The sequence below is a fragment of the Mucilaginibacter tolerans genome (assembly GCF_030519375.1).
Taxonomy (GTDB): domain Bacteria; phylum Bacteroidota; class Bacteroidia; order Sphingobacteriales; family Sphingobacteriaceae; genus Mucilaginibacter.
This window is the reverse complement of record NZ_JAUMKB010000026.1, coordinates 1-57,671: the sequence shown is the minus strand read 5'-3', so window position 1 is coordinate 57,671 and position 57,671 is coordinate 1. Positions and strand designations below refer to the sequence as shown.

The 57,671-nt window shown below is 42.8% G+C and carries 37 protein-coding genes (1 of these 37 running past the window's edge); 19 read left to right on the top strand and 18 right to left on the bottom strand.

The genetic code is table 11. The annotated features are described in order from the left end of the window. A protein-coding gene (locus tag Q3A68_RS22260) for a hypothetical protein (RefSeq protein ID WP_302903353.1) crosses the window boundary here: on the bottom strand, window positions 1–992 show its 5' portion. The gene continues 34 nt to the left of window position 1, outside the view; the window shows 992 of its 1,026 coding nt (coding positions 1–992); it begins with the start codon at window positions 990–992; the stop codon falls past the left edge of the window. Window positions 993–1,398: 406 nt separating this feature from the next. Here Q3A68_RS22260 and Q3A68_RS22255 point away from each other — a divergent pair, with 406 nt between their 5' ends. From Q3A68_RS22255 to Q3A68_RS22205, 11 genes are all read left to right on the top strand, one after another. Continuing rightward, window positions 1,399–4,575 (top strand): SusC/RagA family TonB-linked outer membrane protein, encoded by a 3,177-nt coding sequence (locus tag Q3A68_RS22255; protein ID WP_302903352.1) that lies wholly within the window; start codon window positions 1,399–1,401, stop codon window positions 4,573–4,575. Window positions 4,576–4,596: 21 nt separating this feature from the next. Beyond that, on the top strand, window positions 4,597–5,997 hold the full coding sequence (locus Q3A68_RS22250) for a RagB/SusD family nutrient uptake outer membrane protein (RefSeq protein WP_302903351.1): 1,401 nt from the start codon (window positions 4,597–4,599) through the stop codon (window positions 5,995–5,997). A 139-nt stretch (window positions 5,998–6,136) separates the two neighbouring features. Beyond that, window positions 6,137–7,693 carry a flavin monoamine oxidase family protein gene (locus tag Q3A68_RS22245; protein WP_302903350.1) on the top strand — a complete coding sequence of 519 codons (1,557 nt, stop codon included), beginning with the start codon at window positions 6,137–6,139 and terminating at the stop codon, window positions 7,691–7,693. 41 nt (window positions 7,694–7,734) lie between these two features. Further along, the gene (locus tag Q3A68_RS22240) at window positions 7,735–9,096 is read left to right on the top strand and encodes an NAD-dependent succinate-semialdehyde dehydrogenase (RefSeq protein WP_302903349.1); all 1,362 of its coding nucleotides are present in this window, start codon (window positions 7,735–7,737) and stop codon (window positions 9,094–9,096) included. Between the two features lie 63 nt (window positions 9,097–9,159). Continuing rightward, window positions 9,160–10,482 carry an aspartate aminotransferase family protein gene (locus Q3A68_RS22235; RefSeq protein WP_302903348.1) on the top strand — a complete coding sequence of 441 codons (1,323 nt, stop codon included), beginning with the start codon at window positions 9,160–9,162 and terminating at the stop codon, window positions 10,480–10,482. A 14-nt stretch (window positions 10,483–10,496) separates the two neighbouring features. Continuing rightward, the gene (locus tag Q3A68_RS22230; protein ID WP_302903347.1) at window positions 10,497–11,939 is read left to right on the top strand and encodes an NAD-dependent succinate-semialdehyde dehydrogenase; all 1,443 of its coding nucleotides are present in this window, start codon (window positions 10,497–10,499) and stop codon (window positions 11,937–11,939) included. Between the two features lie 51 nt (window positions 11,940–11,990). Then, window positions 11,991–13,364, top strand: a complete 1,374-nt coding sequence (locus Q3A68_RS22225) for a Na+/H+ antiporter NhaC family protein (RefSeq protein ID WP_302903346.1) — start codon at window positions 11,991–11,993, stop codon at window positions 13,362–13,364. 10 nt (window positions 13,365–13,374) lie between these two features. Then, window positions 13,375–14,034, top strand: coding sequence for a GNAT family N-acetyltransferase (locus tag Q3A68_RS22220; protein WP_302903345.1), 660 nt, complete (start codon window positions 13,375–13,377; stop codon window positions 14,032–14,034). 65 nt (window positions 14,035–14,099) lie between these two features. Next, window positions 14,100–15,458, top strand: coding sequence for an aspartate aminotransferase family protein (locus Q3A68_RS22215; protein WP_302903344.1), 1,359 nt, complete (start codon window positions 14,100–14,102; stop codon window positions 15,456–15,458). 15 nt (window positions 15,459–15,473) lie between these two features. Then, on the top strand, window positions 15,474–17,051 hold the full coding sequence (locus Q3A68_RS22210; protein ID WP_302903343.1) for an amidohydrolase: 1,578 nt from the start codon (window positions 15,474–15,476) through the stop codon (window positions 17,049–17,051). A 180-nt stretch (window positions 17,052–17,231) separates the two neighbouring features. Continuing rightward, window positions 17,232–18,014 carry an RMD1 family protein gene (locus Q3A68_RS22205; RefSeq protein WP_302903342.1) on the top strand — a complete coding sequence of 261 codons (783 nt, stop codon included), beginning with the start codon at window positions 17,232–17,234 and terminating at the stop codon, window positions 18,012–18,014. Between the two features lie 200 nt (window positions 18,015–18,214). Here Q3A68_RS22205 and Q3A68_RS22200 read toward each other — a convergent pair whose 3' ends face one another. Next, on the bottom strand, window positions 18,215–19,915 hold the full coding sequence (locus Q3A68_RS22200; RefSeq protein WP_302903341.1) for a cellulase family glycosylhydrolase: 1,701 nt from the start codon (window positions 19,913–19,915) through the stop codon (window positions 18,215–18,217). A gap of 585 nt (window positions 19,916–20,500) precedes the next feature. Between Q3A68_RS22200 and Q3A68_RS22195 the strand changes: the two genes are divergently transcribed. Further along, complete coding sequence (locus Q3A68_RS22195; RefSeq protein ID WP_302903340.1) at window positions 20,501–22,462, top strand: alpha-L-fucosidase; 1,962 nt, start codon at window positions 20,501–20,503, stop codon at window positions 22,460–22,462. A gap of 137 nt (window positions 22,463–22,599) precedes the next feature. Here the strand turns inward: Q3A68_RS22195 and Q3A68_RS22190 are convergent, their stop codons facing one another. Beyond that, the gene (locus tag Q3A68_RS22190) at window positions 22,600–23,475 is read right to left on the bottom strand and encodes a helix-turn-helix domain-containing protein (protein ID WP_302903339.1); all 876 of its coding nucleotides are present in this window, start codon (window positions 23,473–23,475) and stop codon (window positions 22,600–22,602) included. 129 nt (window positions 23,476–23,604) lie between these two features. Here Q3A68_RS22190 and fucP point away from each other — a divergent pair, with 129 nt between their 5' ends. From fucP to Q3A68_RS22155, 7 genes are all read left to right on the top strand, one after another. After that, window positions 23,605–24,918 carry an L-fucose:H+ symporter permease gene (fucP, locus tag Q3A68_RS22185; protein ID WP_302903338.1) on the top strand — a complete coding sequence of 438 codons (1,314 nt, stop codon included), beginning with the start codon at window positions 23,605–23,607 and terminating at the stop codon, window positions 24,916–24,918. 25 nt (window positions 24,919–24,943) lie between these two features. After that, on the top strand, window positions 24,944–26,020 hold the full coding sequence (locus Q3A68_RS22180; RefSeq protein ID WP_302903337.1) for an aldo/keto reductase: 1,077 nt from the start codon (window positions 24,944–24,946) through the stop codon (window positions 26,018–26,020). 16 nt (window positions 26,021–26,036) lie between these two features. Next, window positions 26,037–27,053, top strand: a complete 1,017-nt coding sequence (locus Q3A68_RS22175) for a zinc-binding alcohol dehydrogenase family protein (protein WP_302903336.1) — start codon at window positions 26,037–26,039, stop codon at window positions 27,051–27,053. A gap of 44 nt (window positions 27,054–27,097) precedes the next feature. Then, window positions 27,098–27,433, top strand: coding sequence for an L-rhamnose mutarotase (locus Q3A68_RS22170; protein ID WP_302903335.1), 336 nt, complete (start codon window positions 27,098–27,100; stop codon window positions 27,431–27,433). Window positions 27,434–27,474: 41 nt separating this feature from the next. After that, complete coding sequence (locus Q3A68_RS22165; protein WP_302903334.1) at window positions 27,475–29,133, top strand: alpha-L-fucosidase; 1,659 nt, start codon at window positions 27,475–27,477, stop codon at window positions 29,131–29,133. Window positions 29,134–29,149: 16 nt separating this feature from the next. Further along, window positions 29,150–30,352 carry an acyltransferase family protein gene (locus Q3A68_RS22160; RefSeq protein WP_302903333.1) on the top strand — a complete coding sequence of 401 codons (1,203 nt, stop codon included), beginning with the start codon at window positions 29,150–29,152 and terminating at the stop codon, window positions 30,350–30,352. 183 nt (window positions 30,353–30,535) lie between these two features. Continuing rightward, window positions 30,536–31,354, top strand: a complete 819-nt coding sequence (locus tag Q3A68_RS22155; RefSeq protein ID WP_302903332.1) for an alpha/beta hydrolase — start codon at window positions 30,536–30,538, stop codon at window positions 31,352–31,354. 117 nt (window positions 31,355–31,471) lie between these two features. Here the strand turns inward: Q3A68_RS22155 and Q3A68_RS22150 are convergent, their stop codons facing one another. The 15 genes from Q3A68_RS22150 to Q3A68_RS22080 form a co-directional block, all read right to left on the bottom strand. Next, window positions 31,472–32,374 carry an alpha/beta hydrolase gene (locus tag Q3A68_RS22150; protein WP_302903331.1) on the bottom strand — a complete coding sequence of 301 codons (903 nt, stop codon included), beginning with the start codon at window positions 32,372–32,374 and terminating at the stop codon, window positions 31,472–31,474. A 60-nt stretch (window positions 32,375–32,434) separates the two neighbouring features. Continuing rightward, entirely contained in the window at window positions 32,435–33,946 is a 1,512-nt protein-coding gene (locus Q3A68_RS22145) for an alpha-L-fucosidase (RefSeq protein ID WP_302903330.1), read from the bottom strand. Window positions 33,947–34,103: 157 nt separating this feature from the next. Next, complete coding sequence (locus Q3A68_RS22140; protein ID WP_302903329.1) at window positions 34,104–35,828, bottom strand: alpha-L-arabinofuranosidase; 1,725 nt, start codon at window positions 35,826–35,828, stop codon at window positions 34,104–34,106. 209 nt (window positions 35,829–36,037) lie between these two features. Continuing rightward, the gene (locus Q3A68_RS22135) at window positions 36,038–37,537 is read right to left on the bottom strand and encodes a cellulase family glycosylhydrolase (protein WP_302903328.1); all 1,500 of its coding nucleotides are present in this window, start codon (window positions 37,535–37,537) and stop codon (window positions 36,038–36,040) included. Window positions 37,538–37,593: 56 nt separating this feature from the next. After that, entirely contained in the window at window positions 37,594–39,129 is a 1,536-nt protein-coding gene (locus tag Q3A68_RS22130; RefSeq protein WP_302903327.1) for a glycan-binding surface protein, read from the bottom strand. Window positions 39,130–39,152: 23 nt separating this feature from the next. Continuing rightward, window positions 39,153–40,727, bottom strand: a complete 1,575-nt coding sequence (locus Q3A68_RS22125) for a RagB/SusD family nutrient uptake outer membrane protein (RefSeq protein ID WP_302903326.1) — start codon at window positions 40,725–40,727, stop codon at window positions 39,153–39,155. 26 nt (window positions 40,728–40,753) lie between these two features. After that, window positions 40,754–43,933: a SusC/RagA family TonB-linked outer membrane protein gene (locus Q3A68_RS22120; protein WP_302903325.1), complete on the bottom strand. Its 3,180-nt coding sequence runs from the start codon at window positions 43,931–43,933 to the stop codon at window positions 40,754–40,756. Between the two features lie 467 nt (window positions 43,934–44,400). Beyond that, window positions 44,401–48,552, bottom strand: a complete 4,152-nt coding sequence (locus Q3A68_RS22115; RefSeq protein ID WP_302903324.1) for a hybrid sensor histidine kinase/response regulator transcription factor — start codon at window positions 48,550–48,552, stop codon at window positions 44,401–44,403. 171 nt (window positions 48,553–48,723) lie between these two features. After that, window positions 48,724–49,953: a glycoside hydrolase family 5 protein gene (locus Q3A68_RS22110; RefSeq protein WP_302903323.1), complete on the bottom strand. Its 1,230-nt coding sequence runs from the start codon at window positions 49,951–49,953 to the stop codon at window positions 48,724–48,726. A 315-nt stretch (window positions 49,954–50,268) separates the two neighbouring features. Further along, the gene (locus Q3A68_RS22105) at window positions 50,269–52,635 is read right to left on the bottom strand and encodes a glycoside hydrolase family 31 protein (protein WP_302903322.1); all 2,367 of its coding nucleotides are present in this window, start codon (window positions 52,633–52,635) and stop codon (window positions 50,269–50,271) included. A gap of 45 nt (window positions 52,636–52,680) precedes the next feature. Next, window positions 52,681–54,015, bottom strand: a complete 1,335-nt coding sequence (locus Q3A68_RS22100) for a vanadium-dependent haloperoxidase (RefSeq protein ID WP_302903321.1) — start codon at window positions 54,013–54,015, stop codon at window positions 52,681–52,683. 51 nt (window positions 54,016–54,066) lie between these two features. Next, window positions 54,067–54,837 (bottom strand): 3-keto-disaccharide hydrolase, encoded by a 771-nt coding sequence (locus tag Q3A68_RS22095; protein ID WP_302903320.1) that lies wholly within the window; start codon window positions 54,835–54,837, stop codon window positions 54,067–54,069. Between the two features lie 50 nt (window positions 54,838–54,887). Next, window positions 54,888–56,618, bottom strand: a complete 1,731-nt coding sequence (locus tag Q3A68_RS22090) for a GMC oxidoreductase (protein ID WP_302903319.1) — start codon at window positions 56,616–56,618, stop codon at window positions 54,888–54,890. A 33-nt stretch (window positions 56,619–56,651) separates the two neighbouring features. After that, window positions 56,652–57,329: a 3-keto-disaccharide hydrolase gene (locus Q3A68_RS22085; RefSeq protein ID WP_302903318.1), complete on the bottom strand. Its 678-nt coding sequence runs from the start codon at window positions 57,327–57,329 to the stop codon at window positions 56,652–56,654. Between the two features lie 18 nt (window positions 57,330–57,347). After that, window positions 57,348–57,671 (bottom strand): hypothetical protein (locus tag Q3A68_RS22080; RefSeq protein WP_302903317.1); only part of this gene is annotated, 324 nt, incomplete at its 5' end.

The following is a 57,671-nucleotide window of genomic DNA, read 5'->3' as shown; positions in this document are numbered from 1 at the left end:
TTACGGCAACTATTAGTCGTTATTATGTTGTTGGAGGTATGTTTAAAATAGTTGACAATGATTGCCTCTTCAGTCTCCGACAAGAATTCATTGTCGAAGCTTATCTCGGTTTCCGGGATGTTATCAAAATGCTTGTCACCGCCGGTTTGTTTTACCAGGATATTCTTCAAAGCTACCGGCCGCCGGTTCCTTACGCTAACAGTAGTGCTCACGCCAAACAATACTTCGGGTTTGGTTTCAAGGCCAATGTTAAAAACATATTGCTCCATTTCTTCAAAGTCGAGGTTCTGGCAGTTGATATACAGGCACCCGTCACGTATGCCTATTACTTTGCCACTATAACGATGCCCCTCGGAAACAGATCTCACGACGATTTGCCCGTTGTCGAGCTCTTTTAAAACAAATGGTGTTTTTACAATATTCCGGCTGCCATCAGTTTTTGGATAATAAAGGAAGTAATTACCCAGGTAATAGCTTTTTACTATAGCCAGCGAGGATCGGCTAAAGCCGTTCCCTGAAAATGAGAGCCGTGACAGACTATTACTATAAGTGTCCACCCGGTGATCAGGTGTCTTTTGCCAATCATCCCATTCAGTAAAAGGGATTTGTAGAAATGCGGTCAAGGCATTTACCTTTACGTATTTGGCATCGCCCCCACTCCAATAGCTTTGCAAGGTTTTACCACTTATCCAGTTAAAAACACGGTACTCGCCCAAAGCACCCAGGTATTTAATGAAATCGTAGATATGACTTGCCCGCATACTACGCATTTGTTTTTCGAGATTATGCTTACCAATAATCAGATTCATCTCTACCAGGTCGGGATTAACCAGCACTTCTTTAGTGATCTGCCGGCTGATCACTTTAGCTACCAGATTAAAATGCGTGCGCGTAAAGCCTTCCCACCTATTGCCTTTGTTTTTGCTTTTCAGGGTATTTACAATATCCGGATGTTCTTCAATAGCTATCTTTAATTTTTCTGTTAATTGCATATATTAATTCACAGGTATTTGTTGTAATAAATTACGCAGATTTCATTTCCGATCAGTTCTTAAATGCTCATTCGCAGCGCTTAAAACAGGCAAAATCCATATTTTAACTTTTGTCAAACATTTGACCGATAAATATACTTAAATCTGACCAAGTATAACACACTATAAATCAAGTATTAGAAAATAATTTCAATTTATTTTTTGACTTATATTTTTACTCATTTGACTTAATGATATTTAGGATCATAAAATGTTACCTGTACCTTTTCCAAAAAAGGGGATTTGTTAAGCACGGTCGCGAAGGGTTTCGGAACAATCAGGTAACATCGGTTTTACATAAATACTAATCCATTTTTATCGATTAATTTTAAATAAAGAAACCTCCATTAACCATTAAGTCCCTCACATGAAGCAAACTCTACGTTTATTATCCATGCTTTTAATAACCTGGCTCTGTAGCATATCGCCTCAGGCGCTTTTTGCGCAAGACCACGTATTAAAAGGTGTCGTTAAAGACAACCAGGGAAATCCCCTGCCGGGTGTGTCTATTCTAATTAAGGGCACCAACCAGGGGATCGCCACCTCTGCCAATGGCACATTCTCACTTATGCTAAGTGGTTCAGGTAATGTGTTGCAGATATCTTCCGCCGGTTATGAAAAAAAGAGTGTTGAAATTAAAGGCGAAAGCAGTATTGTAATAGTATTAGAAGAATCAAAAGCTGAACTAAAGGAAGTGGTAGTAGTAGGTTACGGTACGCAGAAGAAAAGTGAAGTTACCGGGGCTATATCTTCGATCAAAAACAAAGAGTTTAAAGATCAGCCTGTATCCAACCTGGCGGCCAGCATCGAGGGTAAATTATCAGGTATTAATGTAACGCAGCCATCCGGTACTCCCGGAGCGGGGCTATTAGTTAGCATCCGCGGCGCACAAAACCCTTTATACGTAGTAGATGGTGTGCCAATGGAAAGCGAAAGCAATTCATCATTAGGGACTTCTTATAATCTTTCAGGGCAATCAGTAGGCAGCGGGCAGAATATCAGCTCCATTTCTGATATCAATCCGGATGATATCGAGTCTATTGAAATATTAAAGGATGCCTCAAAAGCTATTTACGGCTCCCGTGCAGCAAACGGTGTGGTACTGATCACCACCAAACGGGGTAAAGCAGGCAAAACAGCATTTGATTTTAATGCAAACTATGGATCGCAGACTGTTGCCAAAAAGATCCCATTTCTTAATTCGCAGCAGTTTTATAACCTGACCAACACCGCCATAAAAAATGATATTTGGGTATACAATAATGATATTGCCACAAATAATCCTAATCCGCATTTCTCCTTGTCTGACATGCAATCTGTAGGTATTATGGATTCCAATGGCAACCCTATACCTGACCCGGCAGCACCATACTATGATCTCTCAAGCGGCATCAACACCAATTGGGAGAACGAAATATTCAGGACCGCACCGGTTGTGAACTATGAATTATCGGCCCGCGGAGGTGACGAAAAAACCAAATTTTTCGTCGGCGGTGGTTATTTTGACCAGGACGGCATCATCATTAACAATTATTTCAAGCGCTATAATTTCCGCGCCAATATTGATAACCAGGCTACTGACCGAATCACATTTGGCACAAATGTCAGTGCCTCGTATTCAGATAATAAACGCAGTTTCAACGACAATACTTATACCGGTATTGTAACCAACGCTTTAGGCGCATCACCTCTTATGCCGGTTTATTCATCGCCCGGCGTGTATGCCAATTTTGGCGATTACCAGGCTTACTGGCTGTCTGATAACCCGGTAAAATCAGCTAAAGAAATTAATGCCCACACCTATTCCGATCGTTTTATAGCATCAGTTTATGGAGAGTATAAGATCACTAAGGATTTTAAATTCAGAAGTACATGGTCGGTAGATTATAATAGTGTTAACGATAACCAGTATTTCTCAGCGCTGACTGTAGACGCACAAACCGATGGCGGTAAGTTATTACTCGGCGAAAACAAGCACTTTACCTGGTTGAACGAAAACATATTTTCCTACCAGCATTCGTTTGGTAAAAACAATCTGACACTATTGGGCGGCTTTTCCCAACAGCAAACCCAAATACAGCAACAGGCAACCAAAGGCATAGGCTTTCCGCAAACAGGGGGGGTACAGAACATCAACAACGCCGCACTATCAACCAATATTCCGGTTCTTTATCCAAAGATATACTCCGATCTTAACTCATTCATTTCACGCGTCAATTATGACTATGATAACAAGTATTTGCTGGCTGTTATCATGCGTGCTGATGGTTCGTCAAAATTTGAAAAAGGCCACCAGTGGGGCTATTTCCCTTCTGTTTCTGCGGGCTGGAATATCTCGAATGAAAGTTTTTTAGCCAATAACAAATTTATTAATGCCTTAAAACTACGTGCCAGCTACGGGCTATCAGGTCAACAGGATAATGTGCCTGATTATTTGAACTATGCTTACTGGGGTACAGCAAAATATAACGGAAGCTCTGGTTTTGTACCAATTAATTTATTGCCATCAACTCCACTGACATGGCAGGTAAACACAATTTTTAACATAGGTACCGATTTTGAATTATTCAATCACTTCCTGAACGGATCGATAGAATATTTTATCTCCAACCAAACCAAACTGTTAAATCCTGCACAAGTGGAGGGCACAACAGGGTTCCAAACCGTTTTCACTAACTCAGGGAAAATTCAGGATAAGGGTTTGGAGATACAGCTGACCACCAACAATATTAAAACTGACAAGTTTAGCTGGACCAGCTCTTTTAATATCTCTTTTTTAAAGAATACTATTAAATCTTTGTCGGTTGACAACCAGTTAATCAGTTCTTATAATGACCAATCGCCAACAAACATTTTGAAAGTAGGGCAACCGGTTGGGACATTTATTGGTGTACGTTTTGCCGGGGTTGATCCTGCTAACGGTGATGCTTTATACTATGCCGCCGATGGCACAAAAGAGCGCGCGGATCAGGTAAACTTTACCCGCGACGAAAATATTATAGGAAATGCCAGGCCTAAATTCTTTGGTGGCTTTACCAATAACTTTAAGTATAGGAAGTTTGACCTGATGATAGCTACGCAGTTCTCCTATGGCAATAAAGTGTTTAACCTAATCCGGACTACTTATGAGAGCCTTGGCTGGAGCAGTGGTTCAACACCAAGTGGTGCTTATCTTGGAGGAGTTTATGCCAACAATGACACCAGAGTTCTAAAGGCATGGTCTCACCCCGGGCAGGTAACCAACATTCCCCGGGCTTCATTCCTGTTGCAAAACTATTTTCCAAACTCAGACGAGTTTTTAGAAAATGGCTCTTTTCTGAAAGTACGCACTGTTAATCTGGGCTATACTATTGATAAAACCAAATATTTTAACAGTGTGAGGATTTATGTACAAGCCGAGAACCTATTTACTGTAACCAAATACATCGGTTTTGATCCGGAAGTAAGCTCGACAGGTGGTGGTAATGATGCAACAGCAGGGATTGATTATGCGGCTTATCCACCCGCCCGGACTTTCAGTGTAGGTGTTGATTTGAGGTTTTAAACAAGATTTAATCGCAGGAAAATGAAAAAAATAAAAAATATATCAGTTTTCGGTTTTATCCTGGTTTCGGCTATGCTAATCAGCAGTTGTGCCAAGCTCAACCAGGTATCGCCCACCGCTGTACAGTCTACCCAACTTTTTAAGGATTCCATTGGCTTATCAGAGGCCGTGACGGGCATGTACAGCACGCTCGAAGTCCCAGAATATTATGGCGCATACTACCCTATGTTAGCCGATCTGAATAGCGACAACGGTGTTTCTGGTGGCTACAATAATACTTCATTGGATGAATTTGGCACTTACAGTGTTACGTCATCAAACATCTTCATCCAGAATACTTATGTGGCTATTTATAAAACAATTGCTGCTGCTAATGCTATTATTGCCGGCGAGAACACAGTGAAAGGTGCATCAGCGGCTTATTTAGACAATATCAAAGGCCAGGCTCTGACACTCAGGGCGATGGGACATTTTGATTTATTACGCGCCTTTGGCTATCATTGGGACCTCAACTCACCATATGGCGTTCCGGTGATTACTACGGTGCAATCAACCAACAGCATCGTGCCCCGCAGCACTGTTTCTGCCACTTATGCTTCGATCATTGCTGACCTAACCCAGGCGGCAACTTTATTAAATGGCTCATCAGAACGCAATCCGAATTATGTAAATCCGGCCATAGTAAATGCTTTACTGGCACGCGTGTATTTATATGAAAAAGATTATACCAATGCTGCAAATTATGCTTCGCTGGTTATTAATGATGGCGCTTACCAATTGACGGATGCTGGTCATTATGCAGCGATGTATGGCAACGGTGCAAAAAACTCAACCGAATTTATCTTCCAGTTGCCTTTTGATTTTCAAAATCAAAGCCAGTACTATGCCACTACTTATGCGCGCCCTGAAGCTGCGTCAACCGAAGTATTGTTTATTGCAAATTCCGATCTGCAATCATTTTTCGAGGCCCGCAGTGGCGATGTGCGTTATAATCTAATGGATACCACCAATGCCAATGGTTATCTGCGTACGCTGAAATACAGCAGCGATGGTAAGTACAAGGATAATTCGGCCTTGCTTATCCGTATTGCCGAAATGTATCTGATCAGGGCCGAAGCGCGGGGACGAATCCAGGGATTAGCCGATCTGAATACTATCAGAGTCAATCGTGGGTTGAGTGCTTTGACTTTAGCAGATGTACCTGACAATGCCACTTATGCACAAGCTGTTTTGGATGAAAACAGGGCCGAATTCAATTTTGAAGGGCACCGTTATTTTGACCTCGCACGTACCGGTCAGGTTGTGAATATATTGCAACCGCTGACCAGTTCCGGATTATCGGTATCTAATTCCTGTTTCCCGATACCACTGCGGGAGATAAACGCAGCTAACGGTACAGTGGTTCAGAACCCAGGGTATTAATTATTGAATTAATGAACAAGCGAACGAGTGATTGTCAGAGAAATGAAATTAGGCGCCCATTCATTAAACAATTAAAAATCAAACAGTTGATAATAATAACTCAGTAAATCATTCATTCACTAAATCGCTAATTAAAGTCGTGGCACATAATGCAATTACCCGCATTTTAAGACAAGCCTTCTTTGCTGCAATAAAGGAAGATGAAGAGGGATTGGCCAGTTTTAATGAGTGGAGCGAAAGCCGCCGCAAGTTTTTAAAACAGGCCGTCATAGCTGCTACAGGAACCTTATTGGCTCCGCCCTTGTTAAGCTTATCGTCTTGCCACAAACAAGGGAATAATGACATCGTAATAATTGGCGCAGGAATAGCCGGGTTGAATGCTGCCTATCAATTACAGAAAAAAGGGATCAAATCGACGATCTATGAATCATCGGGACGAATAGGCGGACGAATGTTTACACTGAATGATGAGTTTGGCAAGGGTATCACAACAGAGGTTGGCGGCGAATTTGTGGATACAACGCATAGTGATATTATTCAACTCGTAAAAGAGCTTGGACTATCCTTTTACGACCTCAGGCAAGACCCACTTGCCAGGAAAACGCTTCATTTTGGTGGCAGGGATTATAGTGAAGACGACTTGAAACAAGCCATCAAACCATTTGTAAGCCGGTTAATCGCGGATATTAAATCATTGCCAAAGATTATAAGCTATCAGGCTGCCGATCAATTTAAGCACCTCGATGAACAGTCGGTTACCGGGTATCTTACATCGATCGGAGTAAAGGGCTGGCTATTTGATTTTCTGAATGTAACGCTTACCCGCGAGTATGGCATGGAAGCTTCGCAACAATCGGCCGTAAATTTCCTGATCATGTTTGAGCCGCCCAGTGATGCAGAAAAAGGGTACCAGTTATTTGGTTCGGATCATGAAGTGTTTAAGATAAAAGGTGGCAGCGCTCATTTAACTGACACACTCTATGAAAAAGTGAAATCATCGGTAAAAACCGGATACCGCCTAACGCGAATTTTAAACAGTCAGCAGCAAGGTTATGATCTTGAGTTTCAACACCAGGGGTCAACCGCTATAGTGAATGCCAAACAGGTAATTATCGCGATACCATTTACAATGCTCCGGACAATTGATTTTAATGTGCCAATGCCTGAAGGTAAGCGGAAATGCATAAATGAAATAGGCTATGGCAACAGCAGCAAGCTCTTTATTGGGGTTTCGCATAAGCCGTGGCGGGAAACGGGAAGCCAGGGCTACACTTTTACCGACCTGAGCTTTGGCTGCGGATGGGACAGCAGCCAGATGCAATCTGACAAAGAAGGTAGCTTTACCGTATTTGCCGGTGGTAATTTTAGCGACAGATTGAAAAATGAAAGTGCACAATCGCTGACAGAAAGTTTTTTATCTGATTTCGATACCATCTTCCCGGGGATGGATAAAGCGTTTAATCAAAAAACAAGCAAGTTCTACTGGCCAGACAATCCCGAATCAAAGGCAGCCTATAGCTCTTTCAAAGTAGGTCAATGGAGTACACTTGCTGGTTGGGAAAAAGTACCAGTAGGTGAAATATATTTTGCCGGCGAACATACGAGCAGCGATTTTCAGGGTTACATGAATGGTGCGGCGCAAACCGGGCGGATGGCCGCAGAAGCAATAATAAAATCAATGGTCGGCAGTAACTGACCGAACCAATTATAAAAATTGATAAGTGAGCTAGGAAAATTATGACGAAAGTATTTAAATCTATATTCCCTTATAATCAGCAGCAAATAGCCGAGTACCCTTTGATGGATAATCGGGCTATCGCTAGTACTTTAACAAAAACAGCCAGGGCTTATACCCATTGGTCTGAACAAAGTTTTGCTTACCGCACTGAAATTCTTAACAAAGTAGCTACAATATTGCGAAGAGACAGGGACCAATTGGCAACCCTGATCACAAACGAGATGGGCAAAGTATTGCCGGAATCAAAAGGTGAAGTAGAAAAATGTGCCTGGGTGTGTGAATATTATGCACAAAATGCCGAAGCTTTTTTACAGGACGAAGCGATAGAAGCTGATTATTACAAATCGTTTGTTAGCTATCACCCCACCGGGGCTGTACTGGCTATTATGCCATGGAATTTTCCCTTCTGGCAGGTTTTTCGGTACGCCGCCCCCACCCTTATGGCCGGAAACACTGCCTTATTAAAACATGCGCCAAATGTGACCGGTTGTTCGCTGGCTATTCAAAAAATATTTGATGAAGCAGGCGCTCTTGATGGTGTGTTTCAATCGCTGATTGTTGATACGCAGGATGTTGAGCAAATTGTTTCTTCTGACATTGTACAAGCCGTTACTTTAACCGGGAGCGAACGCGCCGGGGCCTCTGTAGCGGCGCTAGCGGGTAAACATATCAAAAAGTCCGTATTGGAATTAGGTGGATCGGATGCTTTAATTGTATTAGCGGATGCAGATATTGAAAAAGCTGCTGCGGTAGCTGTTCAGTCCCGAATGCTTAACGCAGGCCAGTCATGCATCGCATCAAAACGATTTATTGTGGAGAAAGCCATAGAAGATCAATTTATTCATCAGCTTCAGCTGCAAATTTTAAAATTAAAACAGGGTGATCCTTTTGTAGAAGGCATCACCACCGGCCCGATGGCGCGTCTTGATCTAGCGCGGGAGCTGAAACGGCAAATGCAAAGCACCGTAAAATCAGGCGCCATTCTGGAGATCGGAGGTGACGTTGACGGAGCTAATTTTCAGCCTTCGTTATTACTAAAAGTTCAGAAAGGTATGGCCACTTTTGAGGAAGAAGCTTTTGGCCCCCTGGCGTCTGTTATCACAGCAGTGAGCGAGAGTGACGCAATTTCTATAGCCAATCAGTCTAACTATGGTCTGGGTGGCAGCATTTGGACACGTGATGTAGAAAAAGGTATTGCCTTAGGCCGTAAGATCAACAGTGGAGCGGTATTTATTAACTCGCTGGTAAAGTCTGATCCGAGATTGCCTTTTGGAGGAATTAAAAAATCCGGATACGGCCGTGAGTTGGGCCGGCTCGGCATACTGGAATTTATGAATGCAAAAACAATAGCAGCAGAATAGTGAATAATGAGCGGTGAGTAGTGAATGATAAATGATTAAAAAATTGGTGTAATCATAACAAAGATGAAGAGTAAAGAGATATTGGACAGGAGAAAACAGTTTGTACCTAATGCAATAGGTATATTCAATCCATCTACCGCAGTATGCGCCAAAGGCTCGGTGATAACCGATGCTGATGGCCGGGAGATGATCGATTTTGCAGGTGGTATTGGTGTGGTAAATGCCGGGCACTGTCCGGAGCCTGTGGTAAAAGCTATTGCCGCACAGGCGGCACAAATGATCCACTGCAGCTTTAATGTGGCAACTTATGACCTGTATATGCAGCTGGCCGAAAAGCTGGCGAAGCTTTTCCCCCACGGCGATCATACTAAAGTAATGCTGACCAACTCCGGGGCGGAAAGTGTGGAGAATGCCATCAAAATTGCCCGGCAGGCAACGGCACGCCAGGCAGTTATTTGTTATGGCGGTGCTTTCCACGGCCGTACCATGATGAGCATGACATTGACATCGAAAGTCGGTTACAAATTGGGATGCGGACCGTTCGCGCCCGAAGTATACCGTATCCCGTTCCCTGATTATTACCGCTATGGCAATGGTCTCGGCCTGGATGAGTTTTCGGATGTTCACCTGCGCGAACTGGAAGACTTTTTCCATACCAATGTGCCTGCTGAACAGGTTGCAGCCATCATCATAGAGCCTGTGCAGGGCGAAGGCGGTTTTAATGTAGTACCTCAGAAATACCTGAAGGGGTTACGCAAGGTTTGCGATAAATACGGCATCATGCTCATTCTGGATGAAGTGCAAAGCGGGTTCGGACGTACGGGCAAGTGGGCGGCCTATCAGCATTATGATGTAGTTCCTGATATATCCACCTGGGCCAAAAGTATGGGTAGTGGTATGCCCATCGGTGCGGTAGTAGGCAAGGCGCATATTATGGATGCCTGCAAGCCATCAACCATTGGCGGCACCTACCCTGGCAACCCGGTTTGCTGCGCTGCCTCATTGGCCACGCTTAATTATATGGAGCAGATCAACATTAATGCTTTAGGCGAACGCGTTGGCAGCATCGTCCGTGAGCGTTTTAACGCATTTAGGCAGCAATTCAGTGCAATCGGAGATGTTCGCGGATTGGGTGCGATGATGGCTTTTGAACTGGTAAAAAATGGTGACCCGTTTCAGCCCGATGCTGACTTATGCAAGAAGTTGATCGCTTATTGTGCCGACAATGGTCTGATCGTCATTAGTGCCGGTGTTAATGGCAATATCATCCGTGTATTGAGCCCATTGGTCATAGAAGAAGAGTTGTTGCACAAAGGCCTGGACATAATTGAAGGCGGCCTGCACCAATTATTAGGTGATCAGCAGAAAGCGGCAACAATCAAATAATAAAATCGAGAGCAGTGAAATCAACAAGGAATAAACAATATATCAATGGTGTGTGGGTTGATGCAGCCGACAAGCAGCAATTACCATTGATCAATCCCGCAACCGAGGAAGTGATCGCCAGCATCAGCTTGGGTAATGATAAGGATGCGGTACTGGCTATTGATGCTGCACATGCTGCCTTTAAAACCTGGAGTAAAACTACGCCATATTATCGCGCAGAAATATTAAAAAAGGCTGCTGACTATTTGCGGCAAAACCTGGATGCTATAGCTCACGAAATGGTATTGGAAAGCGGTAAACCTTTGTTAGAGGCCCGGGGCGAATGGACGGTTGCGGCTAACTTACTGGAATGGTATGCCGAAGAGGGTAAACGGGCTTACGGAAAGGTTATTCCGACAAACAGGGTAGATAAAAGAAGCTCGGTAATATGGCAGCCCATGGGTGTTATCGGGGTCATTACCGCGTGGAATTTTCCGGCTTACAACCCTGCACGGGCCTGGGCTGCAGCGTTGGCGGCAGGTTGTACAGTAGTTGCCAAACCATCGGAAAATACTCCACTGTCAGCCTATCACCTGGTAGATGCCCTGATAAATGGAGGGATGCCTTCGGGAGTTCTTAACCTATTGATAGCCGAAGCAGCGCCCGTAGGCGATGCGATGTTAAACGACCCGAGGTTGAAAAAGATCAGCTTTACAGGTAGTACAAGAGTAGGTAAAATATTGATGGACGGAGCCTCGCGTACCAATACCAAACTTTCGCTGGAATTGGGTGGTAATGCCCCTGTTATCATCTTTGATGATGTGGATGTGGACGCTATAGCTAAAGCCGCGTCTATTGCCCGTTTCCGCAACAACGGTCAGGTTTGTATTGCCCCTCAACGTTTTTATGTGCACAAAAACATCTATGACCAGTTTGCTAACCTGGTGAGCAAATATGTATCGCAGTTGAAGGTTGGCAACGGTTTTGAAGATGGGGTAAATGTCGGTCCGCTGATAACCAGCAAACAACGCGATAGCGTGTTTGAACTGCTTGAAAAAACCAAAGCTGAGAATGCAGAAATATTAACAGGAGGACATCGACCTGAGGGCATGGATAAAGGCTATTTTATGCAGCCGGCTGTAGTTACGAACCTCGATCAGACATCATCCCTGGCAAAGAATGAAATATTTGGCCCGGTGCTGCCTCTTTTCGCTTTTGATGATCTAAGCGATGCACTTGCAAAAGCAAACGATACTGAATATGGGCTGGCAGCCTATGCCTTCACCAATCATTTAAAAACAGCCATACAGGTTTCTGAAGGATTAGAATTTGGGATTGTAGGTATAAACGAATGGGCGCCTCACGGCACGGAATTACCTTTTGGCGGCTGGAAACAAAGCGGCCAGGGACACGAAAGCGGCAGTGAGGGTCTGTTTGAATACATGGAGAAAAAACTAATCAGTATCGGAGGACTTTAAAACAACGCAAATCACTAATTCAGTAACTCACGCATTCACTAATTAAACCAAATGGGATACGGCGCAATAGCATTAATACCACCGGCAGTAGTCATCATATTGGCTATAAAACAACGCACCTCCTTTGAGCCGTTACTTATTGGTTGCCTGGTGGGCTATGCTATTATCGGTTACCATGAGCACACGAATGTCTTTACCATTTTTGTAAACTCATTCGAAGGAGTAATGGGCAAGCAGGATTCAGTTTGGGTGATTTTGGTTTGCGGACTGTATGGCTCTTTAATTGGGTTGATGGTCAGGAGCGGAGGCACATTTAAGTTTGGTGAATGGGCTTTGAAAAGGCTAAAAACCGAAAAAAGCGCCCTAATGGGTGCCTGGGGACTTGGTTTATTTATTTTTCTGGATGATTACCTGAGCGCCCTTACCGTTGGCTTATCTATGCGCAAAATAACGGATGCCTTTAAAGTGCCCAGAGAAAAGCTGGCTTACATCGTTAATACAACTGCCCCACCCTGGTGTGTAATAGTACCCATTTCTACCTGGACGATCTTTATCAGCAATATCCTGGAAACATCAAAAGTGGCTCAGAAAGGCCAGGGCTTGTCTACTTACTGGAAGATGATTCCCTATGTGGCTTATGGTTATATATCGGTATTGATCATCCCCTTATTCATTTACGGTATCTTCCCGTGGTTCGGCCGGATAAAAAAGGCAGACATACGCGCTAAAGAAACCGGACAACTTACAGCAACTGAATTCAGCGATACAGCCTCCCTGGATATTTCTGCTATGAACCCTGCAAAATCGCCCAGGGTGATCTATTTTCTTTTACCGATCATCGTGCTTCTTGCTGCTACCATTTACTTTGATATCGATGCATTAAAGGGAGTTATGGTGGCTGTTGTATTCACTTTTGTTTACTACCTCATTATTAAGCTGGGGTCGTTCAAACAATTATCAGAAACCGTTTTTGGCGGGTTCAACAGCATGGTATTCGCCCTGGCCATCCTGATGATGAGCTACGTGCTAAAAGATGTGAATGATAAGATGGGCCTTACCCAGTATATCCTTCATTCTGCATCGCCATATCTGAATAAAGAGTTTTTGCCGGTTATTGTGTTTGTTTCGTTGTCGCTGATTTCGGTTACTACAGGTTCATCATGGGGTTTATATGCTATCGCTATTCCTCTGGTGGTGCCGCTGGCACAGCATTTTAACTCAAATGTTTTGCTCAATTGCGGTGCGGTGATCAGTGCAGGCGTATTTGGCGCTAACGCATGTTTGTATTCAGATGCTACTGTGCTTACTGCCCAAAGTACTGAATGCAACAACCTCGATCACGGGTTGTCTCAACTGCCTTACGCCTTTATAGCCTTCATCATATCGTCAATGGTTTATGTCATACTCGGATATATTATCCATTAATAAAAAGAAAATGCAAACCATTATTAAAACCTATACTGCCAATGATAATTCGGGACTTTTAGTTCAAAACACCAGGTCCGAACATGCTGAACAATTGGAGGAGCTGCAGCGGACGGTGTTTCCAACATTGGCTGATGACGAACTGATACTGGCAAAACATTACCTGAAACACCTGGAAATTTTCCCGGAAGGCCAGTTTGTTATTACAGATAACGGCAGAGTAATAGGCATGACCTCGACCATGAGGAGTACATTCGATTTAAATGATCTGCAGCATTCCTTTAAGGAAACCTTTGCAGGAGGCTGGATGACTAATCACAACCCAAATGGTGAATGGCTTTACGGATTAGACATAGGCATTCACCCCGATTATCGCGGAAAAGGACTGGCCCGCTTGCTTTATCGTGCAAGGCACCATGTAGTTAAGCAGTTAGGGCTGAAAGGACAAATTACAGTAGGCATGATGAGTGGCTACGGAAAAGTAAGTCATTTAATGAATGGGCAGGATTATTATCAGGAATTAATTGCTGGTTTACGATCCGATCCAACACTTACCCCGCAAATGAAGATCGGTTTTGAACCAATAGCCCTGATACCTGATTATCTGAATGATCCGATTTGTGGCAATTATGGAGTTTTTATAAAAATTGACAGTAATAAAGAGATATAATATTAATAATCGTTTCAAATTCCCGGTTGCGCGGATTTTCTGACCTCCGGACTAACATAAAAATCATGTCATATATTCAATTGAAAACAGCACTACCCGGCCCCAAAGGCCAGGCCGCTTTAGAGAGAAGGAAAAATGCGCTACCCGCCGGACTAGCCAAATCCACCGATATTGTCGTGGAAAAAGCTGAGGGCGCCTTGGTGTGGGATATAGATGGCAACCAACTGCTTGATTTTGCCGGGGGTATAGGCATGATCAATGTCGGCCACAGCAATGAATATGTAGTGAATGCTATAAAAGATCAGCTCGACAAATACATTCATACCTGTTCGCTGGTTACTACTATAGAGCCTTATCTTGACCTGGCCGAATTACTGAACAGCTTAACACCAGGTAATTTTCCCAAAAAGACCTTGCTGGCAAATTCAGGATCAGAAGCAGTGGAGAATGCGGTTAATATTGCCAAATACTATACTAAACGTAATGCCGTGTTGTGTTTTGAAGGTGCCTATCATGGCCGCACACTGCTTACATTGAGCCTTACCAGTAAATATTCCCTGTTCAAGAAAGGCTTTGGATCGTATGTATCTGATATTTATCGCATACCGGCACCAAATACATACCGTGGCATTAATGGTTTGAGTGAAGAGGAATACATTGCCTTTTTCATTAAAAAGCTGGAGGAAGCCTTTATTTCCCAGGTTGATCCGGAATCATTGGCGGCAATCATCATCGAGCCTGTGCAGGGTGAGGGTGGATTCTTACCGATGCCCCCAGCCTACCTTCATAAGCTGCGTGAAGTTTGCGACAGATACGGAATCGTATTTATTGCTGATGAAATACAATGCGGAGCAGGGCGTACAGGCAAGTTCTTTGCTGTTGAACATAGTGGTGTAGTGCCTGATATTATCGTAAGCGCTAAATCTATTGGCGCAGGAATGCCTATAAGCGCCGTTACCGGTCGTGCAGAAATAATGGATGCGCCACATTTGGGAGGTGTTGGCGGCACTTATGGCGGTAGTCCGGTGGCTTGTGTGGCTGCTATCGAAGCAATAAAGATCATTAAGAGTACAGCTTTCTTGCAAAGAGTGAATGAGGTTGGTGAAAGCATCCGAAAAACACTTGAAGGCTGGAAAGCAAAATATCCTTTGATTGGTGATGTAAGGGGTATCGGTGCAATGCGATTGATAGAGTTTGTAAAAGACCGGGACACCAAAGAACCAGATGCAGAACTAACATTAGAAATAATTAAAGACGCAGTGGCTCATGGCCTTCTGATGATACGTGCCGGACTGTTCAGCAATTGCATACGGCTATTGCCTCCAATTGTAATTACTGATGAACAACTAACCGAGGGCTTGCAGGTGCTGGAAGATGCCATAGCCCGGGCTCAGGAAAAAAGATTAGTTAAAGCAGGGCATTGATTTACCGCACATCCAATGGCTTCATTGATCATACATAATGCCAATTTGCTTTCATTTCATGAAGGATTCAGTGAGGGCGCTGATGCAATTGCTGTTGAGGGAGATCTTATTAAGGCTATTGGCAAATGGGATGACTTAAAGTCACTGGCGCAATCAGGTACCCAATTAATTGATGTTGGTGGCAAAACACTGATGCCAGGTTTTAACGACTCGCATATCCATATTTGGAAAGTAGGCAATCTTAAAACCTTGATGCTGGATGTACGCACAGCAGGCAGTTTGGATGAAATGCTCAGTATAATAAGGGACTATCATCAGCAAAACCCTCAGGTAAACTGGATAACTGCACGTGGTTTTAATGAAGCCGGCTGGAAAGAGAACAGGATGCCCGATAAGAATGACCTGGACAGAATTACGAAAGACAAGCCAATATATCTTATCCGTACCTGTGCCCACATCGCCGTAACAAATACGCGGGCTATGGAGCTGAGTAACATTACTACCGATACCACGGTTCCTTCTGGTGGAATGATGTATAAAGGTGCCGACGGAAAGCCGAACGGGATTTTTTCGGAGACCGCACTCGGGTTGATCAGCAAACATATTCCGGCTTATACCAAAGAGGAACTGAAAATTATGGTTAAGGCGGCCCGGCAACAATTGTTTGGCTTAGGTATTACTGCGGCGACAGACCCCGCTGTCGACCCACTGTTGCTGCAAACCTACTATGAGATGCATGAAGCAAATGAATTGGGATTGCGGCTGAATGCTATCCCCATCCTATTGCCAGATGGCGGAGAGAAACCTTACGATCTGCCCGGATCTTATTCGTCTGATTGGTTTAATGTAAATACAGTAAAGTTTTTTAGCGACGGCGGTCTGAGTGGTAAAACAGCGGCACTGAAACGTACTTATAAAAATACCGCTGACAAGGGTGTGCTGCGTTTGCAAAAACAGCAATACTTGCAACTAGGGCGAGCGGCACTTGAAAAAGGCCTGGGTTTAGCTACACACGCCATAGGCGATCAAGCCATTGAATTTGTGATCAGTTGCTATATTGAATTAAGTGAATCTTTCCCGGAAATCATCAAACGCATTGAACACTTGGGGCTTCCGGAAGAAAGGGACCTGGAAACGATGGCCAAATACGGAATTGCAACATCCATGCAAACCATATTTATAAGCGAATTAGGCAAAAACTTCAGACAATATCTTGATCAGCAGTATCTTGACCATTGTTACCCGGTACGTTCTGTCTTGAAGCATGGAATCCTAACGGCTTTATCATCAGACGCGCCGGTGGTTAGTAACTTGAACCCGTTAAAAGGTGCGGAAGCCGCTGTAACGCGGAAAGACAATGAAGGCTATGCCATTGCACCGTATGAAGCGATTAGCATTCCAGAAGCTTTAAAAGCCTATACTGTAAACGCTGCGGCTATCGCTGGTACAAAAAAAATTGGGGCATTGCAAGCCGGGCAATTTGCCGATTTCATCCTGTTAAACGCCGATCCTTTAAAGGCAGAGCCGGAAAAACTAACATCTGTCAAAGTTGAAAAAACATTTATCAGCGGCAAGTGTGTTTATGAAGCCTGATATTAAAATAGCAGTATTGATAGCGAAAGACGCCTGTGCCGGGTTGCTTAATAAAGTATTTACGTAGCTTTATACAATACTTATTCTATTAACGGTCATAACCTGATGGTGATCTCTAAACTTCTTCCTCAATTGCCGTACGTATCGTCGGCAAATTAATGAATTTAGAATAGTAAGATAATGTTACAAAAAGTTTTATCATACCAGATAGCTGATAGTATAGATTTAAAAGCATTCAAGGCTACATTTAAAGCTGATCTGCACTATAGCGATGCCGACGAATTATTTTATAAAACAGGCAGCCAGCAGTTTATCTATGTTTTCAAATATGGAGTAGTGTGTTTTTTGAATTATGACGCCATAAAGATCAGCGAATTTTTACGGCTCATATCCTCATATTGCAAAAACTCGTTCGACCAGAATCTGACAGAGGAATTTGAAATACATACCAACGCTGGCAAAAACAAGATCGGCTTTAATTCAATCGAGATCGCCGGATCTGATGTTGAAGTATTGCGGCTGGTCATGCTCACCGTTTCTCAATCTGTTGCCCTCGATTATTACGAAGAACAAACCACCAGGCTGATCGAGGAAACCAATCATCATACGCAGATGCTCGAAGCAAAGGGACGCCTCAACATATCCGGCATTAATCTTAAAAAATACATCGGTAAAACCCTGGTACTAAAAAACCGAATTGCTGAGAATCTGTATATTTTTGATTCGCCGCCCGAAACCTGGGACGACGAGAACTTAAATAAAATACACACCGACCTGAAACGGACCTTCGATCTGCAGGAACGGTTCAGGGACATACAGGAAGGATTAAGTATTGTAAAGGATAACCTGGAGCTTTTCAGGGACCTGCTGCAATACAGAAATAGTTACCGCCTTGAACTGGTGATTATTATCCTGATACTAGTGGAAGTACTGAATATTTTTGCGCAGAAGATATTCAGTTAAATAATTTTACGGTTTAATATAAAATTAATAGATAACTGGATTTTAAGCCAATCCACAATTACTACTTCTGATCCTGCATCTTAAATGTTAACGCGCTCCGAATTTCACCGCAGAGCGCGTTAACATACCTATTCAACTAGAGTTTAAACTGGTGACGAGTTTTTGACCAGCAGTCTAAATTGATTGACCGCCGTTTTAAATTATATTTTCACAAAGCCCCATTGTTGATTTCTACCGCCGTTATAATCCCATTGATCAGCCACCCCTCCGTTATTCAATGAAAGTTGGTAAAGATCCAGAGCTTTTCCACTGTTTACATTGATGATTTTATAGTAACCGTTGTCAGTAGGCTGAATCATCCATTTTTGATTATTTCCGCCAAAATAGTCCCACAGTTCTGCCTGTCCACCATTGCTATTGCTTCCCCCATATATTTCCAGGCATTTTCCGGTTGCATGCATTGGCGTTAATCTATAATAGCCATTGCCTGCATCCTGAACCATAAACTGCTGGTTAGCGCCAGCTAAATAGTCCCACTGGTCGGCTTGGGTTCGGTTGGCCGTACCCCACCCGACAAATTCAAGCGATTTAAAACTGTTACGGTTAAATATCTGGTACACCTGTCCGGTTTGAATTGTCGAGGTGGTGCCATTCTGCGCGCCCTGCATAATGGCCGCTAACCCTTGCTGATCGTAAATGCCGTTGGTCTGTCTGTTAATAATTCTGCCAGGATTGGTTGAGTCGGTTCCTCCTGAGTCAAAATAAAATGGTTTTAACCCGGCTTGCAACGCCTGGTGCACAAAATAATTAAGGTAATAAGCCCGGCTTGCAAGTTGCAGGTTTAATGCATCCCCGGTAAGCCCTAATCTGCGATTTACCGCATATTCTCCTAGCATAACAGGGATACCCTTATCAACAAATTTCGACTTCATCAACGAAAGTTCTGAAGTCATATATGACTCTTCACCCCAAGTAGCATTTCGTGAAGCATCGGTTGTAGAATGGTATCCACTGCCCCAATAATAGAACATATTACCCCAGCTTGCATCCGATGTCAAAAAACAAAACTGAGCCGGATCATAATAATGTACTTCAACCATTAAACGGTTGCTCGCTGGATCAGTTGGAAGCGTATTCATCAAACTATTGGTATAATCAATGTTAGTGCTTGGCCCTTGGACAAGCAGCACCCGGTAGCTGTTATGCCCCCCGGTTGATCTGACCGCATTGACAAACGTTTGATGATACGAGAGCAGAACGCTCATACCTGTGGCATCTGATACCGCAGGTTCATTGGCGCTGGCAAAAATCACATGTTCGTCAAATCCACGCATTTTAGTAGCTATTTGCTCCCAAAAGGCCTTTTGTTTGGCGTTAACGGCAGCTTGTGCCGCGGTTGTACAATTGTTCTCCAACCACCCGTCGTCCCAGTGTATATTTAATATCACATACAAACCGTCGTTAACGCAGTATTGAACAACCTGTTGCACCCTGTTGAGCCATGATTGCTGAATTTGCGCCGTGTTTTGGTCAGAATACTGATCCCAATCGCAAGGAATACGAACTGCGGTAAAACCGGCTTTTTTAACTTCATCGATAAGTGCCTGGCTCACCATAGGGTTGCCCCAGTTTGTTTCACCGCCCGTTGCCTCGAGTGTGTTACCAATATTCCACCCTAACTGGAATTTTGCAGCAAGCTGAGTTGCCGTACTGGTAACTCCCGTTTGATCAGGCGGAAGAGGCGAGGTGTTGTAACTCGGATAACTGGTGATAGTTGAAGCCAATGATTTAGAGGTTTTGGTAATGGGGTGTCCACTGACCGGGTTTGCGACTTCCTGCTTCTGGCATCTCGTAAACATAAGAATGACCAGGAGGCCAAAAAAATAGTTTAAGGTTCTCATATAATATAGTTTATTTGGTTTCCCACGAAAAAGACCAAAGAATGCATACTTTACTTTCGCAAAATCATTTCAAGTGGCCGGTATGTCAGTTTATAATTGCAAATATTATTTTAACCCATTGCCAAAATGAGGGTCGCGCTCTTCTCCCATATTTCTGGGAATAAAAGTATACTGCGTTAAAAAAAGAGAGTATCTGTATTGATAATATTAATAGCCCAAATGTTAACCAGCAGTAAATAGACTATAAATAATAGTTAATTCTCAATCAACTATTATTTAATGATTACACATTAAGCATATCATATCTAGATATTTACTTAAAAATTAGCTATTCTGCTTATAATTGAAATATTGTTCCTGATGGCGCCCCTGAGCTTGTTGCAGGCTTGTATAATAGAACTCAAAAATCGAAAGAAGTCGGATTTATATAAAACAAAGTCTATTTAAAACAATGATAAACCGGAACTGGGGAATAACTTTGCTGTTAACCAATTTTAACACGCTTAGTGGTTCGAAATCGCAAACTTAGAACAAGGGCGTGAATTAATAGTATCGTTTTACAATAGCTCTATCAAGCTTAAATCAATGGCCCAACCTCAAAAAACCAGCGTCCTCTTTAAACAATTATTGCTGGCTATGGCATTTGCGACTACTCACCACAGCGGAGTATGTCAACAATTGACTGGTCAAATTAAAAATCCGGATTTCGAGACTTCCACGTTACAACCCTGGTCAACCGTCGGAAATGGCGCCTTCATATCTGCAACTGCCCCTTATGAAGGAAAGCGATCGATAGAATTACGTTCCGGAGCATCAATTTGGCAACAGGTCCCTCTAAAACCACTGTCGCATTATAAGCTGACAGCTTGGCTCAAAACTGCAAGTGGCTCGGGCGATGTGCGGCTCAACGTCAATGGTTTAGGCCCCAACAACGCTAGTATTGCCAGCGCTATGGCTGCATGGACGCAAGTGAAAGTTGACATTTTTACAGAGGCCGGCCAGCAAAATGCTACAATTGAAATAGAGAATCCTGAAAATGCTGCAAAAAACAGCGCATGGGCAGATCGGCTGCAACTGGAATTTATAGGGGCCTACATTCCCAAAAAAATAGCCGGAATATCCCCTGTAAAAGTCAGAAAACCCAAAACCGACATGGGCCTTACCCAACAGCCTAATAAAACGCTGGACTGGCTAGTCGATGCAAAATTTGGCATGTTCATACATTGGGGATTGTATGCCGGCCCGGGAAAAGGAGAGTGGTATATGGAAAACAGAGGAGAATGGGGTGCCCAGAATAAAGGGATATTACCCGAAGAATATCGGAAATTTGCCTATCCTGAAAGCGGTGACGCTTACTTTGCTGCCGATAAATTTAACGCAGACGATTGGGCATCATTAGCCCGGGATGCAGGAATGAAGTATATGACCATGGTGACAATGCACCATGATGGCTATGCCCTTTTTAGCACAAAGGCACGGGATGCCTTTTCCAGTAAACAGACCCACGATCGCGATTTTGTTGCCGAGTATGTCAGATCTTGCAGAAAATATGACCTAAAGGTCGGCCTTTACAAAACTTTAATTAATTGGCGGTACCCCGGTTATTACGATGTTAATGGCACAGACTGCAAGCCAAATAAATTTGGATATACCACTGATCCAGCCCATAAGGAAAATGCCCGCCGAATGAAAGCAGATCTGTATGATCAAGTTAAGGAACTGGTTACTAATTACGGCAAGATCGATATTATTTTCTGGGATGGTGGTTGGATCGGTCAGCAAGGCAGCGATGCCGACGCAGCAAACTTCTGGGAATCTGGCAAATACCTGGACAGTGAAAATAAGTGGCCTGTGGACCCTTATATTCAGGACTTCGATGAAAAAAACGGAAAACCGCTTGGTCTAATGGGAATGGTAAGAAAATACCAGCCGGATGTGATTGTGAATCCACGAAGTGGATGGTATGGCGACTTTAAATCTGAGGAAGGAGGTAATCCGATCACCGGGCCTGTCAGGAGCGACGAAATTTGGGAGAAATGTATGACTATGGGGCCAGGTTGGGGCTATACACCTGGTCAAGCAGACTCAAATAAGGTAATAAGTTTGGCCCTCATAAAAAGAATGCTGTCCGATTGCGTAATCCGGAACATGAGTTTATTACTCAATGTTGGCCCGGACAGGCATGGACAAATTTCAATGGCGGAGCAGCATGTTTTGCGTGAAACAGGAAAGTGGTTAAAGAAAGTTGGCGGGGCAGTTTATGGCACAAGGGGCGGCCCCTGGGATCCTAAAGACGGTCAGTATGGTTATGCGTATAACGGCAAGTATATTTACGTTTATCTTCTGGATGGATTTAAAGAAAAAGATTTTGCATTACCCACGTTAAATAAAGGGCAGAAAGTAGTTGGTGTTTATTCTTTGTCAGATGGGAATGCTGTTCAATTTAAAAAGCGTGCAGATGGGACCACAATTCTAAAGAACATCAGCGGATCTGATCCGGATGTAACTGTCCTGGCCGTGCAATTAAACAAAAATGTCTTTCCATAATTCTCTTTTTTTCATAAAGGGCATGCCGGCCATGAGCTTATAGCGCGTGAATGGATAAGAGCAGCTAACAAGCGTTTTAGGACATTATAACATGTGCAAGTCGACAACGATTGCGGTTTGGAACCGGAGATGTTGATCTATAACAATCCGTTCAATTTCTTATACTCGCCCGGAGTAAGGCTGGTAACCTTTTTGAAAATTTTTGAGAAATGCGGCAGGTTTTCAAATCCTGTTTTTTCGGCAATCTCTCTATACGACAAAGTAGTGGTTGCAATTAAATATTGCGCTCGCTCGATTCGTTTTTCGTGCAAATAATTTAGCGGCCTTTGACCTGTGTGTTTAAAAAACAACCTTGAAAAATAGTCCTGGTGCAGGTTTGCCCTGCCGGCCAAATAATTTACCGTTAAATTTTGTTTCAGATTTAATTGAATATACCTGGCCGCATCTAAAATTTTTGAGGGAACGGGATCAGGGCTTTTGTTTTTAAACCCATGGGAGTTTAAGAAACGGGAAATTAATTGAAGAATTATACCCTGCGTTTCAAAATAAACAGAGTCACTAACGGTATTATTTATTTCCTGATAGCTTTTGTAATAGGCATTCTTTTCGTAGACAGTTGGATTATCAGACCTGTTAATTCCCCGGCCAGGATTTATGCTCAATAGCTTTTTGAAGTTTATAATATCCGTCTCCGTTGCGGCAACTTTTATGACCTTTCTATTATTCTCAAAAATTGAAATACCCTCCGCCGACTCCTCGAAAAAGTGAAGGAAATATTGGCTCAGGTAGGTATTGCACGAAAGGTGGCATAAAGTAAAGCTTGGAATAACATACAAATAGCCTTGCTCAAGCTTGATCTTTTCCTGTTTGGTAGAGATAAACCCCTCCCCCTGATCAATATAGTAAACACGGAAATAAGGGCTGATCACGTTAGGATAGTTCCACTTTTCATTCAGTTTAACATGATCCACGTGCAGTAAGGAAAAATTGTGCCCAAGTAACCTTTTACTCATTTGATAATCCGTAAAGTTCGGTAAAAAGTCGGATTTATATAAAACAAAGTCTATTTAATACAACAATTAACACAAGTCTGGCGAATATATTTGATCCTAACCAATTTCACCTATTTTCAAGTATACATTATGAACACGTCGCTCCCCCAAAATGTGGCTGCAACCAAGGCGTCAAACGCTGGATTCGCATTTATTTTGGTGACCTCTTTATTCTTTTTATGGGGTTTTTCAAACAACTTGAACCCAATACTGATCCCCCATTTAAAAAAATCGTTTACCCTTACAACTACACAATCGACCCTGGTTGATTCTGCCGTTTATATAGCTTATTTCCTCATGGCCTTACCTGCGGGTTATGTAATAAAAAGATTTGGCTACAAAATTGGAATGATAACGGGCTTAATATTTTTTTCGATCGGTGCATTTTTATTTATCCCGGCAGCCAATACGCAGTCCTATATATTTTTTCTTTTCGCATTATTTGTAATTGCCTGTGGTTTAGGGTTTCTCGAAACAGCTGCTAATCCTTACGCCGCAGCATTGGGACCGCATGAAACAAGTACACAAAGATTAAATCTTGCGCAGTCATTTAATGGGTTGGCGGCTGCCCTTGCGCCCATTATAGGCGCAAGAGTGATTCTTGGCAAGGGGTATTCCGAACAGCAATTAAATGCTATGGCATCTGATGCAAAACGGATTGCTCTGGCATCAGAAGCGTCTTCAGTTAAAACTCCTTATTTTATCCTGGGTACCGTTTTATTAGTTATAGCAATAGCCTTTGCGTTAACCAAATTACCAAAGATTCAGCATAAAGAAACAGGAAGAGAAAAAAGCCAAAATATTTTGCACGCGTTTAAACACAAACATCTCGCTTGGTCCGTAATTGCGCAGTTTTTTTTCGTGGGTGCGCAAGTTTGTGTTTTCAGCTTATTTGTGCTGTATGCCACAAAATCTGCAGGCATCAGCGAAATAAAAGCTGCCTATTATTCAGGAGCCTGCGGTATTGCATTTTTGATCGGGCGTTTCTTTGGGACGTTTCTTATGCGATACATTAAGCCAAGCAAGTTGCTTACAATTTATGCATTGATCAACATTGTATTATGTATTGTTGCAATAACAGCACATGGAATGATAACGGTCTATACAGTCATTGCCATTTGCTTCTTTATGTCTGTCATGTTTCCGACCATTTTTGCCCTGGGAATAGCTGATCTCGGGGGCGATACCGAATATGGCAGCAGTTTATTGATCATGTCCATCGTCGGCGGCGCCATTCTACCCAGATTATTCGGAATAATCAGCGATTCGACCGGCGATATTCAAATGGGTTATGTAGTCCCGGTAATTTGTTTTGTTATTGTAGCATACTTTGGCTGGAAGGGACATAAAACTATTCAGGAAGTTGATTTTGAAGAAGAACCGGCAATCGGTACAACACTATGATATTTCAAAAAAATCAAGAAGCAAAATGAAAAAGCATCAAGAGCCCGAAGTAAAAGGATTAGATAAAGCACCGCTGAGTCTTCCGGCGATTATATTCGGGACCAGCGGTTTGGGAAATTTGTTCGTTGCGCTGGACGAAGAAGAGAAGCTGAATATTGTAAGCGAATGTGTCCGGCTATCAGATGGCAAAGTGGTATTTGATTCTGCAGGAAAGTATGGCGCCGGCCTGGCATTGGAAACACTTGGAAAATGCCTCAGAAAACTAAATATTTCACAGGAAAACGTTATTATCAGTAATAAGTTAGGGTGGCTTCGCACCGAACTAAAAACAGAAGAACCTACTTTCGAACCCGGTGTTTGGAAGAATCTAAAATATGATGCAGTTCAAAAGATAAGTTATAAAGGCATTATAGAATGTTTCGACCAAGGCAATGAATTACTCAGTGGTTATATCCCTCAAATGGTTTCCGTTCACGACCCCGATGAGTATATTAGTACTGCAAAAGACCATCATCACGCAGAGGAATTGTACAACGATATTTTAGCTGCGTATGAGGCTTTGTATGATTTGAAGAAGCAGGGAAAAGTGAAATTTATTGGCGTTGGCGCAAAAAACTGGAAAATCATTAAGCGACTTGCAAATGATGTACAATTAGATTGGATCATGATTGCTAACAGCATGACGATAAAGCGTCATCCGCAAGAACTGCTGGACTTTATCGCGGAAATGGAGAGAAAGGGTGTTTATGTAGTTAATTCTGCAGTGTTTCACTCAGGCTTCCTTGTTGGCAGTAATCATTTCGACTATCGGCTGATTGAAAGAGGCACTTCACAAAATGACGGCTTATACAAATGGCGGGAACATTTTTTTGAAAAATGTAATAAATTCAATATAAAACCTTCTGAAGCTTGTGTCCAATTCGCGCTCAATGTTCCGGGCGTGAAAAGCATAGCACTAAACACGACTAATGCTGCCCGCGTTCAATCGAATTTGGGTATGCTTAATGCCAATATTCCCCCGGAATTTTGGCAGGAATTAAAAATCAATGATCTGATTGAAGTCGACTTTGTATCCTGGCTTCAGCAAGCAGCTACGGCGTAAAATTAATAGAACAAAAATGAAGACTTTAGTGTGCAAAAAGCCTGGTGAGTTTGAATATGCGGTCGGAGCAATACCGCAACCACAGCCCGGACAAGCTATAATAAAAATTAAACGAATCGGGATTTGCGGTACCGATTTGCACGCGTTCGAAGGAACGCAACCGTATTTTGAATATCCGCGTATTTTAGGTCATGAACTTTCAGGTGAACTAATTGAAGCTGATCAGGCCCCCGGTTTTGAGATCGGCGAGGCTCTTACATTCATCCCTTATTTTTATTGTGGTAAATGCATCGCCTGCCGAAATGGAAAACCCAATGCTTGTGAGAAGATAAAAGTGTGCGGTGTGCATCAGGACGGGGGCATGGTTGAATATATTTCTGTTCCCTCCTACTCTTTAATTCATGGTGAAGGATTGAGTTTTGACGCATTGGCGTTGGTTGAACCTTTAGCCATAGGTGCCCATGGCGTGAGAAGAGGCGGAGTCAAAAAAGATGAATTTGTATTGGTAATTGGAGCTGGGCCTATAGGATTAGGAACGATGGAGTTTGCCCGGATTGCAGGAGGAAAAGTAATTGCCATGGACACCAATAGTGATCGGTTACGGTTTTGTAAAGACAAGCTGAAAGTGGAGCATGTTATTAATGCAACTGACGCGGATGTTACAGAGCAATTGAAAGCCATCACGAACGGTGATATGCCAACCGTAGTAATTGATGCGACGGGAAATTTGAAAGCGATCAACAATGCATTCCAATATATGTCTCATGGGGCGAGGTATGTGCTGATCGGGCTCCAAAAGGGAGACATTTGTTTCAGCCATCCCGAGTTTCATAAAAGAGAAGCAACCCTGATGAGCAGCAGAAATGCAACCAGGGAAGATTTTGAACACGTTATTTCGTCCATGAAAGAGAAATTAGTTGATCCAACCACCTACATCACACATCGTGTTTTTTTCGGCCAGCTGAAGGATGAATTTGAAGGATGGTTAAATCCCGCCAATGGCGTAATAAAAGCAATGGTAGAAATCGGTTGAGCAATTTCTTGTTTTAAAAATTAATCATTATTAAATATTATAAAATGAAAAAATACTGCCTGGCAGTCGACCTAGTAGATAACCCGGAATTAATTGCCGAATACGAAAACTGGCACAAAACGGAAAATGCATGGCCTGAAATAATGAAAAGTATTACCGATTCAGGAATTAACAATATGGAAATTCACCGGACAGGTAATCGGTTGTTCATGATCATGGAAACTGATGATAGCTTTAGTTTCGATCGCAAAGCGGCTATGGACGGCTCCAATCAGAAAGTTCAGGAATGGGAGCAACTGATGTGGAAATTTCAGCAACCACTGCCGTGGGCAAAAGAGGGAGAAAAATGGGTTTTGATGAATAAAATTTTCGAATTGTAATTACAGCTGACCGATCGGCAAGCACTTATAAACTTTTTAGAATGAAACGCAGAACATTAATCAAAGGAACTGCCGCTACCTTGTCCTCGTTGTGGTTATCGAGAGCATTGGGCAAGAGCTTTTATAACAACCAATTAAATGAGCCAATTGCAAACGGCCCATTCAAACCGACCTGGGAATCGTTGCAAAATTATAAAACACCCGAATGGTTTCGTGATGCCAAGTTGGGCATGTGGGCACATTGGGGCCCTCAATGCCAGCCCGAAGCCGGCGATTGGTATGGCAGAGGAATGTACCAGGAAGGTTCGTGGCAATATAAAATCCATCTTCAGAAATACGGTCATCCTTCAAAATTTGGATTTAAAGATGTCATCAATGAATGGAAAGCCGAGAAATGGAATCCTGAAGAGTTGGTGAGTTTGTACAAAAGCGCTGGTGCACAATACTTTATGGCGCTTGCCAATCATCATGATAATTTCGACTTATACGATAGTAAATATCAAAATTCCTGGAACTCAACTAAGATTGGCCCAAAGAAAGATCTGATTGGCGGCTGGGAAAAGGCGGCAAGAAATAACGGGTTGCCATTTGGCGTAAGTGTCCACGCATCGCATGCCTGGCGCTGGTATGAAGTGGCACAACGTTCAGATAAAACTGGCCCTTATGCAGGCATTCCCTACGACGGAAAACTCACAAAAGCCGGCGGAAAAGACAAGTGGTGGCAAGGACTCGATCCGCAAGAACTGTATGCACAGAACCACCCTCTGAGCAAAGATAGCTTAGATGACAATTCTATTGGCGGGCAATGGGGTTGGGGAAATGGCGCTTATCCGCCGGATAAAGCCTACATTGATAAATTTTACAACCGGACCATCGAGCTGATCAATAAATACAATCCGGATGTCGTTTATTTCGACGACAGCCAACTTCCGTTTTGGCCGGTTAGTGATTCAGGCTTGCGCATTGCTGCTCATCTTTACAATAAAAGCATTAAAGAACATGGAGCGCTTCGCGCAGTGCTTAATGGGAAAATATTGGATCAAAATCAACGCAAGGCGATGGTATGGGATATTGAAAGAGGGCAAGCCAACCAAATTGAGCCATTGCCCTGGCAAACCGATACCTGCATTGGTGGTTGGCATTATGACCGGGCATTGTATGAACGCGATGGGTATAAAACAGCAAAGACCGTAATTCAAACATTAGTTGACATTGTAGCCAAAAACGGGAACCTGATGCTGAACATCCCTGTTCGCGGCGATGGTACCATTGATGAAAAAGAAAGAAAAATCGTTGAGGATATTGGCAAATGGATGAACACGAACGGCGAAAGCATCTACGCTACAAGGCCATGGAAGATATTTGGGGAAGGGCCGGCACAGGAAGCTGCAGCACAACTGAGCGCACAGGGCTTCAATGAAGGGAAAGGGAAACCGTTTACACATGAAGATATCCGCTTTGCAACAAAAGGCGATGTGCTTTATGCAACTGCAATGGGTTGGCCTGAGGACGGAAAACTAGTTATTAAAAGTTTGGCAAAGGCCAGTGAACACTTTCCAAAAGAGATTCAAAAGATAGAATGGTTGCCGACAAAACAGTCTTTAACTTTTGAAAGAAATGATAAAGGTTTGATTGTTACTTTACCTGAAAAATCGTCAGATGCCTTAGCATATGCAAATGTGTTAAAGGTTTTATCATAAAACAGTTTAAGGCTCATTGAATAACATAGAATCGCCAAATACACTGCCTGAGGTAACAGCAGATAAGGACAATAAGCTTTTAGTAATACCAACCCGATATTATAAACCCGAGCTGGATATACTTAGGTTATGTGCCTTTCTCTTTGTTTTTTTTACTCACAGGCTGGATCTTGCGCCCATTGATCCGGCAAGAAATTATTGGGCTTATCACCTCAGCTTAATTGGTGTATTTGGCGTGCCTTTATTTTTCTTTCTAAGCGCATTTTTGATAACCGAATTGCTATTAAAGGAACTAGAACAGTCAGGCAAAATTAACGTGAAATCTTTCTACATAAGAAGGATACTTCGTATTTGGCCATTGTACTTTGCTTTTTTCTTTGGGATGGTCGTTATAACACAGTTTACAGATAAATTTGGGCATATTTCACTGCCAGTACAACTTTCGTTTAGCTTATTTTCCGGCAATTGGTATATCACTTTTAATGATTGGCTTCCGTCTTATCCTATTAATCCGCTTTGGAGTATTTCGGTTGAAGAACAACTTTACATTTTGCTTCCGTTGATTATATATTTTACAGCCGAACGAGGCTTGAAGATTTTTTCAATTGTTGCATTTGCGATAGCTTACATCACTATTATTTATTACGCCAGAAACCCCACTACGGGATTTAGCGGTGAGTGGACGAATAGCTTAGTGCACTTTCAGTTCTTTGCAGCAGGTATACTTCTATCGGTCTATATGCGGGGTTGGCAACCAAATTGGCACACGGTCATTCGCATATTATTGTTTGCGACAGGAGTGGCGTGCTGGCTGATTGCCTCCATTGTATGTGGCATTCATGCCGATGCTCCTCACCTATCCTCTATCTCGCAATCATTTGTTGGTTGGCTTCTGATACTTACAGGAGTGATATGTTATTTTCTATCCTTCTATGGATCACAGGAAAAATACATGCCAAAAATATTGCGATATCTGGGTCGCATATCTTATGGAATGTATGTTTTTCATATAACCATGTTTTGGCTTGTTTATCAAATTTTCAAAGAACAACTGGCAGATTTTAGCAAAAGTATTGGATTATCTGATTGGAGGGGTGAAGTAGGCTTTGTTATTGCGTTCGTCGCCACCGTCGCCATTTCTATACTCTCATACAGCATTTTCGAAAAGCCCTTTTTACGACTGAAAAAGAAATTTACGGTAATTCCATCGAGGGATTAATAATTATGATAGGGTTCAATCAACATAAACAGTTTGAACTTAAAAGGAACAATTCAGCGCAGCCCAGTTGCTGAATAAATAAATATAAAATCTTTGATCTAATTTCAGATGAGAAACAGACTAACCTTTTTTATTTTTTTATTGACTTTTCCAATTGCTGGATTTTGTCAAACCGTCATTCCATTGTACGACGCACAAATCCCTAATTCGATCCAAACCAATAACATTGAGCATTGGACCACATATAATTTTTTACAAAACGTAACGCAACCGACATTAACAGTGTTTTCACCAGTAGAAAATCACTCTGGCACAGCGGTGATCGTGATTCCAGGCGGAGGATATGGTGCCTTGAACATCCATTATGAGGGTTATGATGTCGCTAAAAGGCTCAATGAAATTGGCATCACTGCATTCGTGCTTAAATACCGCTTGCCGGACGACAAAATCATGCGCGACAAATCTACAGGCCCAATAGAGGATGCTCAACGGGCTTTGCTCATTGTAAAAACAAGGGCAAAAGAATGGCACATTGATACAGCAAAGGTGGGTGTAATGGGGTTTTCTGCTGGAGGACATTTGGCGGCATTTATTGGCACCCATTTTAATAAAACCTCTATCGAAAATATTAATCGGGTCTCATTAAGGCCCAATTTTATGGTATTAGTTTACCCGGTAATTAGTTTTACCGATTCGCTGGGGCATTTAGATTCGCGGACAGCTTTAATAGGGCAAAATCCATCCGCTGAAAAAGTAAGATTTTACTCCAATGAACTTAACGTTACCCCGGGCACTCCACCAACTTTTTTAATTCATGCAGAAGATGATGGCCTGGTCTCTGTCAGAAACAGTACTGCTATGTTTCTTGCATTGCAAAAGAATAAAGTGCCTTCGGGGCTACATATTTTCCCGACCGGGCAGCATGGATTTCCCTTAGAACCTGCAAAGAGCACATGGTTTGACTATTGTGCGAGGTGGCTGAAAGAGAATAAATGGTATTGAAATCAAAAACTATAGCGGGCGCTTTGGTCAGCAGCATCCCATTAAACTAGAAAAACCATAACAAAAAAGCGCAAACATCTTTGACGGATGTTTGAGCATTTAATTAACGTTACGCGATTATTTCAACCATCCATTAGTATCCATCCATTCTTTCAACCTGTCGAACCAGTAATCATGGGTAGTTGGATTGTGTAAACCAAAACCATGGCCGCCCCCCGTGTAGATATGCATCTCACCTTTTACCTTATTTTGTAACAGCGCATCGTAAAACATCAGCGTGTTTTGAACAGGAACAACGTTATCGTCTTCACAATGCACCAGGAAAGTCGGGGGCGTTACATCAGTAACTTGCTTTTCATTGCTGTAAAAGTCGATAAGTTGTTGCGACGGTTTTTTGCCGATCAAGTTCTCGCGCGAGCCTATATGCGCGAATTTTCCGAATGTAATAACCGGATATATCAACGCCATAAAATCAGGGCGGAGGCTGATATTGTCATTATTCTTTATCGTCGGTTTGTCAAAGTGAGTCCCTAAGGTTGACGCCAAATGTCCTCCTGCAGAAAACCCCATCACGCCCACCTTTGCCGGATTTATGTTCCATTTGTTTGCATTTTTGCGTATCATTAACAATGCCGATTGTGCATCCTGCAGGGGGCCAACGGTTTTATCAACCATTGTGCTGTCATTGGGCAAGCGGTATTTCAGTACAAAGGCACTTACACCTATTTTGTTGAAAGCGCGTGCTATGGAATCACCCTCATGACCCATAGCAACGCCTGAGTACCCCCCACCGGGAATTACTAACACAGCCGTATGCGTTGAGCCGTCTTTTAGCAAAAAGGGTGTAAGCGTAGGAATAGACACATTTGTAACGCAGCGCCATTGGTTAAGCCCTTCCCTATATAGCGACGGCGCAGGTTTTGAATTGGGGATATTACCCGGGTAGAGCGGCATTGGTGTTTGAGCAAATGACTGAGCAAGCCAGCCGCTAAATATTGCTACTAGGGCAAATATTTTCATAAAGTTCTTTTCTGATTAATTATAGGCTTTAGTCGCTCGTTAATAATCTTAAACGTACTTCTAGTCACAAAGATCGATCTTAAATCCCGATACTTTCCAGTCAGGTAAGTTCAACGGTTTTTTGATTACCAACGCATCTGTCCCCTGCTGCCATTGTATGGTCTCCTTGCTGCCCAAAAGCTTCACCGATAGTATCTTTTGCATGTTTATGCCCGAGGATTTCCCGAGCGATTTGATTCGAATATCACCGCTGGGCCTGTCAAGAAGAAAGGCATATAATTTTTTGCCGTTACAGGTAAAGCGGATGTCTTCTGCCGTATATTTTACCCGGTCCTCATTAAAATTGCCAGCTTTTATAGTTGAAGCATTCGCCGGCCGTTCGCCAAATATTTTCCAAGGACGGGATCCGTATATCCCTTCCCCGTTGGCCGCCGTCCATTTACCTATCTCGTCAAGCGTATTCAGCATATCAGGCTCCAGATCGCCTTCAGGTGTTTGCACAATATTGATCAGAAGGTTACCATTTTTGCTTACAATATCGACCAGCATTTGTATAATATCTGTTGCGCTTTTATAGGTCTGACCGGTTTTGTAAAACCAGTCGCCGATAGAAGTATCCGTTTGCCAGGGGTATGGACTGATGGAATCTTGAACGCCCCGTTCAAGATCCTGTACCCACATGCCCTGCGATGGCTGTTTGCAGTTATAAACAGCCGTCATTTGGCCATGGTTACATGCGATGTTGCCATTGTAGAAATTGGCTAGCATGGCTCTCCCAACGTCGCCAAACGGAAATCCACTGTCTGAGTAAAGCAGGTCAGGGTGATAGTTATCTACCAGCTCTTTAATCGACCTGTACCATTCCCGATGCCATTCCGGATTGGTACTTAACCATCCGTGGTCATCCGCAGCTGCCTTGGGGTGGTATAAATCAGCATACCTCGGGTCGTTGCCATCGTAAGGTACTCCTTTGTACGCTCCTGCGGTATCAGCCCCATGCGCGGGTTGGTACCATGTGTAACTTGCCCCTAAATGCTCCGATACGCCAAATTTCAAACCATTTTTTTTGGCTGCTTTTTGCCATATACCGACTACATCTTTATGAGGTCCCATTTGTACTGCGTTCCACCGGTGCACGCTAGAATTCCACAAAAAGAAATTATCATGGTGGGTCCCCATACTGACAAAATATTTTGCCCCGGCCTTTTTATACAATTCCATCAATTTTTCAGGGTCCCATTTCTCGGCTTTCCATAGCGGTATAATATCCTTATATCCAAATTTAGACGGATGCCCATAATGAGCAGTATGGTATTTGTTCTGGTCGCTACCCTCGATATAAATATTCCGGGCATACCAATCCCCTTGGCGGGGCACTGCCTGTGGTCCCCAATGTGCCCAAATCCCAAACTTGGCGTCTCTGAACCAAGCCGGATATTGATAATGTTTGAAGGAAGAATCCGCTGGTTTAAAAGGACCAGCGGCAATCGGTAAACCCTGCCCGCGCAAGATTGTAGAACCAACTAACAGCACCAGGCCGAGCGCGAAGATCTTTTGTATGGTATTTCTCATTTTAGTTAAATGTTTAAATATAGTTGAGGATATTCTAATCCTTGTAATGCCTTAGTGATATTTCATTGAAGTTTTCGGTCTCTTCATATCCGGCAACGCGGATTCCGAAAACATCATTTAGTAATCCTGGATGATTTATTGTCCTTAACATTTAATATCATTTTTTACTTTCTGCAACCAGATAAACCACTGCACGTGGCGGCACGGATAACTTTAATCCGTTAGCTAACGAGGAAGAGGTTGCATAGAGGTCCAGATAATTTGCCGGTCCACCGTTAGCACCACTGGGTCCGTTGCCATTTACATATACTTTGCCGGAAAATTCACCATTATCTGTGCCACCTGTCAACGTATAATAATAATATCTTGATCCGGGTTTAAAATTGCTGATGTTTACCTTTACTGTTTGTGAAGCAGTTCCCTTATTTACTATCACGACGCCTGCCTCACCGGACGAAAACGACGATGCGTAGCTTAAAACATCACCATTACCGCCCGTGACAGAGGAACCAACCATCCGGTCGCCGAAATATTTCTGGAAGTAGTACATATAATAAAACGCAGGCCGGGGGTTCCACTTAGCCACACCATCGGGCTCGTCACCGGCATTGAACATACTTTGATCATTGCCGTTGTTCCAGCCATTTGCCAGGTCCCATCTGCTGGCCATCCCGAACTGATTCTTCAGTAATTCACCCAGTGTCATAGCAGCATGCATTCCGGCTATGTAAGAGGGCATCTGTTTTGCGCCGCTAGCGAAAATATTCCATTCCGTCAACGCGATCGGTTTTAGTGAAACGTTGTATTTTGTAGTTGCCGCGTGCATGTAGTCCATCATTGCTTTTGTAACAATCGTTGGAGTTGCGAGGATTGTAGCTGCATTTTCGTTATCGGAACCCGTAAAGTAATCATGTACGATATAGAAGTCTGCATAATCACCGGCGGATGCAAAGTAACCCTGTTCCCATGTTTTCGCTACGGCATTCCACGAATTTGAAGGGTCAGTTTCACTTAACTGTGCCCCAATTTTAATATCAGCGCCCACCTGTTTCGCTGCTTTGCGCATGGAGTCAGCAAAAACTTTAAAATGTTGCCCATATAAAGCACCTGTAATCGTCTGAGGCTGTCCGTCTTTATTTTGTGCTACATCAATTCTAAATCCTGGCTCCCATGGGCCCGCATCTTCATTGCCGATCTCCCAGTACTTTGTCCGGCCCTTATCGTAACGTACCCATTGTGCCGCCACGTGAGCAGCTGCCTGATCCGGGTGTGCGCCTTTGCCGTAGCGGGCATAAGCGTAGTTGATAGTGATGATGCCAGTGCTATTCGTTTGCTCTAGCGCTGCGTAATAATTATCCAGCGTTAAGGTCCATCCTGCCGTATTATTTCCCACCCAATATGAAATCGGGCTTTTATTTCCGTTAGAATCAGACAAACTGTCCGGAGCATCTGAAGGGATCTGCCCATCCCAGAAGTAAACATCCGAAATACTTCCGCCGGGAAAGCGCAGAATGTTAGGCGATAAATTTTTGATATTGTTCATCAGCACAGGCTCAGTGATCAGTTGCCCCATATATGGATTTGTATTGTTGCCAAAAAGATATTTTGGAACCTTTGTGATCACATTGCTGTAGTCGATATTTACAGTAACGGTGGCATCAGCCGCCGGCTGAGGGGCATTGCTATAAGCCGGTGCTTTAAATGTTTTTGTCGTCCAGTCATCCAAAAAAAATCCCGCCGATTTAGCAACCTGCGGATCTTTTTGAGGAATTATCGTTGTCCCGGTGGTGTCTTTTATTACGATATTGTTGTTTAGTTTCGCTTCCTTTTTGCATGCCACCAATACTAACAGACCAATTGCACCGTATTTAATTTTTAGCATATGGAAATTTTTCAATAGGGGTAAAAAACCCGCGCCGTCTTTCACCTCGTCGCGGGCAGTTAAATTAATTAGTATTTAATTTTTTTTATCGGGATATTATCAACTGCGGTTTAAAAAGCCCGCTCCGTATCTCACCTCGTCGCGGGCACCGTTAATCAACTAATTTTTGATCTTTATTATCCGTATATTATTAACTGCGATTTCATAGTTTAAAGTCCTGCACCTTTTTTCAGCGAATCCAATGTCCGCTGGTTTCCTACAGTGTTAGTTGACCGGTCAAAAGCGTCGCTGCCCCACAAAAATGGTAGCACACCATTTGCTTTAGCTTGTTTCGTTACATAACTATAGAAATGCATCTGGGAATTTACCGACAACAGGGAATCCGCCGGATATCCTTTTAGCTTATCGGCGTGATAAGCTGTACCGTATTCGCCCATAATCATCGGTATTCCCTTTGAGATAAAATTCTTTTTGGCAGTTTTGAATATAGAATCTACATACTGCTCTTCATTATAAGTTGAGTTTCGGTCAAGAAACATCGGGTTGGTGGTGTGAAAGTTAGCCCCCCAGAAATACGATTCTTTTCCCCAACTTGCGTCAGCAGATAATATGCAAAAGTTTGGAGGTGTATAATAGTGGAACTCGATTACCATTTTATTTGGCACCTTATCAATAGGCATTGACACTACTTTATACACATTACTCGATTTAAGATATTGGTTAGCCAAATCAATTGAGGTAGAAGGTGCCTGAATAATTAAAGTACGATAGCTGTTTTTACCGCCGGTACTGCGTACTGCATTAATAAACGTTTGGTGATAGCGCATTAGGGTGGCAGATGTTGGTACATCCGTAGCATTGGGCTCGTTGGCACTGGCAAACATCAAATGTTCGTCAAAATCCCTCAATGTTGTAGCTATTTGTTCCCAGTATGCTTTTTGCTTGGCATTGATTGTATCCTGCTTAGTACCCGTCGCGGTACAATCAAGCCAGCCACCATCATAGTGAATATTAACCATTACATACATATGGTCATTAAAGCAATATTGAACCACTTGTTTTATCCGGGCAAGCCAGGCAGGATCTATTTGTGCAGTTTTCTTATCGATTATATGTGACCAATCATACTGGATAGGTATACGTACGGCGTTCATGCCGTTTTGTTTTATCAAATCAATCAATGATTGAGTGATTGCCGGGTTTCCCCATCCAGTTTCATCGCCCGGAGCTTCCATGGTGTTATAAATATTATATCCCATTGTAATATTTGTAGTAAGCTGCGTAGCCGTGCTTCCCATGCCATTTGCATCGGGCGCTATGGGTGATATATTATAGGATGGATAGATATTGGCATCCTGCAGCACTGTGATCCGCCTGCTTTGACCGTTAGTTGAATTTAAAACTAGAAGCAAAGAACGGCTTGCACCTGATTTATTAGCCAAACCTGTTAAATTAATTGTTGCCGTACCATTACCACCCGATGTTTGGCTTAAATGTAGCCATCCAAGGCCAGCAGTATCAACAGTCCATGCTGCGTTTGAAGTAAATTTCAAAGCTACGGTACCGCCATTTGAAGGTATAGTATCTGTTATGTTAGCAAGGGTAAGCTGCGGGGTTGCCGTTTCAGTTTTCTTACAGGAAACAGCAATTAAGATTGCAATAAATATTCCTATAATTCCGGACACCGTCCCAAATTTCTTTATCATCATTTTCATATTTAATTATTAAAAAGCCCCACAGCGATATTCTGCTGAGGGGCCCCAGTTTATTTAATTTTCACAACTCTAAAATTATCAAAAGCACCATAAAAGCCTGTTGCTGTTGCCCCAGCGCCGTAGTTATGGATATATACCGTCCAACTAGGATTTCCGGTTGGCCCAATCAAACCGACAATTTGGGATACGGAAGCGCCCATACCTTCGCCAAGCGTAGGATCACTTGCACGGAACGATGACAGAGGAATAGTTACAGTTATCCAACCCTTTGTAGTGTACGGTGCTGTGGCAGTTGCGGTTTTTTGCCAAGGTTGCCACCTGGCTATATAGCCACCCACACCAGTTACAATGTCTATTGTACCACCATTCCAGGCCTGAGGGACACTTACATCGAATTTCAAGGCCCAGTTGCTTGGTGGGTCATTAAGATTGGCTGCTGGTACCCATTGTGTTCCGCCGCCAAAATAAATTTCATAAGTAGGAGGCCAGCCCGCAGCTCCTTCTCCAGCTTTCAGAACATTGGTTTTCATCGCAACATATTGTGATGAATTTGTTGTAATTCCGGAAAAAGCAGCATCGTATGTCCTCCAATCGCCTGGAGCAGTGCCGGTATACAAACTTCCCCCATTCCAGCTCCAACCAAACGGACCGCTCCATTCCATATTGGCTATAGCCCCCGTCACATAATCGTTAACATTGTACAAAGTAGTACCGGTACCAAACTTTGTGGTAACAGATACAGGTCCGCTTTGTGATAATGTAGGCAAAACAAAACCAACAGACGTTCCATCTTTTGATGATGTAAAGGAAGTAATAGCAGTACCTGCAAATGATAGCGACTGGATATTTTTAAGATAGGTACCATAAACATACACAGAGTCGCCAGGATTAGCATCCTCGTCGGAAATACCGGTAATGGTTGGCGTGGCTACTATTTTAAAATTAACCGTACCAGTCTTTGTCGCAACTATTACCTGGTCGGTTGGCGTTTGCGCAGGCATAAGGAAGCCGATAGAGGTTCCGTCAGCGCTTGGGTTAAACGATGTTATCGGAGTTCCGCCGTATGAAAAGCTGTGAACTAAAACTAAATTCGTCCCAAAAACGTGAACAGAATCACCGGGGTTGGCAAACACATTTGAAATAGCGGTAATTGTCGGCGCCGCCGGGCCCAATTTAAACGAAAATGTTGTTGACCCTCCTGTTGTTTTATAGCTCAGGGTATAAAGCTTAGTGGTATCGATGGCGGAAAACATAATGGCCGGTATTTGCACTACCGCACTGTTCGGTGCAAATAAAGCAGGATTAAAAGTTGCCGGAACACCATCAAATTCTATATGCGTTGCATTTTGCAAATTCTGCCCGATTATTACTACGTATTTTCCTGTTCCTCCAGACCATGTAGGGTCGGTTGCAGGATTACCGCTACTTAAAAGGGTATCCTTAGGTGACGGATTATACATTCTTACGCTTGTAATAACAGGAGCCCGACCGGTGTCGGCGTTGTTCTTTTTACAAGCAGGTGATAAAGCCACTATCGCGAAGAGAAGTGGCAATAAACACAAGCGGATAAATGAATTTTTTTTCATAATAATATATTTTAATTATTAAATTAATAATAAGGGACTGGCGGCTGAGCTAATTTCGGATCGGTGGTTATCTCCGATGCCGGAATTGGCAACGTAAATGAACCAATGGTTGCAGGTAGCGTAGGTACCGCCGTTGTGGTATCTCTTTGGGCTGTATGCGTTTTGGAGTCATAAGTAAAAGTGTACCGTTTCTGAGTGTTAAGAATATTGACTGCTTTAGCAGGCTGGTAATAAGACAACCGTACCAGGTCAATCCAGTATTGTCCTTCAAACGCAAGCTCAACACGTCTTTCCTTAAGCATTGTATCAAAATCCAGCACTGTTACCGGATCTACACCGGCCCTTGTGCGTACCTTGTTAAAATACAGCAGCGCGTCGCCATCGGTAGTTGAAGCATTGTTACCCAGAATAGCTTCGGCATACACCAGGTATACATCCGCCAGCCTCAGCATTGCAAAATGCTCGGGCGACGACCATATCGTCATTGTTGGCGAGTTATTATCTTTTTCATTACCGACAATATGTTTTTTCATGCTGTTACCGGTCGCGTTATATCCCCCATCTGCAATATCCAATTCTGGATAATGGTCGCCATTAAGCATAATAGTGGCTTTGCGTCGTACGGTATCTTTATCGCTGTACATGCTATACAAGTCAAAAGTTGGCTGCAAAGGCTGCCATCCGCCGTTGCCTTGAGCAACCAGCTTGCCACTGGGCGAATAATAAACCGGCAATACGTTGCCAAATCCATAGCCAACGCCCGGCGACCATTGAAGCGCAAATAATGATTCAGCATTGTCGTTATTTTGCACCTTGAAAAGGTCATAATAGTTTGGCAATAAGTCCAACCCGCTGTTTTTACATACATTGCCGGCGTATTTTTTAGCACTATCAAGCAATGCCTGGTTGCGCGTGCCGTTTTGGCCCCAGCCCGCCATTGTTAAGTATACTTTGCCCAACATGCCCTGTGCCGACCATGTGGTTACTCGGCCAGGCTGATCCGTAGCAGGCAGGTATTGTGCTGCAAAAGATAGGTCGTTAGCAATAAATTTATAAACATCCGCAACGTTGTTACGGTTAAGCAGGGGGTTATTTACCAATTTGGTGTTATCTTCAATAATAGGCACTGCACCCCAATAAACAACCAAATGGTAGTACGCTACCGCACGCATAAACCTGGCCTCGGCTAAGGCCCTGTTTTTGGTTAGGACCGGTATGGATGCCGGCGCTTGCTGATTTATGCCACTGATAACCATGTTACTTTGTGCAATAACGTTATAGAGGCCTGTCCAACCCGTTGATATAAGGCCATTTTGTGCCGTAATAGTACGAGTATACAGCTGCATCAAATCGCCATAATAGGTATAAAAGGCCGTTCCGGGTAATGCATCTCCCAGTAATAACCAGGGCTGCTGCCATTGCCACCAAGGGGCACCGCCATATAAATTCGCCGTAGCCAGGCGTAAATCGGATGGGGTTTGGTAAAAATTATTAGAGCTAATCTGCGAAGTGGACGGCCGGTCCAGAAAGCTCTTTTTGCATCCTGCAATTGCTGCCGCAAGTAGCAAAATGATGATTATTTTATTAATTGATTTCATCAATATTTTTTTAATGAGTGATAACTTTATTTGTTAAAGGTGATGTTTGCACCAATAGTATATACCCGTGGTTGCGGATAATAACCGCTATCCCAACCGGCCTGAAGCGGGTTCCATGAACCAATTTCTGGATCCATGCCTACATATTTAGTGACGGTGAAAACGTTGGTTACAGTAGCATATATCCGTATTGAATGCACGTATATTTTGGACAATATATTTTCGGGTACGCGGTAACCCAGCGTAATGTTCTTACATTTCAGGTATGTACCATCCTGTATGTAGATATTTGATGAACGGGTGTTATCGTTGGTGATATCATTTCTTAAACCGACAATCTTGGTATTGGGGTTAACAACATATACATTGTTAATATCCGATGCCGAGCCGCCTGGATCAACCATGCCCAGTTTTGCATAATTCAATACCGAGGTAAAGTAGGCGGTACTGGCTATTGGGTTGGTTTGCACAATGGACATTTCATTGAATATTTTATTGCCCACACTGCCACTGAAGAAAAAGTTCAGATCAAAATTTTTGTATGTAAATGAGTTGTTGACGCCATACTGAAATTTCGGGATAGGTGAACCTAAAAAGGTTTGGTCTTTTGAATCGATAATACCATCGCCGTTCAGGTCTTTAAACATACGGTCGCCATACCAGATACCACCGCCAGCCGATGAGATTGGATAAGGTTTGCCGTTTTGATCGACCGGTAAGGCATGCGTTTGAAAATCTTTAGGGTGGGCAAATACACCATCGAACAGGTAGCCATAAAATTCGCCGATGGGCTGACCTACCACCGTTTTTTCAACGATTTCATTATTTGTATACGATTTTTGTGCTAAACTGGCGTCAGATCCGCCGTTACCTAAACTAAGCACTTTATTGACGTTGCGCGATATGGTAAAGTCGCTTCTCCATACAAAATCCTTAGAGTTAATATTTGTAGAACTGACGTGCAGGTCAATACCCCTGTTACGCATAGAACCCACATTGGCATAAGGCGCCGCCATGCTTCCTGGCGAATAACCGGTACTACTACCTGAATAAAGTGGAAGCGGTTCAGCTAATAAAAGGTGGCTCGTTTCGCGGTCATAAACATCCAATGAAAAATTTAAGCGTCCGTTAAAAAAGGTTCCGTCAATCCCGCCATCGTAGTAGTTTGTTGTTTCCCATCTTACGTTCGGGTTGGGCAAATTGCTTTGAAACTGCGCTATACCTGATATACCGTTAGCTTCTGTTGTAAGCTGGGTTACATAAGTATTACCGGGTATGTTTTGGTTATTGGTAAGCCCGTAGCCAACCCTCAGTTTTAATTCATTTATAGATTTAACATTTTTCAAAAAAGGTTCGTTATTAATTTTCCAGGCAAATGCACCCGAGTAGGTAGTTCCCCAACGAGCTTTAGACGGAAAATTTGAAGAACCATCATCGCGTATGTTCCCAGTGATCAGGTATTTATCGTTCCATGAAAAATTGACACGTCCGAAAAAGGATTCAGATGCGCCGCCGCGTCCGTAGCTGCCAGAGTTTGTGGCCGAAGTTGGATCGCCGGCATTGAGCGAGATCACATTGTTTGATGGGAAATTTGAACGGCCGCCGCCAACGTTTTCAAACGAGCTTGACTGTGCTTCATAACCTGCTAACACGTTGAGCTTATATTTGCCGAAATCATGGTTATAAGTGGCAAAATTGCGCAATACCGTATAAATGTTCTGCGACGAGCTCGAGCTGCCACTGTTGGTACCGTTTATCACCTTACCAAAGGTATAAGTAGGCGTAAAATTATTAGCAGTACCAAAGTCGAAATTACCCGATACTTCCGTACGCAATGACAAGTCTTTAGTAAATTGTATCTCGGCGTATGCGTTGCCAAACATTTGGTTTCTTGTCGAAACATTTGTTACAAGGCGGGCTATAGCTACTGGATTTACAATACCAGGCACCCAACCATCGGTTGTAGTGACTCCGCCCCATGATCCGTCCGAGTTCTGAACGGGAACATCCGGGGTAAGGCTTAATGCCGAACTAATTACATTAGAAGCTGAGGTGTTTTGATTTTGATTGATGTGCGCCATCTGAATGCTGGTACCCACTTTTAACCAGTTGGTGGTTTTATTGTCCAGGTTAAGCCTAACCGAGTACCGCTGAAAATTAGACCCAAGCGCTATACCTTCCTGGTCAAAATAAGAACCTGACAGTAAATACTGTGTCCGGTTATCGCCACCGCTGACACTCAGATTATGATTGTTCATCGGCGCCCTGCGAAATAATTCATTTTGCCAGTTGGTACCAACACCTAAATATTGCGGATTGGCAAATTCGGGCCTTGCACCAAAACCCCAAACCACTGCGCGGGCATCCATAAACGAAGCATACTGCTGCAGGTTCATGGTTGGAAGCTTTTTTGCTATCTCCTGATCGCCGGTATAGAAATCATAACTTACTGTTGGCGGGCCCGCTTTACCTCGCTTAGTGGTGATAACGATAACGCCGTTCGTTGCCTGCGAACCGTATATTGCTGTTGCCGAGGCATCTTTCAATACATCTATCGATTCGATATCAGCAGGATTGATAGAATTTAACGGGTTACCCCCACTACCGGGGTCACTTACCGGAGGGATAATAATGCCGTCTATTACGTATAACGGCGAGTTAGAACCAGTTATTGAAGATACGCCGCGTATTTGAATAGACACGCCACCGCCAGGCTGACCTGATATTTGCTGGACCACAACGCCGGCAACTTTTCCCTGCAAGGCCTGATCAAAAGTAGTTGGTTGTGTTTGGCGCAGGTCGTCCCCTTTTATGGAACTTATAGAGCCTGTAACATCTTTTCTTTTTGCCTTTGCGTATCCGGTGACAACTACCTCATTTAAGTTGCTTGCGGACGGGCTCATCTTTACATCAATTGTGTTTTTTGCACCAACATTAATTTGTTGTGTTGTATAACTGACAAAGGTGAAAACCAATACATCTGTTGGGTTGGCCGTAATAGAGTAAGTTCCGTCGGCTGCAGATATTGCCCCGGTTTTGGCACCCCGAACTTTAATAGTTACTCCGGGCATTGGTTTTGAATCATCGGCACTTACTATAGTCCCGTTAATACGTTTGGTCTGCGCATAACCTGAAATGGAAATTAACGTTGTCAGGAATATGAGACAGAACATGAATTTGATTTTTCGTACTGCTAGTAGTCTCATCTTTTAATTAATTAGGGAAGTAGTAAAAATTGGTTTCATAATTTATTGGTTTAAACTTAGTTGTTGCGTACTATGCAAGTCATCACAGGTTTGCTTTTTGGATGCCTGGCCCCAAAAAATCACTCCCGTTCAAACAGGGTATTTCTTCTAAAAAATCAAATAAAAAAATATCGGTTTAATTGGTGGAGATGAATTCAATGTAAAGGCAGCTGATTGCCAAGCTTTTGAATCTCATTTCCGAAAGATGAAGCTATAGATGTGTGCCTGTAACAAATCGTAGAGTTGATAATGATAATAGCACAAATGTTAACCGATTTTCAATTATTTGATTATCAGACAATTAAATAATTAAATCGTATAATTTACACCGAAAACAGAAAGTTTGATAGTACGAATGATAACATAGCGGGCAAAGCCGATATCATTTTCAACATCGGTAGCTTTTATTTTGGATAAGTTATTATCGGTCAGGATTTCAGATCATCTACAGGTGGGCCGTTTTTTCGGATCTCTGCCATGTATTCAGATGGCAGCAATTTGAATTCTTCTTTAAAAGTCCTTGTAAAGTACGTAGGCGAGTTAAAGCCAACTTCATACGAAACCATAGCAATGGTCATTTGACCACTGGCGAGTAATTGAGCGGCTCGCTTCATCTTCACCGACCTAATAAATTCTAAAGGAGATTTGCCGGTTAGCATTAACAGTTTTTTGTATAAAGACACCCGGCTCATGGCCATTTCGCGACTTAATTCTTCAACTGATAAACGGTCGTTAGACATGTTTTTCTCTATGTAGTCGATTACATTTCGCAGCAATTTCTCGTCTTCAGATGGGACCTCGACATCTTCCAGCTGAACATCCAATTGCTTTTTATAAGTACGTTTAAATGTGTCCTGCAAAGTCAAAAGGTTTTTGATTTTTGAAAGCAGAATCTCAAAATTGAAGGGTTTGGTCATATAATCGGTCGCCCCAAATGCCAGCCCCTTAACCTGGTCTTCTTCACCAGTAAGTGCGGTAAGCAGTATTACAGGTATATGCGACGTCCTGCGATCATTTTTTAGTTTTTTACATAGTTCAATACCGTTCATTTCGGGCATGCTGATATCGCTGACCATGAGGGCGGGGTGTAATGCCAATGCTTTTTGCCACCCATCCCTCCCGTTTACAGCTTCAACTATTTGAAAATACTCCCTGAGATTGTCTTTTAAATAAAACCTGAAATCATCATTGTCTTCCACAAGCAGAATAACGGGCTTTTTATTTTTTTCGAGGGCGGTATCAACATCCTTTTTTACCTCCGAAGACATGTTGGGCTCTAAATCCAAAACGGAAACTTCAGAGTTTGATATGCACAGGTCTTGAGTTTTTACTGGCATGCTGACAATAAAGCAACTTCCATTTCCAGGTTCGCTTTCAACCGTTATCTCACCGTTATGCATTTTAATAAATTCTTTGGTAATCGAGAGCCCGATACCGCTACCCTGGTTAACAAAGGAATCCGGAATATCATTCTGGAAGAAACAATCAAATATTTGGGCATGTTTTTCCTTTTCTATGCCTATACCGGTATCAATTACTCTTATTTCCAGCCATTTGCTTTCAGGAATATCCTCGTCAGAAATGACGGTAACCCATACACTAACATGGCCGCCCGACGGTGTAAATTTGAAAGCGTTTGATAGTAAATTAAATATGATGCGCTCAATCTTATCATGGTCAAAGTTGGTAATAAGGCTGTCGGTATCGGTATCAAAAAGGAAATCTATATTCTTTTTTTCAGCAAGGTCGGCGAACGAATAAGAAGCGTCTTTTACAAATTGAATAATATCTCCGGATTGAGGGCTAAGCTTTAATTCGTGCACTTCCATTTTCCTGAAATCCAGCAATTGATTAACGAGGTTGAGAAGGCGCCTTGCATTTCGCTTGATCAGTTCAGCCTGCGTTTTTTGGTTTTTATCGGCGGACTGGTTAATCATTTTATCTACCGGGGCCATAATCAGCGATAACGGTGTGCGGAATTCGTGGCTAACATTTGTAAGGAATTTGATTTTCATCGTATCCAGTTCCTGTATGCGTTTTGCCTCTTTTCTTTCTTCCTCGATGGCAAACTGCATTTTAAGCTTTTCGATACCTCTGCGCCTGATAAAATATAATGCTCCAAAAATAACCAGCAAATAAATCAGGTAAGCAAGAGGCGACTTATAAAACGGGGGTAATACTTGAATATTCAGGGTCGCTTCCGAAATAGCCGCGCCTCCGGAAGGCATTATTGCCCTGACCTTAAAAACATAATCGCCGGCATCAAGGTTGGTATAAGTGGCCTTACGCGAGTTGTTGTTTGTAGATATCCATTGCTTATCAAAGCCCTGCAGCTTGTATTGATAGCTTACTTTATCTGGATTCAGAAAGTTTAAAGCTGCAAACTCGATCGTAAACATATTTTCGGCATGGCGAAGCGTTATGGCCTTTGTTTCAAGTATTGACTTTTGCAGAACGACATGCCCATCGACGCTTTGCTGTGGTTGAATAGGATTGTTGAAAACGAGAAAATCGGTCAATGCGACGGATTGCTGTTCTGTATTTGACCGGATATCCAGTGGATTAAATATATTAAACCCATTAGCTCCCCCGAAAATGAGCTCACCCCGCTTGGTTTTCAACGAGGAATACCTATTAAATTCGCGCCCCTGCAAGCCATCACCTTCATCAAAATTTTTGAAATGCAGTGTGAGTTTGTCTCCCGTACCTGCTACAGTGATGTTGCATAAACCATTAGCGGTACTGACCCACATGTTGTGATGGTTGTCCTCCAGCACGTCTTGTGTGCTATTGTCCGGCAGCCCATCGTTCTTATGTAGGTTCCTGAATTTTTTTGTTCTGGGATTAAATATGCTGATGCCATCCCGCGTTGTAATCCAGAATAAATGACGAGAGTCTTCTACCAACCCCGATATATTGTTATTTACCAAGCCATTTTGGGGGTTGCCCATCCGCACATAAGAAATGAATTTAGACTGGCGGGTTAATATGTTCAACCCATAAGCCGTACCAATCCATAGATTCCCATCTTCATCTTCGGCGAGCTTTGAAATATAGTTGATGTTCAGCCCGCTGCCTGCCATATAGTGTTTGAACGTTCCTGTCTCCGGATCAAATAAATTAAGCCCGCCACCTATTGTCCCAATCCATAAATGATGAGACGGGTCTTCTATAATATCGGCAATCCGGTTATCTGAAATTGAATTTGGCGAACTACTATGTTTATAATGTTTAAAGGTATGCCCGTCAAAACAGTCCATGCCGCCAAAATAGGTGCCAATCCATAACCTTTTTTTATGGTCTATACAAAGACTGATAACTACATTATTCGACAAGCTGTTAGGGTCGGCGGGATTGTGGATGAAACTTTTATAGGTATTGGTCTTGCGGTTATAATAAATCAGTCCTCGTCCATTGGTGCCTATCCATAAATTACCGAGATCGTCTTCTGTAAACCGGTTCACGTCATCATATGGAAGGCTGCTAGCATCCGACGCAAAATGTTTGATTAGTGGAAATTTTATAATATCCGGGTGATAATAACTTATCCCTTTTTTGTAGGTGCCAATCCAAACAATTCCATCATTCCCTTTATAAAGAGATGTGATGCTGTTCTGAGACAGGCTTTTAGAATCGCCCTCCCGTGTTAAAAAACTTTGTATCTTAAAATCATTTTTGCTGATGAGGTTTACTCCTCCATGATCGGTTCCAACCCAAATAAGACCTTTATCATCCTGTAAGACGCCAGTGACAATATCCGAACTTAAGCGGCCGTCAGGTGACGTGCTGGTTATATTTTTTAAAATATCTTTTTTGACATCGTAATAAAACACTCCGCTTGGGTTTCCTTGCTCAAACACCCACAAATCGCCGTCACGATCAGCAAAAAGGTGGTAATTGGCCCCACTCCGCTTCGCCATTTTATTAAGAACATCAATGCGATTGGTGACCGAACCAGTGTTCTCGTCTACTTTATCAAGTACGCCATTTTGGTATACCACCCATAAACTACCTCCGGGACCTTCACTAATACCCGCTATTTTATCCGAATACAAAGATTCATTATCTTTCGCGTTATGCTGCAGGTGTGTGGCCTTTTCGTCCCCGGGCCGGTATTTATAAATACCGTATGATTCGTGCACGAACCAAAAATTTCCCAATCGGTCCTTTTTTATATCCCCAATACGATTGTCAGGAACGCCCATGTTCTTTAGCTGCTTGTCGGCATCATGCTCAAATCTGTCTTCGGCGGGATTATAGATATTAAATCCGGCCATTGTTGCAATCCATAATTTTCCGGAAGGCCCTTCGAATATGCCGGTTATGTCGTCGTCAGTAAGCGCCGTAGTATCTTCCGAATGCTTGTATACTTTAAAAGTATAGCCATCATAACGGTTCAGGCCAGACTCGGTACCAATCCATATAAATCCGCTATTGTCCTTATAAATGCAATTGATCCCGTTATTAGAAAGGCCATCTCTAATATCCAACCGCGAGAATTGGTAATGGTTGTTTTGTGCATGTACCCAGCCCACCGTCAGCATGCACCCGGTAACGAATAGTAAAAGTCTTTTAAACATCACACTGACCTCAAATCGTTCAAAACGTAGCAATCAACTAATTTAAGAATAAACCCCGACAATGCTGCAATGACTTTTGAATGTTTGCGGTAAGTTCTAAGCTGATCGATTTACCAGATCGGACGCTCAAATACACTATGGTTTTGCCAGCTGCGCGAGATATCCCACCTATCAATTTGTACCACGAATAAGAGAGTCCAGTGCTTGCTTGTCAAATACAGTGTTTGTCTGCCTGTCAAAGATGCCGAATGAGTTGTTACCCAGCCTACCCTCATCCCAGTAAAACGGTATCAAGCCATCCGTCTTTGCGCATTTTACAAAATACTTAAGATAATGGGAGCGTGCGCTCAAATGGCGCATTAACGCATCTCCAACCAGAGAGGAACGTCTAATCGCCCCAAATTCACCAACAATAACCGGGATTCCTTTATCTATAAATTTGGCTTTCAGATCTTTTGCTACTTTGTCTATTTCAGATTCCTCTCCCCATGTAGCGTTGTGGGCAACATCAGCTGACGAATGATATCCCAGCCCCCAATAATAGAACTGGTTACCCCATTTCTCATCCTGAGTCATAAGCGCAAATTGATAAGGTGTATAGGAATGTACCTCTAACATCAATTTGTTTTTGACCTTATCTTCGGGCATTTTCGTCATCAGGTGCAGGGTCTTATCAAAATCAGTTGACGGCCCCTGGATCACCAATGTCCGATAAGCGTTTTTACCCCCGGTAGCGCGAACAGCATCGATAAATGTTTGATGGTATGATAACAGGACATCCATTTGGACAGGGTTCGATACGGCCGGCTCATTTGCGCTTGCAAAAATCAAATGTTCATCAAAATCCCGAAGGCTGGTAGCTATTTGCTCCCAGTATGCTTTTTGTTTTGCATTCACGGCATCTTTTTTTTCCTGAGTACAGTTATTTTCAAGCCAGCCGCCATCCCAATGGATATTTAAGATAACATACATGTCGTTATCAATACAATACTGAATAACCTCTTTCACCCGGCTCAACCAGGCGGATTTTATTTTACCAGTAGACTGATCTGCATATTGATCCCATGAGCAGGGAATGCGTACAGCGTTAAACCCGCTTTTTTTTATTTCGTTAATAAGAGCGTCCGTAACTTTCGGATTTCCCCAGGCTGTTTCCCCACCTATCGCTTCCAGCGTATTGCCCAGGTTCCATCCTATATTCATTTTTGCTGCAAGTTGACCAGCAGTACTGCTCATCCCGGCCGAATCGGGCTTTGCAGGCGAAACATTATAGCTTGGGTAGCCACTACTGGCAATAGCAGATGATTGATGAACAGCTAACGTTGTTCTCTTATGACAAGATGCAAAAGCAATAAACAGCAGCAAATGAATCCCGAAGTTCAGGTTCCCCTTGATTTTCATTAAAAGTTTAAGTTTTATAATTGATTGCTGCGAAACTACTGCGGTACGGTTTAATCGAATGTATCAAATGTTTAAGATTATGATTACGAATGTTAAACATGGTCAATTTATAAGCTAAATCGACGATTCAGAATAAGTCCTAAATCGCCGATTAAGCTATAGGATTGCAATTTCTTAACGCCTATCAGATTCTCACCACAACAAAAAAGCGTTCCGGATCTCATCCCGGAACGCCATCAATTAAACCGCACAACCCACCAGATCTTTATTACATGTAAATAGCTATGAGTCTGTTTTTGTCTAAAACTCAATTAATCATTTGAATGTTACTACTTTTTTTTCTCCATTATACTCAACTGTTTTATCAGGTTTTGTTATTGCGGTGCCAGCACCATGATTTGAATTAACCAGGATCACATTAAATGTCCTGTTTATTAACATCCCCGGATAGCTCCCATTACGGGCATTAATCGTTAACATTTTTGCTTTGTCGTTCCATTTAAATTCAATGGTCGAGTAAACATGCTTTTCATAGTTGTAGTTATCATTTTCATCCTCGTATAGCGTAAATGTGCCATCGGCGCCACCATATATTCTTAATTCAATGTTTTTAAGATTTTTTTCACTAGTGTACTGCTGGAATGGCCCCATTGGGATAATCGAGCCCGCCTTTACATACAATGGCAGTATATCAATTGGGGTTTCCTTGTTAATAATTTGTCCGCCCTTGATCTGTTTACCTGTCCAAAAGTCAAACCAGGTATGGTTTGCCGGCAGGTATACTTGCTGCGACTTGATATTATTGAAATCGGTTTTGCTGCTAACTTTACTGGTATACATTGAATCTGTTACCGGACAAACCAGGAAAGCTTTGCCAAACATGTATTCATTATTGATATCGAGCGCTTTTTTATCCTCCGGGAAATCCATTACTAACGCCCGCATCATTGTTGAGGCGTTTGCTGTAATGCCCCATGCATTTGAATAATTGTAGGGTAATAGCCGGTAACGAAGATTTATATATTTTTCAATGGCGTCATAAGCCCATGTCCCTTTTTGCCCGAATTGATAAATCTCCCTGGGTAAATCGGTACCATGCGAGCGCATCATCGGACAAAATGTACCAAACTGTAGCCATCGTACATATAATTCCTTAAAAGCATTATCAATGCCATCATGGTAATGCACATTGGCAAAGAAACCACCTATATCGGTATTCCAATATGGGATACCACTTAGGGAAAGATTAAGCCCCCCTGATATCTGCTTATGTAAAATGCTCCAGTCAGATTGGATATCGCCAGACCATACTGTTGTTGCATTACGCTGCTGCCCGGCAAATGCTGACCGGGCCAGGATAAATACGCGTTTGTCTGAACTCGTTTCGCGCTGATGCTGATATACACCGCCAGTATGTATCAGCGGATATGCATTGCGTACTTTCCTGAAAGTCCCCAGATAAGTTGGTGTATTGTCGTCACTTTCCTTTGGGTTTACGTGGTCGGGTTCTGTAGAATCAAGCCACCAGCCATCCATCCCGAGAGAGAAAATATTTTTATTGGTATAGCTCCACCACAAGTCGCGCGCCTTTGGATTAAAAGCATCATAAACCTGAACAACGGGTTTCGGGGGCCATGTTACGAAGCTGTTGCTGTATAAAAACCCTTTGTCCTTCATATCAGCCCATATTTTGGTTTTATTACCGAAGGACGGCCATACGGATATAATAATATGAGCATTCAATTGGTGGACACTATCAATCATTGCCCGGGGATTCGGATAATTGGGGTTCCCAAACTCTGTAGAGTTCCATTGTGCTTCATCCACGCCCCAATATTGCCAGTCCTGCACCAGGCCATCAAAAGGCACTTTCAGTTCGCGGTATTTTTTAACTACACCCACTGCTTCCTGCTGACTTTTATACCGTTCACGACTTTGCCAGTAACCAAATACCCAGCGCGGAAACATAGGGGCCTGCCCGGTTAAGTAACGGTAGCCGGCAATCACTTTGTCTGCGTTGCCGCCATATATAAAGTAATAATCAGCACAATTACCTACCTGAGATGAAAACGAAGTCCCGGACACATTATCGTCAAAAACGGTTGTCGAATAATTATCCCAAAACAAGCCATAGCCCTTTGATGAATGGATGAATGGTATACCGATCTGCATATTTTCATTCTTCAGTATAACCTTCTGATTGCGCTGGTTCATGTGGCCAGCCTGATGCTGCCCTAAGCCATAAATCGCTTCGTCTTGCTTCAATTTAAAGGCCTGGGTCACTGTAAATGTATTTTCAAGGGAATCTTTGAAAGGGATAAACTTTAGCCCCGCCGGCTGTTCATTTAACAGTTGTTCACCTTTAACATCAGCAAAGGTTATCTGCCCATCTAACTTATTAAGTTTTACCTGAACAGCATTACTGCTAATAGATATTCCAGCTCCATTTGCGTGAATATTTAACTCCTGCTTTTGAGCGGTCCCGATGACAGATAAACTGTTTTTTACAACATTAGTTCCTGATGGCGATTTTAATATCCTTACAATCCGGGGAGTAAAAAACTGGACTTCGATATCAGTATTATTGACAGTTGTTTTGATGCCAAAAGGGGTTTTGGTAAAGCTTTGAGCTTTTGCGGACGCATAAAAACAAACAAGGGATACAATTAAGATATATTTCATTTTCATAATAATTCAAGTACAAAAAGTTTCATTGTTAAAGCATTGCTAGCTCTTTTTGATTTTCATTTGCAATTTTTTTAATACCAGTTGCCCAACCTGCTGACCTTCCTGTGTTCCCACCAGGCAGGAATTTTTAAAATGTATACCACCATAAACGCGTGATATGCCGGCTTCCTTTGCGGCTTCCCTGAAAGATCTAAAGCTACGGGGCGCTATTCCAAACTCACTTTCTGAGGTATCGCGGTAAGCAAAATTATCACCAAACTGATAGGTCAAGACTTCGGCTGCAGCGGCTGATATAACCGCATGTCCACTCACATATTCCGGGAATGAGGGCGTTTGAATATAGGTTTTCCAATCAGGGTCTAAATATTTTGTAATGACAGTCTCGGGCCGGACTAAATTATACTTGTATTTAAAATACCAGCAGTTGATAAATGCATCAAATAGAGCAATCGATGTCTCCGTATAAGCGCATACTGTACTACCAAAATCGGCCTTGCAGGTTTCTGAGGCTATGCCTACAATATTCATCCAATGCCCCCCGGGCGAAAATTTCTTTGTTCCGAAAGTGGCGTGTCCAACCACGTTTAACTTAAATGCATTATCATCCCAAAAATCCGCGATCTGTTTCTGTTCTTCGGTAAGACGTGCACCGATGGACTTTACCTCCAACACGTCCTGATAAAATGGACTGTTAATATCCTTCATATCAAATAAAGGCGGTGGCGGCGGGGCTACCTGTGAAGCGGAATCGAGTATTAAAGGTCTGATCTCGCCCCAATGCGGTTCCAATGCTTGTGAATACATGGGTGGTGTGGGTATCCAGCGTCCCTCTTTTTTAGTTACGGTGTATTTACTGGCCGATCGTGTTTGTGCATAATGATCGGTTTTACTCCATTTCATGATGTGTTTTGCGACTGCATTTGAATAGTTCACCGAGTTCTCAAATACTTCGGAAGGCATCCCTGCCTCTTTCGCTTTTTGCTTTAATGCGTCTACATACTCATCCATGCTCCCCTCCGGAAATGTAACCGCATTTCCTACATAGCAAAACGCAAGCAAGGATGCAAACGGGTAATCAATTTCAACACCTGGAGCAGGTTTTGGTGTAGCAGTCAAATGTTTGATCTGGCCTGCCAACGACTGGAATTTTTTAGGGTTCTGGGCGGATATCACTTCATACGCCGCAATATTCGCATAGGCATAGTTGCGGGAAGCAATAACCGGAGGGAAGTTATTCTCAAGTATAATATCATTTAACTTTTTCTCTGTAACACGATATAGTTCCGGATTATCAGTTATCTTTTGATAATCCGGTTTTTTGCAAGAGCTAAACAACAAAATTGTTCCCCCGATCAGGATCAAAAAACGATTCATATACTTAAAAATTAAATAGCGCTTCCCGGAGTATTCACTATGATTATAAAATTATAATTCCCTTAACCAGATGTTTCGGTAACTGATAGGCTCACTTTTATCCCCATGAGCTTGCAATTTGATAGGTGCCGGGCCATGTTTTTTATATGCAGGCTGACCTATATAGGGAGTATCTCCTTTTAATTCGAAATTATTCTGAACCAGAATGCCATTATGAAAGGCCGTTACCCTGGCGGGCGATCTTAACGATCCATCGTCATTAAACCGTGGGGCGGTCCAGACTACATCATAAGTTTGCCACTTGCCTGGTGGCAAGGCTGCGTTAGCCAGTGGGATTGATTGTTTGTAGATACTACCCACCTGTCCGTTTACATAAGTTGGATTATTATAGTTGTCGAGTACCTGCAGCTCATAGCCGCCTGCGCCCCAGGGAAGCGCGGCTAAAAAGATGCCGCTGTTACCCCGCGCCTGGCCTGACCCGGTTATATTGGAAGGTATCCGGTATTCAATATGCAGCTGGAAATCCATAAACAACCTTTTCGTTTGAATATCCCCCACACTTTTATCAACAGTTATTACACCATCTGCTACCAGCCATTTTGCCCGTGAGGTGGTGTCTTTAGTTAACACCCACTGATCAAGATTTTTGCCATCAAATAAAATGACTGCGTCGGATGGTGCATCTCTGAAAGTATTCCCTGGAATAACAACTTTTGGAATAGGTTTCCATATTTCGGTGTCTTCAGGTTTTGCTGTTTGCTGTGCGTTTGCTCCAAGACAACTGCTTACCAGTATTGCGGTATATATTAAATTGTATTTCATCTCAGTAATTTTTAGGTTAATTATTAAAATTCCATGCTTAAGTATTTCGCTTATAAATTGCCTTTTTTCAACTCATCCACAGCATATTGAGCCGCACGTGCTGTTAGTGCCATATAGGTGAGCGACGGGTTCTGGCAAGCGCTTGAAGTCATACAGGCCCCATCGGTAACAAAAACATTTTGCGCATCCCAAACCTGGTTATGTGCGTTCAGTACGGATGTTTTTGGATCTTTACCCATACGTGCACTTCCCATCTCGTGAATGCCCTGACCAATGGCATAATTTTTATCCCAGGTAGTGATATTCTTTACTCCAACTGCTTCATACATCGCTACCAGTTCCTTGATGATGTCTTTGCGCATTTTTAATTCATTTTCCTTTAAACCAGCATCCATTGCCAGCACCGGCAAGCCCCACTTGTCTTTCACTTCCTTATCAAGCGTTATCTTGTTATCGTGATATGGCAATATTTCGCCAAAACCGGTTGCCCCGATATGCCAGGCCCCTGGTTCTGTAAGGGCCTCTTTAAAATCTGCACCTATATTCATTTCTGCTACATCACGGCTCCACCCTTCCCGGCTCGCACTACCCTGATAACCATAGCCACGAATGAAGTCTCTTTTATCACCAAATAAATTGACAAAACGTGGAATATAAAAACCATTTGCCCTGCGACCAAAGTAGTACTTGTCTTGGTATCCTTCTACTATTCCCTGTGCACCGAGCATATAATGATGATCCATAATATTATGGCCCAATTCGCCGCTGCTGCTGCCCAGGCCTTCGGGCCAGATCTCGGTTGCTGAATTCATTAAAACCCATGCGCTGTTTAGGGTAGAAGCATTGAGAAAAACAATTTTGGAATAGAACTCATAGGTCTTATTTGTTTCGCCATCAAGCACCTCCACACCCGTCGCTTTCCTGGTATCCTTATCGTACAAAATTTTGGTTACGATAGACCATGGTCTTACTGTAAGGTTACCCGTAGCCACTGCTGCAGGCAGCGTTGAAGATTGTGTACTGAAATAGCCGCCAAATGGACAGCCCTCCCAACATCTGTTTCTATACTGACACTGTGTCCTGGCTTGAATAGGTGCTGTAAGATTGGCCACGCGGCCAATAAACATATGGCGCTGATCCTTGTAAAAAGCTTTTATTCTTGATGCTACATCTTTTTCCACACAATTCAGTTGCATAGGTGGCAGGTAATGACCATCGGGCAAATGAGGCAGGCCCTCCATTGACCCGCTTATTCCGGCAAATTTCTCCACATGATCATACCATGGCGCCAGCTCTTTATAACGAATGGGCCAGTCAACGGCGATGCCGTCTTTTGCATTGGCTTCAAAATCAAAATCACTCCACCGGTAGCTTTGCCTGCCCCATAAGGTAGACCGTCCACCTAACTGGTATGAACGCCACCAGGTAAATGGTTTAACCTCCACATAAGGGCAATCTTTTTCATTTACCCATGACTTCATAAGAGGTTCCTGGGCAGCAGTCCCATACATGGCCCAATCCCGGGAGATAACAGGATTATCTTTCTTTTGCTGCAGTGTGGCCGCTCCCCTGTGTTTAAATTCCCAGGGATTTTTAGTTGCGGTAACATAATCTTTAATATGTTCGTAATTACGCCCGCGTTCGAGCATTAAGACTTTCAGGCCTTTTTCGGTCAATTCCTTTGCAGCCCACCCGCCACTAATACCTGAACCAATTACAATGGCATCATAGGTGTTTTGTGATTTGGATTTATTATTTACGTTTAATGAATCGATTGGCATTTGATTATATTGGGATTTTAGTGTTTACTCAAATTATAGTTCAGCAATTGCTATTTTGCGGTAATAAATTTCTGCGCCTTCGGATTGTATAATTATCCGCCCATCATTCAGCGACGGTGATTCGGCCGTATTTACCACTATTCCATTTACAACATAGGTAATTTTACCCTTATCGACTATTACTTCTACTGTGTTCCATTCGCCGAAAGGCTTTTCCGTGTTCTTCTTTTTCACTATGCGGTTAAAATCGCGTGGAATACTCCGTTTTCCATCAGTGACGACGGTAGCGCTGTCAATCAGCCAAATGTCACCCACATCGCCCTCTTGTATTTGACATTCAATGGATTTTGGCCATACCTTATCTGCTGCATCCGTTTGCACATAGTACATAATTCCGTTGTCCCTTTTTATGGTATCGGCGTCTCTTGGCGGATATTTTTTTATACCCCATTTAAATTCCGCCACCAAATGGAAATTCTTATACTTCTTTTCAGTACACAGGTATCCAAACTCTTTACCTGTAATATGCAGCAAGCCATTTTCTACCGAGAAGACATTCTCGGGGTCATTGTTTTTCCCTTTCGAAGTTAGGAAGCTGTACCATCCTTTAAGATCCTTGCCATTAAAAAGAGGAGTTTCTTTTACTGTTGTTTGCTGTGCATTAGCAAAGCCACAACTGATGAGGCCTATGGCGAATAGTAGTTTTTTCATGAGTTTGGGTTAAAAATTTTATTTAATAGCTTCATTTTTATCCGGAGCTTTTACTAACACTTCTGTTTTGTCATTATTTTTAGCAACGATCAGCAGCTTGCTCTTTCCTGCTTTGATCTCTTTCATATCACGTACTGCGCCTTTGATCACGATGCCGCTCGTTTGTGGTTTGACTGCTGTAAAGTCACCTTTACCGTCTCCTTTGAGCAGTAAGCAATAACTGGCATCATAGATCCCTGCTTCCGGTTTTGACTGATAAAAGTTACCCCCAAGCAAAATGTCCTTCTTGCCATCCCCGTCATAATCTCCGATCACCAGCCCAAACACCGTCGAAAACTGCGC

Excerpts from the sequence above, each read along its gene's own strand:
- Q3A68_RS22255 (WP_302903352.1), top strand. The coding sequence starts at position 1,399 with ATGAAGCAAACTCTACGTTTATTATCCATGCTTTTAATAACCTGGCTC.
- Q3A68_RS22250 (WP_302903351.1), top strand. The coding sequence starts at position 4,597 with ATGAAAAAAATAAAAAATATATCAGTTTTCGGTTTTATCCTGGTTTCG.
- Q3A68_RS22240 (WP_302903349.1), top strand. The coding sequence starts at position 7,735 with ATGACGAAAGTATTTAAATCTATATTCCCTTATAATCAGCAGCAAATA.
- Q3A68_RS22235 (WP_302903348.1), top strand. The coding sequence starts at position 9,160 with ATGAAGAGTAAAGAGATATTGGACAGGAGAAAACAGTTTGTACCTAAT.
- Q3A68_RS22225 (WP_302903346.1), top strand. The coding sequence starts at position 11,991 with ATGGGATACGGCGCAATAGCATTAATACCACCGGCAGTAGTCATCATA.
- Q3A68_RS22220 (WP_302903345.1), top strand. The coding sequence starts at position 13,375 with ATGCAAACCATTATTAAAACCTATACTGCCAATGATAATTCGGGACTT.
- Q3A68_RS22215 (WP_302903344.1), top strand. The coding sequence starts at position 14,100 with ATGTCATATATTCAATTGAAAACAGCACTACCCGGCCCCAAAGGCCAG.
- Q3A68_RS22210 (WP_302903343.1), top strand. The coding sequence starts at position 15,474 with ATGGCTTCATTGATCATACATAATGCCAATTTGCTTTCATTTCATGAA.
- Q3A68_RS22205 (WP_302903342.1), top strand. The coding sequence starts at position 17,232 with ATGTTACAAAAAGTTTTATCATACCAGATAGCTGATAGTATAGATTTA.
- Q3A68_RS22200 (WP_302903341.1), bottom strand. The coding sequence starts at position 19,915 with ATGAGAACCTTAAACTATTTTTTTGGCCTCCTGGTCATTCTTATGTTT.
- Q3A68_RS22195 (WP_302903340.1), top strand. The coding sequence starts at position 20,501 with ATGGCCCAACCTCAAAAAACCAGCGTCCTCTTTAAACAATTATTGCTG.
- Q3A68_RS22190 (WP_302903339.1), bottom strand. The coding sequence starts at position 23,475 with ATGAGTAAAAGGTTACTTGGGCACAATTTTTCCTTACTGCACGTGGAT.
- fucP (WP_302903338.1), top strand. The coding sequence starts at position 23,605 with ATGAACACGTCGCTCCCCCAAAATGTGGCTGCAACCAAGGCGTCAAAC.
- Q3A68_RS22180 (WP_302903337.1), top strand. The coding sequence starts at position 24,944 with ATGAAAAAGCATCAAGAGCCCGAAGTAAAAGGATTAGATAAAGCACCG.
- Q3A68_RS22175 (WP_302903336.1), top strand. The coding sequence starts at position 26,037 with ATGAAGACTTTAGTGTGCAAAAAGCCTGGTGAGTTTGAATATGCGGTC.
- Q3A68_RS22170 (WP_302903335.1), top strand. The coding sequence starts at position 27,098 with ATGAAAAAATACTGCCTGGCAGTCGACCTAGTAGATAACCCGGAATTA.
- Q3A68_RS22165 (WP_302903334.1), top strand. The coding sequence starts at position 27,475 with ATGAAACGCAGAACATTAATCAAAGGAACTGCCGCTACCTTGTCCTCG.
- Q3A68_RS22150 (WP_302903331.1), bottom strand. The coding sequence starts at position 32,374 with ATGAAAATATTTGCCCTAGTAGCAATATTTAGCGGCTGGCTTGCTCAG.
- Q3A68_RS22145 (WP_302903330.1), bottom strand. The coding sequence starts at position 33,946 with ATGAGAAATACCATACAAAAGATCTTCGCGCTCGGCCTGGTGCTGTTA.
- Q3A68_RS22140 (WP_302903329.1), bottom strand. The coding sequence starts at position 35,828 with ATGCTAAAAATTAAATACGGTGCAATTGGTCTGTTAGTATTGGTGGCA.
- Q3A68_RS22135 (WP_302903328.1), bottom strand. The coding sequence starts at position 37,537 with ATGATGATAAAGAAATTTGGGACGGTGTCCGGAATTATAGGAATATTT.
- Q3A68_RS22130 (WP_302903327.1), bottom strand. The coding sequence starts at position 39,129 with ATGAAAAAAAATTCATTTATCCGCTTGTGTTTATTGCCACTTCTCTTC.
- Q3A68_RS22125 (WP_302903326.1), bottom strand. The coding sequence starts at position 40,727 with ATGAAATCAATTAATAAAATAATCATCATTTTGCTACTTGCGGCAGCA.
- Q3A68_RS22120 (WP_302903325.1), bottom strand. The coding sequence starts at position 43,933 with ATGAGACTACTAGCAGTACGAAAAATCAAATTCATGTTCTGTCTCATA.
- Q3A68_RS22115 (WP_302903324.1), bottom strand. The coding sequence starts at position 48,552 with ATGTTTAAAAGACTTTTACTATTCGTTACCGGGTGCATGCTGACGGTG.
- Q3A68_RS22110 (WP_302903323.1), bottom strand. The coding sequence starts at position 49,953 with ATGAAAATCAAGGGGAACCTGAACTTCGGGATTCATTTGCTGCTGTTT.
- Q3A68_RS22105 (WP_302903322.1), bottom strand. The coding sequence starts at position 52,635 with ATGAAATATATCTTAATTGTATCCCTTGTTTGTTTTTATGCGTCCGCA.
- Q3A68_RS22100 (WP_302903321.1), bottom strand. The coding sequence starts at position 54,015 with ATGAATCGTTTTTTGATCCTGATCGGGGGAACAATTTTGTTGTTTAGC.
- Q3A68_RS22095 (WP_302903320.1), bottom strand. The coding sequence starts at position 54,837 with ATGAAATACAATTTAATATATACCGCAATACTGGTAAGCAGTTGTCTT.
- Q3A68_RS22090 (WP_302903319.1), bottom strand. The coding sequence starts at position 56,618 with ATGCCAATCGATTCATTAAACGTAAATAATAAATCCAAATCACAAAAC.
- Q3A68_RS22085 (WP_302903318.1), bottom strand. The coding sequence starts at position 57,329 with ATGAAAAAACTACTATTCGCCATAGGCCTCATCAGTTGTGGCTTTGCT.